Raw genomic sequence first — 57,671 nt, 5'->3', positions numbered from 1 at the left:
CGATGCCTATTGCCATTGAGTATAAATACCCCACAATGATTCCAGCTAGGATTGGGACCATGCTGAGCATGCCCTTTCCGTAAATCGAGAAGACGATTGTAGCTGCCAGCGTTACTAAAGCTGCCGAGAAGTGAATCAAGCTATACTCAGTAGTGCCTGGGACATTCATTGCCATGCTGACCGCTGTGCCAGCTAGTGAGAGGCCGATGACAATGATGACTGGACCGACTACGACTGGTGGCAGCAAGCGCATGATCCAGCGGTAGCCTGCCTTTTTAATGATCAGGGCGACAATTCCATATACAAGTCCTGCCAGGAAGGTTCCAACCATGGCTGCACCTGGTCCCCCGCCTGCTTTAGCGGCGATGACTGGTGCGATGAAAGCGAAGGATGAACCAAGATAAGCTGGAACCTGGAATTTTGTGATGATCAGGAAGGCGATCGTTCCAAGGCCGCTGGAAATCAAAGCGATTGCCGGGCTTAAGCCCACCAGATACGGTACAAGGATTGTAGCGCCAAACATGGCGAATAAGTGCTGAATGCTAAGTGTGAACCATTGGAATGGAGATGGTACGTCTTTAATATCTAGGATTGGTTTGTTCATGTTTATTCCCCTCTCTTTTTTGTACAAAAAAACCCTCTTTGCCAGTAGATACAAAGAGGGTATGGGTTAAAAAAACCCGCACAAAGCCATCAGCCATGCGTTCCCCCTTTTCAGTCTCTCTGGACTGCATTTAAAAGGGCTCTATTTATTTTTCAAAAATGCTTACGCGTTCTTCTTCATCTACTTCCTGGAGTTCGACGACGATTCTTTCCGAGCTTGATGTCGGGATGTTCTTGCCCACAAAATCTGCTCTGATCGGCAGCTCCCTGTGTCCCCTGTCGACCAGCACAGCAAGCTGTATGGTCGCTGGACGGCCGATATCAATCAAAGCATCCATACCTGCGCGGACTGTCCTGCCAGTATACAGAACATCATCCACCAGGATCACTTTTTTATTTGAAATGTCGACCGGTATATCCGAACCTTTTACTTCAGGCTCCTGGTCATTCGTCTTCTTCGTCAAATCGTCGCGATATAATGTGATGTCGAGCTCACCTACCGCGATATCCGCACCTTCAATCTCACGGATTCTTTCAGCCAGCCTTTTCGCGATATAAATCCCTCTGGTGCGGATTCCAACAAGCACGCTGTCTTCGATTCCCTTGTTTCTTTCAATGATTTCATGGGCAATTCTCGTCAGGGCCCTGCGAATTCCCTGGTGGTCGAGCACAACCGCTTTTTCTGCCATTTGTTTTCACTCCTTCTCTATTTACGATTGAAAACGGAATAATACTCGCAAAAAACCCTCTTGTCTGTTTAGGCAAGAGGGTAAACGTGTGGTGTTAGCATGCAGCAGGACACATTGAATGCCTGTTGCAAATCCGTTTCCTTCTCAGCCTCACGGGACTGTCTTTAAAGGACTTATTAAACTATAGTCATCTTAAAATAGATGTTGAACTTTGTCAACGGTTTTCTCTTAGTTCGTTTAAAAGCATGACAAAGTACTCAGGCAGCGGAGCTTCAAACTCCAGATACTCACCTGTCCTTGGATGATCGAAACCAAGCAGTCCGGCATGCAAAGCCTGTCCGCCAAGATCGAGCGTCTTTTTCGGGCCATATTTCGGATCTCCTGCCAAAGGATAACCAATGTATTTCATATGAACACGAATTTGGTGCGTCCTGCCAGTTTCAAGCTGGCACTCAACAAAGGTAAAGTCCTTGAACCTTTCAAGAACATTAAAATGTGTGACGGCATGCTTGCCATTATCGACTACTGTCATGCTCTGGCGGTCTTTTTGATCGCGCCCAAGCGGAGCATCGATCGTACCATGGTCATGCTGGATATTCCCATGGACGAGTGCCTTGTATTTTCGAGTAACACTTTTGGCTACAAGCTGGTTTACCAGGCTTTCATGAGCCATATCATTCTTTGCCACCATCAGGAGTCCGGAAGTATCCTTATCAATCCTATGGACAATTCCAGGGCGAAGTATGCCATTTATGCCTGATAAGTCTTTGCAATGAGCCATAAGCCCGTTAACTAGTGTCCCAGACATATGTCCAGGTGCGGGATGGACGACCATACCCTTAGGCTTGTTCACAACAAGGACATCTGCATCCTCATAAAAAATCTCAAGATCCATTTCCTCAGGAATGACATCCAATACTTCAGGATCTGGGATGCTGATTTCAAGCTTGTCATTCAAACCACATTTATAATTCGTTTTGATTTGTGCACCATTAACAAGAACGTTCCCATCCTTGATCCATTGCTGGACCTGACTCCTCGACCAATCTGCGTCGAGTGTCGAAACGACTTTATCTATTCTGTCACCAGCCTGTTCCTCACTGATGATGTGTTCCATTTTCTCCATAAGCTTTTCTTTTCGCCTCTCTCTCTTCCCTGATCATGTCAATCATCAATAATCCTACACCGACTACCAGCGCAGAATCCGCGATATTGAAGATCGGGAAATCGTATCCAAAAATATAGGTGTTGATGAAATCCACCACTTCTTTTCGGTATACCCTGTCGATAAAATTCCCAATCGCCCCGCCCAGCATAAAGCCAAGCGAAACACCAAGCAGCAGCTTGCCTTTAGCTGCTTTTTGAATATAAATGACAAGGCCAATAATAACTATCACAGTGATGACATAGAAGAACCACATTTGTCCCTGCAGGATTCCCCACGCAGCACCACGGTTACGGTGCGAAGTGATATAAAAGATATTCTCTATGACCTTTATGCTCTCCCCAAGCTCCATGTTTTTGACAATCAGCCATTTTGTAACCTGGTCAAGCAAGATAACAAACAGTGCAATTATGTAATAAAACACAAAGGTAACCTCCACATCCACAGCAATTCATTACCTTTGCATTTTAGCACATATCCCGAAAAGCGCAAGCGCCTTGGTCAGCCCCGACAAGCGCTGAAGGCCCTGACAGTGAAGTCGGTCTTGACTTCATTGGCAGGACCGAAGCGACTCGAGGGGCTAGGCGCTGGAGCTGGACAATCCTCAAATTGCTAATTAGGCTTTCATATTTTTCATTAGTACGACAGATTTACTGACATTAAAGGTGGTAAAACCTCAAGAACAGAGGAATTTAATTCATATTGGCTGTATTGGATCCTGAAAACGATCTGTCCAATTGGTTTATTGGGGTAAAATATTTTTTATTGGCGATATTGAACTGTTTATTGGCGATTTTAGATTTTTATTGGCGATATAGACTGTTTATTGGCGAAAACCAATTTTTATTGGCGAGTTGGAAATTTTCATTGATTTTTTCCAGCCACTGCAGTTATCAAAATAATTCTTGCCGTAGAACTGTTCAAAACTTATGAATAAATCGGCTTTCGGTAGTATTGCTCCATATCGTCCAATTCGACAGCAGATTTCGCGGTAGGAATTGACTGCAAGAATTCATATGGCAAATATTCACCGGATATTTCACATTTTCCATACTCGCCATTTTCCATCTTTTCCAGTGCTGCTTCGATATCGCGAAGCTCATCTTTTATATAATGTAAAATTCTTTCGTCTTTCTGTCCGTAATTCAGGTACGTTAACAATTCTGTTCTCGTTTCGCGGAGCTCATTGTAAATGTAATCGAGATTACTTTGCATATATCTGCCCCCGTTCCTGTTTACAGCTATTATTTCCCGAAACATTTTACTGACTCAATTAAACATTTTACATGTACTGCAGGATTTCCCAAGCATAGAAAAAACTCCGGGCATAAACCCGGAGTCTCATTTTAGCGTATTAGTAATTCTCTTTGACTACAGTTGCACATCGCTCACAAAGTGTTGGATGCTCTTCGACTTTTCCGACCTCTGGTGTAACAACCCAACATCTTTCACATGTTTCACCTTCAGCCTTTGTAACAACAATCGCAGTATTTTCAAGCTTAATTGCGTTGTCAGGAGCCTGGTCATAGCTTCCAGCCACTTCGAATCCTGATACAATGAATAGCTGGCTTAAGTTTTCAGAGATAGAATCCAGAAGCTCTTTTGTGCTGTCATTGACATATAGAGATACCTTTGCTGTCAGCGATTTGCCGATCACTTTTGAGTTTCTCGCTTCTTCAAGTGCCTTAAGGACATCATCACGGAGCTTCATGAAGGCATTCCATTTATTTTCAAGCGCTTCTGCATTTTCGATTTCTTTCGCTTCAGGCATATCTGTCAGCTGGACGCTGTCTTCTTTAGCTGAAGGAATGAATCCCCAAACCTCATCAGCAGTGTGAGAAAGGATAGGTGCAGTGAGCTTAACCAACGCAAGCAGGCTCTCATGCAATACAGTCTGGATTGCGCGGCGATCAGAATGATTGGCTGCTTCGATGTAAAGGACATCCTTTGCAAAATCAAGATAGAACGAACTTAAGTCAAGCGTACAGAAGTTGTTGACTGCATGGTAGACACCTGCGAATTCGTAATTGTCATATGCATTGCGAACATATTTGATCAATTTGTTCAGCTTCACAAGCATGAACTGGTCAACTTCACGCAGCTGTTCGAATGGAACTGCATCTGTTTCAGGATTGAAATCAGAAAGATTTCCAAGCAAGAACCTGAACGTGTTGCGGATTTTACGGTATACTTCAGCAACCTGCTTAAGAATCGCATCAGAAACACGTACATCTGACTGATAATCGACGGAAGCAACCCATAGACGCAGGATATCTGCACCCAACTGATTCATGACCTTTGCAGGGACGACAACGTTACCGATTGATTTACTCATCTTGCGGCCTTCGCCATCAAGTGCGAAACCATGACTCAGTACACCTTTGTAAGGAGCTTTCCCTGTTACAGCAACTCCTGTTGATAACGAAGAGTTGAACCAGCCTCGATATTGGTCAGATCCTTCCAAATAAAGGTCTGCCGGGCGCTGAAGATCATCACGCTCTACAAGCACTGCCTGGTGAGATGAACCTGAGTCGAACCAAACGTCCATGATGTCTGTTTCTTTTGTAAACTGGCCATTAGGGCTGCCAGGATGACTGAAGCCTTCAGGAAGCAATTCCTTCGCTTCCTTTTCAAACCAGATATTTGATCCATGCTCACGGAAAAGGTTTGAAACATGTTCGATTGTTTCATCCGTGATGATTTCCTGGCCGTTCTCAGCGTAGAATACAGGAATTGGAACGCCCCATGCACGCTGACGGGAAATACACCAGTCACCACGGTCACGGACCATATTGAACAGTCTAGTTTCACCCCATGCCGGAACCCATTTTGTCTCTTCAACCGCTTTTAGCAATTCACCGCGGAAATCTTTGATGGACGCGAACCACTGTGCTGTTGCACGGAAGATAACAGGTTTCTTTGTTCTCCAATCATGCGGATAGGAGTGAGTGATGAAGCTTAGCTTCAGCAAGGCACCTGCTTCTTCTAGCTTTTCTGTGATTGGCTTGTTTGCCTGATCATAGAACAAACCTTCAAAACCTTCAGCTTCTGCTGTCATAACTCCTTTGTCATCGACAGGGCATAAAACTTCAAGTCCATACCTCTGGCCAACATGGAAGTCATCTTCCCCGTGTCCAGGAGCAGTATGGACACATCCTGTACCAGCATCGGTCGTTACATGGTCACCTAGCATGACAAGGGAATCGCGACCGTACAATGGATGCTTCGCGAGTACTCCTTCAAGCTCCTTACCAGCAACTTTATTAACGATCGAAGAATTTTCCCAGCCGATTTCATTCGTAACAGCCTCAAGTAATTCTTCAGCTACAAGGAATTTCCTTCCGTCAGCTTCTACTACAACATATGTCAATTCAGGATGTACGGAGATGCCAAGATTTGCTGGGATCGTCCATGGAGTAGTCGTCCAGATGACGATTTCAACATCCTGGTCAAGAACTCCCTTGCCGTCTTTTACAGGGAAGCCAACGTAGATGGAAGCAGAACGCTTATCCTGATACTCGATTTCAGCTTCAGCCAGGGCAGATTCACTTGATGGAGACCAGTAAACAGGCTTTTTGCCTTTATAGATGTATCCCTTTTTCGCCATATCGCCGAATACCTTGATTTGTTGTGCTTCATATTCTGGCTTCAAAGTGATATAAGGGTTTTCCCAGTCACCGCGAACACCCAAACGTTTGAACTGCTCACGCTGATTGTCGATTTGCTGGTAAGCATACTCTTCACACAGCTTCCTGAACTCTGCTACTGTCATTTCCTTGCGTTTTACACCTTTGTTCGTCAATGCTTGCTCGATCGGCAATCCATGAGTGTCCCAGCCAGGTACATATGGCGAGCAAAAACCGCTCATTGATTTATAACGAACGATAAAATCTTTGAGGATTTTATTCAGAGCGTGACCCATATGGATATCACCGTTTGCGTACGGAGGTCCATCATGCAGGATGAACAGCGGGCGATCTGCCGTGTGTTTTTGAACCTTTTCATAAATATTCATTTCTTCCCATTTTGCCTGGATTTCAGGTTCCCTGTTCGGAAGGTTTCCGCGCATCGGGAACTCGGTCTTCGGCATGAGCAAAGTGTCTTTGTACTCCATTCTATTGATCCTCCTATTTTTACCATTGCAACCATGAAAGAAAACGATTTGGGAAAATAAAAAAAACCTCCTCATCCCTGAAAAGGGACGAGAAGGTTTATATTCCCGCGGTACCACCCTAAATAGACATGACATGATCATCCTGTCCTCTTAGCATTCTTAACGCGAATGTCACGCCTGCACTTACTGATCCTTCCTGGATGTTCAGTTCGGAACTATCGGGTGATTTTCTGGCAATCCTCTTGTAATGGGCTTCCACCTTCCCCATTTCGCTGAAAACAAGCATCTGGAACGCCATACTGTCCCTGTCATCGTTTCTTTCATCTATTGCACTTTGTTATGAAATTATATGCGAAACAGCGTGCCTGCGTCAAGCCAGTGAGTCTTCTTCTTCTCTGGCTGTCGCTTTTAATTCTGTTGAATCCAATTCATATTCAAGAAGGTGATCCCAATCATCTGTATTCAGCATATCAAGCTGCGCTTCGATCAGCATCTTGAATCTTGTCCTGAATACTTTAGATTGCTTCTTTAACTCTTCGATTTCCAAAGCGATTTTACGTGCTTTGGATAAGGATTCGTTGATGATCCTGTCAGCGTTCTTTTCTGCTTCTTTGATGATCAGCTTAGCTTCCTTTTGTGCGTTGCGACGTACTTCTTCGCCAGCTTCCTGTGCGATCACAATTGATTTATTCAATGTTTCTTCTATATTTGTAAAATGGCCAAGCCTTGAATTCATTTCATTCAGCTTTTCTTCAAGCTCTTTTTTCTCTCGGATAAGTAGTTCATAGTCCTTGATCACATTGTCAAGAAACTCATTTACTTCATCTTCATCATACCCGCGAAATCCCTTATTAAATTCTTTGTTGTGTATATCTAACGGCGTTAAAGGCATGACGCCACCTCCCATTAAGTTATAATCCTTTATGTACTTAAAGCTATGATTCGACAAATAAACTAAAAATCCTTCTTCTATACTATATAATTATTTTTTTCTCCCGGCAATAACCCGGTATTTATCTTTTTTTGTTTTTCCTTCAATTGTGATAATTTTTGCACGCCCGTATCCTCGTGCGGAGATGACATCCCCTTCACCGCATTCAAATGCCGTATTTTCAATCGCTGTCCAATTAACCTTTACCTGGCCGTGCTGGATGAGCAGCTGGGATTTTTGCCTTGATAGATTAAATAGAGCGGACATGACAGTATCAAGTCTCATCGAGGATACGGTGGTGGTCATTTCACTCCATTCCTCAGCAATTCCCGCTGCTTTTTCAAGCGGGAGCTCGGACAATGAAATCGAGGCTCTGCCAATCGATTCTAACTGTAACCGGATATAATCGGCGACTTCCTCAGCTGCGAAAAACTGCACATCGTCTCCTTCAATCAGGATATCTCCAAATTTTCCACGTTTCAAACCGAGTGACATCAGGCTGCCTAAGACTTGACGGTGTTCAATATTCACAAACTTCTTTGCATAATCGATCCCAAATAGCTTCACCTGGAAATCCTCATCTTTAGCTTCCAGGTACTCTGGAAAAAGAAATGCCCGCTTTCTTTCGGTCCCCGGAGCACCGCCAAACAGCTCCCATTTCACATCATTATGCTTCCCAATGACTGTGGCCAGGATCTGCTGTTCACGAGGATCCAAAAAATCAGTCAGTTTCGGAGCATAATTTTGCTCAACATATTCTTTCCAGTTAATCACCTGGTCAATAAATTCCCGTTCCTCTGGACGGAAATGCTGGTAGATACTCATTACAGTACTCCTTTTTGTTGCTTTGATATAAGAAAAGCGGAAGCGCCTTGGTCAGCCCCGACAAGCGCTGGAGGGCCTGGCAGTGAAGTCGTTCTTTGACTTCATTGGCAGGACCGAAGCGTCTCGAGGGGCTAGGCGCTGGAGCTGGACAATTCTCTAAGTTGAAATGATATAAGATCTGAAATTATAAAAACAAACAGGGTCTGATCCAGACCCTGCAACATAAGAATTATCCAAATTAAAACCATGCAGCCAGCTGATATAAGCCTGAGACAGCAAAGCGCAATACAAGGAACGCAACGATTGGCGAAATATCAATCATACCGATTGAGGGAACAATCCTGCGGAAAGGCTCCAGGAATGGTTCGCAAATACGTGCTAAAAATTGTCCGATTGCCGTTTCCCTTGCATTAGGGAACCATGACATGAAAATATAAATAATCAGGGCCCACTGATAAAGACTGACTAATTGTGCTATTATGCCTATTACTAAATCCATCTAATCTACCACCTCGACTCTTGGTAATCCCGCTCCTGCATCAGTTCAGAAATATTCCCTGTTACTTCCACATTATCCGGGGTACATAAAAAGATATTCATGCCGATCCGCTGGATATCACCGCTGATCGCATAAACTGTTCCACTGAGGAAATCAACGATTCGCCTTGCCTGATCCTGTTCAATACGTTGCAGGTTCACAACGACAGCCCGCCGATTTTTCAAATGATCGGCAATTTCCTGTGCTTCCGCATACATCCTAGGCTCCATCAGGATTACCTTGGATGATTTTTGCACACTCTGTAGGCTTACCACATTCTGCTTTTGCTGGACAGGCTGTTTATTGGGCTTGAAGGGTTCAGCTTCTTCCTCGAGCATTTCCTCATCATTATAGTCATATTCATCTTCCAGGAAAAAAAATGTCTTAATTTTTGATTTTAAGCTCATATTATTGCACCTCCGATTCATTCCCAACCAATGCAGTGCCAATGCGCACCATTGTGGATCCTTCTTCAACAGCTATTCTAAAATCATTTGACATCCCCATTGACAATTCAGTACATGGTGCATTTTCCAGCTGCAGCGCTTGTATTTCAACTTGGAGCTTTTTCATCGTCCTGAAACAATCCCTGATGACCTGCTCGTCTTCAGTGTATGGAGCCATTGTCATCAGTCCGCTCACTTCAATATTTTGATACTGTTCTAATTCTTGAACAAAACCAGTAACATCATCCGGCCTCAATCCATGCTTGCTCTCTTCACCGGATGCATTGACCTGAATCAGGCATTTCACCCTTGAATGGGCACGCTTATTGATTTCCTTTGCCAGCGAGAGCCTGTCCAGCGAGTGAATATATGTAACATATTCGATGATGTTCTTTACTTTTCTTGTTTGCAATGATCCGATAAAATGCCAAACAGGCTTGTCCTGCAATTGGCTGATTTTATGAAGCAATCCCTCATCCCTGTTTTCACCGAGATGGATTACACCGGCGTTAATCGCTTCTTGTGCCCTTTCAGGAGACACATATTTCGTCACCGCGATGATTTTCACCTCGTCAGGGCTGCGGCCCACATCCCAACAGGTATCTGCTATTTGACTCTGGATAACCTCCAGATTTCCTTTTACGTTCATTATGGATGGCTATCCTCCTTCCAGCCGATATACGCCATCATGCGGCCAGCATTTCCCTTGTCCCGTCTATGCGAATAGAAATGCTCGCTATGGCAGCTTGTGCAATAATCGGTAACCTGTATATTCCCGTCTGATACTCCTGCTTTTAACAGGATCTGTCGGTTCAATTCCTTTAAATCGAGAGAATATTGCCCTTCACTAACTTGATTATATGGTAATTTATCGACACCATCTAGTATATTTTTCACTAAATTGATGACTCTCTCATCAACAATATAACATTTTTTGCATATTGATGGGCCAATTACGGCAGAAATTTTTTCCGTTTTTGCTCCATTTTGCTGAAATTTGCTGATCATCTCGGCGGCGATGCCATGTACCGTACCCTTCCATCCAGCATGAGCGACTCCAATCAGCCTGGTCTCTGGTTCAATAAAATAAAGAGGTACGCAGTCTGCGTAACAAAGTGTCAAGAGGATTCCTTGCTCGTTTGTCAAAAAACCATCCGTTTCTGCAAAAGAAGAATCATAATTCGTTGAACCTCTTCCTTGATCCGATTTTTCGACCCTGGCAATATGGATGTCATGAGTTTGTTCTGCTCCAACCCAGCCGGAGAGAGGGAATGCGATTTGATCGGCCAGCAGGCGACGATTTTCGCAAACCGCATTCTGTTCGTCTCCAACATGAAAACCGAAATTCAGACCGGTGAAAGCATCCTGATTGCTTACACCGCCATTTTTTGTTGTGAACCCCACTTCAAGTCCAGGAAAACGTTCCATCCATTCTTTTATCACAAAGTATTCCTGACTTTTTAAGCTGAATGGCTCCATGGCTTTATACCTCACCTGTTTTTTGTCTAGTTTATCATATACAAGCTGCAGTATAACAGTATGACGGCCTTACTCATCACTTTCATTATGCTGGAGATACTCCCCGCTGTCTTTGTACCGGACCAAGATGACGTCCTCACCTATTTTCAGGATATTCCTCCAGGGAATGACAACTTCATCTTCCTTACCGAAGAATCCAAGCACCTTACCTGAACTTCCAATGACAACCGCTTCAATTTTACCCGTATTCAAATTGATCTCAAAATCCTCTATATTACCAAGCCTTTTGCCATCCGAAACATTCACGACATCTTTAACTTGAAATTCTGTTACCTTAACCATACAGATCCCTCCGGATTTCACTTTGGTAGGTGTTAGCCCTTTTATAAATTATATGATGGGGAAACAGATGTATGATTTCTTCAGTCATTCCCTCTTTCAGCGTAAGTGCCATGGTATGGATTGTACCCCGTAAAAATGAAAAAGCTGCCAAATAGGCAGCTTAACTTTGAATATTCTTATTCATTTGTTTGATCGCCGCTTTTTCGAGGCGGGACACCTGGGCTTGTGAGATGCCGATCTCATCAGCCACCTCCATTTGCGTCTTACCTTGGAAGAACCTCTTTCTTAGGATCAATTTTTCACGCTCATTCAAGCGTCTCATCCCTTCTTTCAGGGCAATCTCCTCTATCCAGTTCGTATCCTTATTTCGTTCATCACTTAGCTGGTCCATCACATAGATTGGATCACCGCCGTCATTATAAATCGGCTCGAACAAGGAGACGGGATCTTGGATGGCATCGAGGGCGAAAACAATTTCTTCGTGTGGCACTTCAAGTACCTTGGCAATTTCCTCTGCAGTCGGCTCCCTAGATGCTTCACTCATTAGCTTTTCTCGCACTTGGAGAGCCTTGTAAGCTATATCCCTTAATGAACGGGAAACTCTTATTGGATTATTGTCTCTTAAATAGCGTCTAATTTCGCCGATGATCATCGGGACGGCATAGGTGGAAAACTTAACATTCTGTCCGAGATCGAAATTATCGATGGATTTCATAAGGCCAATACATCCGACCTGGAATAGGTCGTCAACAAACTCGCCCCGGTTATTAAAACGCTGGATTACACTTAAAACAAGCCTCAGGTTCCCATTCACAAGTTTCTCTCTTGCTGTGATGTCACCGCTTTGCATTTCTCTGAACAATTTTCTCATTTCCTCGTTTTTTAGAACGGGAAGCTTTGATGTATCAACACCGCAAATTTCAACTTTGTTTCGTGTCAATCTTTTCCCTCCTCACAGGAGCTGCTGTCAAAAATCAGTATCTCCGCAAGAAGGAAAAATATGCACTATTTACCGGAAGCCTGGATTGGTTTCAGGAAGAATACTCCAGTTAAACCGCTGATTTATCACGGTTATCAAGAAGAAAAATATTTTCTTGAAAATTTTTCTGCTATACCATTTTATTGAATTCTTTACGTAAACGTTTGATGATTCTCTTTTCAAGACGTGAAATGTAGGACTGTGAAATACCCAGCATATCCGCCACATCCTTCTGTGTCTTCTCCTCGCCGCTGCCAAGTCCGAAACGCAATTCCATGATTTGCTTTTCACGGTCGGAAAGCTGTTGCAGCGCTTTAACCAGCAGTTTTTTATCTACATTGGACTCAAGGTCCTTTGTGATTATATCATCATCTGTTCCAAGAACATCGGACAAAAGAAGTTCATTTCCATCCCAGTCAATATTCAGGGGCTCATCAAAGGAAACTTCTGAGCGAAGTTTATTATTCCTTCGCAGATACATGAGGATCTCATTTTCAATACATCTGGACGCATAGGTTGCCAGCTTGATTTTCTTCTCAGGGTTAAAGGTATTCACCGCTTTAATCAAACCGATGGTTCCAATACTGATTAAATCTTCAATATTGATGCCTGTGTTTTCAAATTTTCGCGCGATGTAGACGACCAGTCTCAGATTCCTTTCAATCAAGATCGACCTCGCTGCTTTATCCCCATTTGGAAGTTTATTCAACAGCACTTCTTCTTCTTCTTTCGTTAAAGGAGGTGGCAACGCTTCGCTACCGCCGATATAATATATTTCATCTGTTTTCAAGCCTAGTTTCATTAATAATTTATACCAGTAATAGGATATCCGAAGCCGCAAATTTTTCATTGATTGTCCTCCTTCTAAATTATGTATTTCTGAGTATAGTAATATTAACTTACCTTCACACCCTGCTCTGTCTTTGCCATTCCTGCCAGCATCTTAGGGTGAATAATGCATTGGAAACTGCCATCAGCCGATAATTCTTGAGCAGTAAAAGATACCAATCCTTTCTCAGCAATAAAAGTACTTTCGTTTGTCGCGATCTTAATGTTGTCAGGTTGAAAGGCAATGATTAATTGATGTTCTTGTCCGACAACCTTACATGGTATAATTCTCATTCGATTTTCCAGCTGAGGCGAAAAATTCCCATCTCCTGTTAAAACGCTGTCGGGATTTTCCGCAATCCTTTTGATTTCACTCGGCATATGATCCAAACAATTTGCAATGGATAAAATCATGACCGGCATTTTGGAAATAGGATCATAAAGTTGGTTGCCACTGTCGATTAGCCCTTTTACGCTGAAATCCATCTCCATGAACTTCACCTCCACATCTGCCAGTGATTCATACTGAATCTTGGTCATTTCGAATTGTTCAATATTCCTCTTCGAAAAATGCCAGGCGAGCGGGAAGCCGAGCAATACAAACAACCAGCTGATTGGATCGCCAAACCCTTTAATATGATTCATGGCTACATTCGATGCCAGGTCCATATCAAATTGGATAAAGTAATGTACCCCTGTCAAAGTTCCCCCCAATAGAAAGGTCGTTACATAAAAGGTCATGAGCGACTTAATGAAGAAACGGAATCCTTTATATCCAAAGGCTGCCAGGACCATCATGATTGAAAAGATCAGCTTACCTACCGGGTGACCCGCAGCAGCATGAAACGGAGTAATACTTAATATAATGAGCAATGAACCAATAGCCCCTCCCAAAGCCAATCGCCAAATCTTAACCTGTCTTTTCAGGATAATGGCGGTCAGGTATAGAAGGAATGCATCAAATAATAGATTCAAAGCCCAGATGACATCCAGATAGACCTTCACCTCTCATCCCCCTAAGAAAAGCCCGGTGCGCTGAGCGAGATTCCAATATTCCGTTCACTGCAAAGGGTGCAAACATTCAATTTTTCAAGTGCTGACCCTTTTAAACTGCTGATGGTATACAAAAAACAAACTGGGTCCAAGCGATCACCGCACAAGCGCACTTTCTATACGGTTTGCTTTTGTTCTATCATTCCGTTACGGAAAAGTATATCGTCATTGGGCTATGAAGTGTGTCACATTCTGGCAACAAAACAACAGAGATTTTCACTTTTACCTTCGGATTTTGTCAATTTTCAGATTTTTCCCAAAGATAAAAATGAAGCTGGTTTAATAGGAGCCCAAGGTTTTTCCCGGACAGCCACAAAGAATATTGTTTAATAGTTTATTGAACAACATAAAAAGGGCATAGCCGGTTCGGCTAAGCCCTATAAAGTAAAATTTTATCGTCTTCTATTGCGATTGCGCAGGAATGTAGGAATATCAAGAGCATCGTCACCCTGTGGTGCCTGATTGCTTCTTGGTGCTTCCTGCTGGATTTCTTCACGTTTTGGCTGTTCGCGCTTGATAGCACCCATACCTGGCTTTTGCTGCCCGCCAAAACCTGGTCTTGTCGGCTTAGGCTGGACGACTTCCTCATTGAAGCCTGTTGCAATCACCGTAACGATAATTTCATCTTTTAAGTTTTCATTAATAACGGAACCAAAGATCATGTTCACATCCTGATCTGAAGCAGAAGCGACAATATCAGCAGCTTCCTGAACTTCATAAAGGCTCAAATTCGTTCCGCCTGTGATATTCATCAGAACACCCTGTGCTCCGTCAAGAGATGTTTCAAGCAATGGTGAAGAAATTGCCTTTTTAGCGGCTTCAGTAGCACGGTTTTCCCCTGAAGCTACCCCAATGCCCATCAATGCTGAACCTTTATTTGACATGATAGTTTTTACGTCAGCGAAGTCAAGGTTGATCAAACCAGGTGTAGCGATCAAGTCTGAAATACCCTGGACACCCTGGCGAAGAACATTATCCGCTTCACGGAAAGCTTCCAGCATCGGAGTGCTCTTATCAACAATCTCAAGCAAGCGGTCATTTGGAATGACGATTAATGTGTCTACCGCTTCCTTCATTGCACCTATTCCACCGCCAGCTTGTCCAGCACGCTTGCGTCCCTCAAATGTAAATGGACGAGTAACTACACCCACTGTTAAAGCTCCGAGGTCCTTCGCGATTTGAGCGATAACTGGAGCTGCCCCAGTACCCGTTCCTCCGCCCATACCGGCAGTAACAAATACCATGTCAGCGCCTTTTAGCACTTCCTCAATTTGTTCTTTGCTTTCTTCGGCCGCTTTCTTGCCGACCTCAGGATTGGCGCCAGCGCCTAGACCACGCGTTAGTTTCGCACCGATTTGCATTCTGATTTCAGCTTTTGAAAGGTTCAATGCTTGTGCGTCTGTGTTGACCGCGATGAATTCAACGCCTTGTACGCCGTGTTCGATCATTCGGTTAACCGCATTATTTCCGCCGCCGCCAACACCGATAACTTTTATAGTAGCAAGTGAATCTAAATTCGTATCAAATTCCAACATGACAAATCCTCCTAATTCGCCGACTTCCTGTTAGCTCTGATTATTCAAAAAAGTAGCCAAGAAATTTCTTCATTCTTGAGGTGACTTTTTCTTCAGGCTGTTTCTCAGGCTTCGATTTTGGATGCGGCTGTTTTTGAACTCTCTTTTCTTTCGGTTCGATTTCACTGAAAGCTGCTTCCATTTTCTTTCCTTTTAATTTCGCGTTCTTATATGCAAATTGGATTAATCCGACCGCTGTCGTGTACTGTGGTTCTCTTACACCAATATAGTCCGGAATCGCAATTCTTACCCGGCTTTGGAAAATATCCTGGGCAAGCTCCAATACTCCCTGCATATTTGCTGTTCCACCTGTTAGGACAAAACCGCCTGGCAAGTCCCTTATGTTCATCTGTTTCAATTCATCCTGGACAAGGGAGAAGATTTCTTCCATTCTTGCCTCGATGATATCGGCTACTTCCAGCTGATTGAACTGCTGCTGCTGGTCACTGCCAATGATTGAAACCTCGAATAATTCTTCTTCTGATGCATGGTCATAAAAGGCATGTCCATGCTTCAATTTCAACTTATCCGCTTCTTCTGTTGTCGTACGCAAACCGATCGATAAGTCCTTAGTGATATGGTCTCCTCCAACCGGAATGACAGATGTCCCTCTTAAGTGACCATTCTCGAAAACAGCGACTGTGCTCGAACCGCCGCCGATATCAATCATTGCGACACCCATATTCTTTTCATCCTTTGAAAGCGCGAATGCACCCGCGGCTAAAGGCTGCAGGCCGATATCCACGATCTCAAGTCCCGCACGCTCAACACAACGAAGAGTATTATGTAAGATTGTCTTTGACCCAGTAATGATCGTACCTTCCATTTCAAGCCTTACACCGATCATGCCTCTTGGATCATTGATCTCATCAAGACCGTCCACGATAAATTGCTTTGGAATCACGTCTATTATCTCACGCTCAGGCGGGATCGATACCACCTGTGCAGCATCAATGACTCTCGCTACATCCTCATTTGAGATCTCGCGATTGTCGCTGGAAACCGCAACCACGCCATGACATGGCAATAGGGAAACATGATTGCCGGTGACCCCTACGATCACCTGGTTAATCTTCAAACCTATCATTCTTTCAGCTTGTTCAATTGCCCTTTTAATAGAATGAACGGTTTCATCTATATCAACAATAGAGCCCTTTCTTAACCCTTCGGACTTCACATTGCCAACACCAATTATATTTAAAGTGTCATTGACCATTTCCCCAATGATTACCTTCACACTGGATGTACCGATGTCAAGACTGACATATATATCATTGCTGTTCATTCTGTGGCACCTCCTTCAACAATTCCTAATGTTTGAACAACAATTCCTTGCCCTACTTAATTGCGTTTCATTTTTTAATTACATTACTTTATTCGTCACAATTAAATATTTCCCTTTTAAAATATCATTTTTTTTTCTACTTTTCACTTGTCGTTGACCATTTTGTCAATATTATTCTCCTGATGACGGCTATGTTCTGGAACAGCCTTACCCCAAAGGCAAAAACTGCTGCTAAGTACAAGTCTACACCAAGATGGACACCTAGAAAAGCTAAACTTGCTGCTAATACTATATTAAAAAAGAAACCAGAAACGAAAACTTTTTCATCATAAATATTTTGCAGCTGGGCGCGGATCCCGCCAAACAAAGTATCGAGGGCGGCAAGGATCGCGATAGATAAATAATTGGAATACTCTTCCGGAATTCGGATGTCGGTCAACAGCCCTATGATGACACCGATGACCAAACCCATGATTGGAAGCCACATTACCCGTTGCCTCCCCCTTTTTCAGTTTTAGCGGATTCCATGTATCGGATCCTGATTGTATCCTGGTATCCAGGTACAACCAAATCGCCAACAGGCCTGTTAACCTTGACTTCCAGGTTATCAATGAAGAAGTCCTCGGCAACCGTGGACACTTTCATTCGATTATATAGCTTTTCCGCTGCATCACCATTTTCCGTAATCACATTAACTTCTATCGGAAAACGATTCAAGGAATGGCCATTGATTTTTGTCACCCTGTTAATATCACGGATGACCGTTGTATTAATGACCCTTTCGCCATCAACTGATACATGCTTGGCTCCGTAAATATTCAATTCATTCAACAGCCTTTTGAGCATGTCCGGTGAAACGGCAGGAGGATTGTCCCCTTCGACAATAAGGCTGAAAGCAGGTTCAATCGAGAGTGTGATCCCTGGGCCTTTGACCTCTGTAAGTCCTGCTTCTTCCTTTAGTTCAGCGAGTGTTTCACGAAGTACTTCTTCCTTGCTTTGCTGCCTCTCAGTTTCATACTTAGCAAGTTTTTCTTCATTCGACCTGATTTCGAGAAGCAGCTTGGACTGTAACTCCTTCTCCTTCATTAAATCTTCTCGAAGCTGCCAAGTGTCACGGGTATCCCTGACTTCCGGTTCCTTAACGGTTTGAAACTGAATGGCGACCATTAAACCAATGATTGCAGCTATGATGCTGAAGCTGAAATTCTTAGGTCGGCCCAATGTCTTCACCTTGCTTTCTAAAAAACCAGTGCAGATCCTACACTGTTTATTCCATTATAATGGCCTGATCATTCACTTTCCGTGTCATTCAATCACGCATTCGGAAATGAAAAATAATCATCATTTGCCCAAGATTGGATCGATCTTGATGTCTTCCTTTTGCTCCAAGGAAAAGACGATTTGGTCATTCACAAGCTGATCTTTTACCCCACCGGTAATATTAAGAGCGGAGGAAAGAACATCGGGGTCGCCAATAGCAGTAATTTCAAAGGGGGCAGGATGCTGGTAGCCATCAACCGTAATAACAGGGCCTGTACACAATATATAAGAATTGTGTGAGATGCGCTGACCATTCACAGCAATAGCTGCTGCTCCTGAAATGTACAGTTCATTGATCACCTTGAATACATGATGCTCATGGACAAGATAATTATTGATATTCTTTTCATCAGGATCGTACTCTCCATCAGCTAGAGTTACTTTTACACCTTTGCCGCTGACCTTTACCTTTCCAAGATACATACGGTATTTTTCTGCGTCCTCAGCCATGTTAAAGAAAACCTGCGCTTCTTTGGAAAGACTGGCTTCAATTTCCCTTACCTTTTCCTGCTTGGCATTCAACTCTTTCTGAAGCTCACGATTTTTTTCTTCCTGTTGAATTAAATCGTTCCTCAGACTTAAGTGCTTCTCCCACTGCCTGTCCGTTAGCCCTTGACTTTTGTCGCTCTCATCTTGGGTGACACGAAATGAAAAAGCGACCATGAAGCCTAGCACCAGGAAAACAATCGAAAGAATGACACGGTTACTGTTCACTTTCTTTTTCAATTTCAACTTCCTCAGCTTCCTCTGCTTCATATGCTTTAAAATAAGATCCAACCTCAAGGTCGATTACACCCTTCTTAGAAGGGTCAAGCTGGCTGACAATTGATGGGTAATGTGACATTTTATCAGAAAAAGTCCTGAGCGTAGCATTCACTTCAAAACCATCATTCATATACAGCTTAATGAGATATTGGTCCGTTTTTATTGGCTGTGAGTGGATTTCAGAGATGGAATTCATGACAACATCAGGAAGTTCCTCTAATGAAGCAAGCATCTCATCCAGGACCTTCCCTTCCTTAAACCCAATTAAGATGGGCGCGTTGACAGGGATTTCATCCATTTGTTTCTCACCAAGGATGTTTCCATTTTCAAGGACTGGATAAAAATTCTTCCCCTTTGAGATGTAGGCTAATCTGCTATACTCTTTAAGCTCGATGTTAACCGTATTTGGCAGCTTGATTTTCACATTAGCTTCCTTGATCTCCTGGATTGATTCGAGTTTCTCCTTGATTTCAGCCTTGTTGATTTTCCACACATTTGAGTCAAAGCTGAGCCCGCTTTTTTCAACGATATATTCATATGAATAGGATTCGTTTCCCGAAACAGTAATGTCCTTTACCTTGCTAAGCGGTGATTGAAAATAAATAACACCAGCTATTAACACGAAAAACATAGCGAGAAGCATGATAAGCCTACGATTGGCTTTCTTGCGCCTTTGATGTTTTAACTTTGGAATCCGGTCTTCAATTGAGACGATTTTCCTCTTGTCCATTTCAATCCCCTCTTTATCGGCTGAACCCATTTCCTAAAGAAAACTCCCTATTGTTGCTTCTAGCAGGATAAAGCCCTGGTAATAAAATTCTGTCAGATCAGGAGCTGCCCATGAAAATATTTTTGGTATGTACAGCAGCACAGTATAAAAAACAGTCAACGGCATGATAATTTTGGCCATGCCGTATCTATTCGGTAAGCATCCTAATCTAATGAATTATTATATCACAGAAATTGACAGCTTGAACCTCTTTCCTGCTATTTCCGACCGATAATTTCTACCTCTGTCTCCATTTTCACACCATGTAAATCAAGGACTGTATCTTTTACATGCTGGATCAGACCGAGTACATCCTCTGCCTTTGCATTTCCTTTGTTCACAATGAAGTTGGCATGAAGCTCAGATATTTGCGCTCCGCCGATTTGATGGCCCTTTAAGCCAGACTTCTCAATTAAATTACCAGCATAATTTGGCAGGGGATTTCGGAATACGCTGCCACAGCTTGGAAAATTATATGGCTGGGTTTCTTTTCGGTAATCCTTGTTCTTTTGAAGCTCCGCGACAATTTCATCCTTATTGCCTTCTTTAAGCTGGAATATAGCTCCTACGACAATCCCAGGTCTCTCTTTCTGGAGTACCGATGTGCGATATGAAAATTCCATTTCATCATTTGAAAGCCATTCAAGAGAGCCATCTTCAAAAAGCACATAGGCTTTTTCGAGGATTTGTGAAATATCCGACCCATGAGCTCCAGCGTTCATGTAAACTGCACCACCGATCGACCCTGGAATTCCGCCTGCGAATTCCAGTCCTGAAAGCCCTTTGCGGCTGATGGTGATGGCAAAGTTGACCAGTGAAAGGCCTCCACCAGCCGTCACTCTTGTTCCGTCAATCTCCAAATCATCCAGACCGGAACCCAGTTTAATCACAACACCTTCAATGCCTTTATCTGAAACGAGCAGATTCGATCCTCTGCCGATTACGGTCCAGTTAACATCCGAATCCTTAATAACCTCAACCGCTTTTCTTAGATTGTCTATTGATGAAGGTTCAACAAGTATGTCAGCAGGTCCGCCTATTTTCATCGATGTGTGGTTTGCGAGCGGTTCATTTTCTTTAACGGAACCGATGCTCATTTCTCTAAGTTTGCTAGCTAGATCCTTCATAATTACCTTCCTTTCACGATACAGCATTTTAAACATTTTATGCAGCTGCATGCCTATAGGCTACTTATTCGCCAATTCCTCCATCAGACGATACAGCCTCTGTGCAGCGTCAGGGATACCCAATTTTTTTGCGGCCTTCTTCATTTCTGCCAACTTCTCATCACGACCCAAAATCTGATCAATGCTTTCCACCAGTTTAGGCCCTGTAAGATCTTTCTCGAGCAGCAGCTTAGCTGCTCCATTCTCACTTAGTGCCCGGGCGTTTTTTTCTTGATGGTTGTCGGTAACATATGGGCTTGGAATCAATATGCTTGGAATACCCAGTGAAGTCAGTTCAGCCAGTGTAGTCGCCCCTGCCCTAGCTACGGTTAAATCCACCCCGGATAATACCTCTGGCATATTGTGAATAAATGGTTTGATAATGACATTGTCCGGATTTCCGACAAGTTCAACTTCCTTACGGACATCTTCAAAATGAACATCTCCCGTAACATATAAAACCTGGTATGGTTTGCCGCTTAATTCTGCCAGACTTTTTACGACTGCTTCATTAATTGGTCTTGCTCCCCTGCTTCCGCCAAAAACGAGAACAGTTGGGATTTTCAGCTTCAGGCCTGCAGACAATCTACCTTTCACTCCATCCTGCCCCAATACCTCTGAGGCCCTGGGGTTACCAGTCAACACCACTTTTTGCTCAGGGAAAAATTGCCTTGCTTCCTCGAAGCAAATTGCAATCTTATCAACATAACGGCTCAGGAACTTATTCGTCAAACCAGGAACGCTGTTTTGTTCATGGACAATTGTTGGTATGCCCATTTTCGCAGCTGCATAGACCACTGGCCCGCAAACATAGCCACCAGTACCAATGACCACATCTGGTTTGAATTCCTTGAGCATTTTTTTGCTGTCTCGGACTCCTTTTAGGAATCTAAGGACCGTTTTTACATTCTCAAATGAAATCTTTCGTTTGAACCCTGTGATATGTATGGATTTAAAAGGGATCTTCTCCCGCGGCACAAGCTTGCTTTCAAGGCCTTTTTCTGTCCCTATGTAAAGAAACTCGACATTTTCATCTCTTTTTTGAATTTCTCTTATTAGTGCCAGCGCAGGATAAATATGTCCCCCTGTGCCGCCGCCGCTAACTGCAATCTTCATTTTCCACACCTCAGCAACTTATCTCTTTTTTTAATCACGTCTATCACCTATCCAACCCACACACCTGGATGGCCCGACGTTTGTGTAAAGAGCCTATAAAAAAGGCACTCCCCGGTTTTACCCTATTCTACTATATTCTAAACTTAAGAACAGTTTTTAAAGATATTGTTATTTAAATGTAATATAGCATGAAGGCAGCCATATTCCTAACATATTCATAGAACCTGTCTGAATTTCTGACTCCTTTTCAAATCTTAACTCACAAACGGAAAAGTCATCAAAAACAAAAGACCCTGTTTGGCAGGGTCTTTTGTTTTTGAGATAGTTTAATATCTAGAATGGCGACTTATATTCAGCAGCACTCCGACAGCCATCAGCATCAAAGTCAGGGATGAACCGCCGTAACTGAGGAACGGGAGAGTGATTCCAGTAACAGGCATAAGACCGGTTACAACTCCGATGTTAATCATCACCTGGATGGCGATCATTGCGATAATTCCTGTCGCAAGAAAGGTTCCGAATAAATCGGGAGCTCCCAGGGCAATCCTTATCCCCCTCCAAAGCAGGAGCGAGAATAATAAAAGAATCAATGAACCGCCAATGAACCCTAGTTCCTCAGCAAGAATCGCAAAGATAAAATCCGTTTGCGGCTCAGGCAGGTAAAAGAATTTTTGCCTGCTCTGTCCAAGACCCAGGCCGAACAATCCACCTGGTCCGATCGCATAAAGCGATTGAATCATTTGGAAGCCGCTTCCGAGCGGGTCCTGCCATGGGTCCAGGAACGAAGTAATCCGTTTCATCCGGTACGGAGCGGAAATGATCAGTCCGACAAAACCCGCTACCCCCAACAGCCCAAGACCGACAAAATGACTGATCCTGGCACCTGAAATAAAAATCATGACCACGGAAGTCCCCACCATCACTGTTCCTGTACCTAAATCCGGCTGCAGCATGATCAATCCAAACGCGAGAAAAACAAGCCCTAATGAAGGAAAAAGTCCTTGCTTGAATGATGTGATCGCCTTCTGGTTCTCCGATAAAAACTTCGCCAGGAAGGCAATCATCGCGATTTTCATGAACTCTGATGGCTGTACAGAGAAGGCTCCGACTCCAATCCAGCTCCTCGACCCATTCCGCACATTGCCAATTCCAGGAATCAACACAAGGATCAGAAGGACAAAACAAATAATCAATATGACCTTTGCCCAAGTCCTCCATGTCCAGTAATCTATATTCATGATAAAGAACATAGCGATGATCCCAACGCCAGCAAACAGCATTTGCCGTTTGGCAAAGAAGAAAGAATCATTAAACTTATAGTCCGCCCAGACAGCACTGGCACTGTAGACCATAATCAAACCCACTGCCAAAAGCGTAAAAGTTACTATCAACAGGAATATGTCTGGAGTCGTTTTTTTCGTTGGCAAAGCAATACACCTCGGCTGTATGATTTAGGGCTCATATGCCGCTTCCCATCCAGCCTGCAATGAGGCCAAGCAACCTGAGTCATGTTGTTCAAGACAAGCCCTTACTTAAGCTTATGCACTGCCTCGATAAACATGTCTCCTCTGACCTCAAAAGTTTTGTACTGATCCCAGCTTGCGCAAGCAGGAGACAGCAGGATGACATCACCCGGTTCTGAATGTTCAAATGCAACGGGCACGGCCTTTTCCACATTATCGGCCCTTAAAATCGTTTTTATTCCTGCATCCCGTCCAGCCTGTCCAACTTTTTCAGCTGTTTCACCAAACGTAATCAGTGTCTTCACATTTTTCAAAGCTGGAATGAGCTCATCAAATGCATTGCCTCTGTCAAGGCCGCCGGCCAGCAAAACTATTGGAGCTTCGAAAGCCGCAAGCGCATTCTCAGTCGCTAAAATATTGGTTGCCTTTGAATCATTATAAAATTTTCGCTCATCGATTGTATCGACATACTGGAGCCTATGACGGACACCAGCAAAGGTGGTGAGCACCTTATGGATAGCACCTTTGTCCGCACCTGAAAGAAGTGTAGCAGCTACAGCTGATAAAATATTCTCCAAATTATGTTTACCTGGCAAAACGATGTCCTTCGCTTCAATAATTTTCTCCCCGTTAAAGCAAACCCAGCCATCCATTACATAAGCACCGGTCTCCAGCACCTTATTCGTTGAAAAAGGAACAATCTGCGCTCTAGAATTCCGGGCAATTTCCATGACTTCTTCCTGATCCGCATTGACAATCAGGAAGTCTTCCTCTGTCTGGTTCTTTGTGATAAGGGCCTTAGCTCCAATATACTCTTTCCTCGTCCCATGATAATCAAGGTGTGCATCATACAGGTTTGTAATGATGGCAATCCGAGGTTTAAACTGGTCGATCCCCATCAATTGAAAGGAAGACAGTTCAATCACGATGGTGTTTTCTGATGTTGCTTCCTGTGCTACACCTGATGCAACCGTACCGATATTTCCTGCAATCAATGGATGCTTATCCCCTGCCTCGAGCATATCGAAAATGAGAGTGGTCGTGGTCGTCTTTCCGTTAGTGCCTGTTATTCCGACAAGTGGTGCTTCAGAAATCTGGTAAGCCAATTCCACCTCAGTAATAATCGGGATTTCCTTTTCTATCGCTTTTTCAATCATAGGATTAAAGTACGGAATCCCCGGATTCTTAACGACCAGTTCAAAACCTTCGTCCATCAATTCGATTGGGTGGCTTCCACAAACAACCTTGATTCCCTGCTCAAGCAATCCTTGTGCTTCTGGGTTTTCATCGAGAGGCTTGCTGTCATTGACCGTCACGAATGCCCCCAATTTATGTAGTAGAGCCGCTGCGCTGACTCCACTCTTGGCAAGGCCAAGTACAAGTATTTTTTTATGTTGATATGTTTTGATATTTTTCATTAGATCCACACCTCAATATAAATTCCTAGGATCGCAAATAGCAAGCCGACAGTCCAGAATGTGACGACAACTCGCCATTCTGACCAGCCAATCAACTCATAGTGATGGTGAAGAGGGCTCATCCTGAAAATTCTTTTGCCGGTTGCTTTAAATGAAATGACCTGCAGGATCACGGATAATGTTTCAATCACGAAAATACCGCCTATGATAATCAGGATGATTTCAAGCTTCGCAAGGATAGCGACTGTTGCGATCGCACCTCCAAGAGCAAGAGAACCTGTGTCTCCCATGAACACTTTCGCTGGATGGGCATTAAACACAAGGAATCCTAATACAGCCCCTACGACTGCGACTGAAAAAATCGATAATTCATATTGAGATTGGCTCCAGGCAAGAACAGCAAATGCACCAAACGCAATGGCAGCCGTACCGGAAACCAGCCCGTCAAGCCCGTCCGTCAGGTTAACAGCATTTGAAAACCCGACCATCCAGAAAATAATGAAAAGGGCATAACCCCACCCTAGATCAAAAGAGATATCCGTTAAAGGAATGCTGATTTCTGTTGAGAATTCACTCTGCTTGAATATGAAATAAAAGATGACGGAAATAATAATCTGGCCCATAAGCTTTTGTTTTGAGGTCAAGCCAAGGTTCCGCTTCATGACAACCTTGATGAAGTCATCCATAAAGCCAAGCAAGCCAAATCCCAAAGTAACAAATAACAATAGATATGTTTCCACTGATGGCTGTGAGAACTTTCCTGTCATCACAAGTGTCGTGATGGTGATTGAAATCAAGATCATGACTCCGCCCATTGTTGGTGTGCCTGTTTTTTTCTGATGCGATTTCGGCCCTTCTTCTCTGATGCTCTGACCGAATTTAAGCCTTCTCAAAAAAGGAATAAACACTGGAGAAAGCAGAACTGTGATTAGGAAACCCATTAATATTGTGAAAAAGATAACTTGCTCCAGCATTCTATTCCTCACCTGCCTTATTCTGATTGCTGCCTAGACTATTGATGTTTTCAGCCATCACAGCTATATCATATGTTTCATCAGCTTCATTAAGAAGTGCTTTGTTATGGAAAATGAAGTTAGTTCTTTCTTTTATGTCTTTGTTCTGTGTTAAGTAGTCATAGTATGAGTTCATAATTATCTCTAAGCCTTTCAAATTATCTTGTGTGTAAAAAATCGGGAAGTGGTTCGGTGCGTATGCTGGCACCTGCTCGCCCTCTGGCCAGACAGCTGCCACGGCACCGTTTGAAATTGCTTCCTGTAAAGTATCTGAATCTGTCGATATCGGGACAAACAGCCCTTTAGGCTGTTCTGCGCCTGCAAGACTGCTTACAGTGTGAAAGCGAATATTCTCATCCCTTATTCCAGTTGTTCTTGAAAAAAGACTTGAAACATCCTGGTATGTCAGCATATTACCTCTCCTCTATCGCCTCGCGTGCCACAATCCGGTCATCAAAGTCAAAGGTCCTGTCACCAATTTGCTGGTAAGTTTCGTGACCCTTTCCAGCAATCAGGATGACATCCCCTGCTTTCGCCATTTTCACGGCATGCTGGATTGCTTCCTTCCTGTCGATAATCGAAGAATAAACTTCTCCTTTTACCCCATCTTCCATATCCTTTATGATTTCTGCAGGATCCTCACTTCTCGGGTTATCTGAGGTAAAGATAGCATCAGTAGAATATTCGCAAGCGATTTTCGCCATGAGCGGACGTTTCGTGCGATCGCGGTCGCCGCCGCAGCCTACTACACAAAACACCCTTTTCTGTGCAAATTGCTGCACTGTCTTCAGGACATTTTCAAGACTATCCGGAGTATGGGCATAGTCAACAATGACAGAGAAATCCTGGCCTGCATCGACTAATTCAAACCTTCCAGAAACACCTTTAACGCTTTCTACAGAGGCGATGATATCATCTAAAGGCAAGCCAGAAACAAGGGCTGCACCTATGCTGGCAAGTACATTATAGATGCTGAACTTGCCTATCAACTGGATGTTTACCTTTTTTACACCAAAAGGACTGACCAAGTCAAATGATGTTCCGCTAGCTGTCATCGCAATGTTGATTGCCTGCAAATCAGCATGGTTATCAATGCCGTAAGTTAAGATATGGGCAGTTGTCAACATGGCGTATTCCTCACTCGCCGGATCATCTGAATTCAGTACGGCATATTTCGGGTTTTCATGGTCGAATGCATTTCCGAGCTGCGAAAACAGAAGCCCTTTCGCTTTCCTGTATTCTTCCATTGTCTTGTGGTAATCCAAGTGATCCTGCGTCAGGTTCGTGAAAACTGCAACATTGTAATCTGTCCCATGGACACGGCCATATACCAGCGCATGTGATGATACCTCCATCACAGCTGTATCAACCTGTTCATCAACCATTCTCTTGAACGTTTTTTGAAGGGTCAGGCTCTCGGGCGTTGTATTCTTCACTTCAAAGATTTGCTCACCGATCTTTGTGTACATTGTTCCAATCAGTCCGGTCTTTTGTCCAGCATCCTTGAAAATCTGTTCAATAATCAGGCTGGTAGTGGTTTTTCCGTTTGTACCTGTAATTCCAACCATATGGAGCTTCTGGCTAGGCTGACCGTAAAATGCATCAGCAAGTACTGCCATAGCCCTTACCGTATCCTTGACAACAATTACAGGGACATTCACAGGCAGTTCACGTTCAGCTAAAACGGCTGCTGCTCCATTTTTCACAGCTGATCCTGCGAAATCATGACCATCAACTGTATAACCTTTTATGCAAATGAATAAACTCCCGGGAGTCACTCTGCGGTTATCATTTTCAATTGAAGTAATTTCGGGATTTTCTCCCTTGTAATCCACGAATGGGTGCAAGTAACCAATCAATTCGTGTAATTTCATAAATATCAAATCCTCTCAAACAACATGGCGACTCTTATTTTACATGATTAGGCTGAAATTAGCCATTGTGGAGATGAAAAGAACAAGCCCTTTTTACTTGAATAAGTGCAAATAAAAGATACGGCCGGCAGCGTAAAGCAGGCGGCGGATGTATATCCTGCCGCCGCCTGCTTTCCATAAGGTTATTGCTCACGTTCGATCTGAGTTAATCATTCATATATACCCTGATGGTTGAACCTTCCTTGATTTTCACTCCTGGTGAAGGAAGCTGTTTCACAACCTTCTCTCCATCGCCGGCAATATCTAATTTGAAGTTGATCAATTGCTCTCGGAGTTCCTGTTTGGATAAGCCAATCAGGTCAGGGACTTCCACCATTGGTGTATCAAGCCATGTCAATTCTTTTTCAATCTGTTCTTTCCGAGGGGGAACCTCCATCGCACGTAGGCTGTCTTCCATGATATCCCCAACGATAGGTGCTGCCACAACCCCACCGAACTGTACTGTACCTTTCGGGTTATCGACTGCCACATAAATAACAATTTGCGGGTCATCTGCAGGGGCAAAACCTATGAAGGAAACGATATGGTTATTCTCGAGGTAGCGGCCATCCTTCGCCTTCTGGGCAGTACCGGTCTTGCCGCCAACCCTGTAAGAGTCAACATAAGCATTTTTCCCTGAACCTTTAGCTACTACACTCTCAAGGGCATGCCTTATTTCTTTAGAAGTTTCCTCAGAGATCACCCTTCTTTTTGCTTGTGGTGATTTCTTCATCACGACTTCACCAGTAACAGGGTCTATCAATTCCTTAGCAATATATGGTGTATAAAGTATTCCACCATTCACTGCTGCTGAAACCGCAGCAACCTGCTGGATCGGCGTGACAGAAACACCCTGACCGAAAGCGGTGGTTGCTTGTTCAATCGGACCGACTCTGTCCAAATTGAACAGGATTCCTTTGCCTTCTCCCTGAAGGTCAATGCCTGTCTTCTCACCAAATCCGAAGTCTTTCACATATTTAAAAAGTTTTTCTTTTCCGAGTCTGTCACCAAGTTCAACGAAACCAGGGTTGCAGGAATTCTCGACCACTTCAAGGAAGGACTGGCTTCCGTGTCCACCCTTTTTCCAGCAGCGAATTCTCGCACCGGCCACTTCAACAGAGCCAGAGTCATGGAAATGATCTTTTTCAAGATCGACCTTCCCCTCCTGAAGTGCCGCTGCAAGGGTCACAATTTTAAAAGTAGACCCCGGCTCATAGGTGCTCCAGATCGGCAAGTTACGGTTATACACTTCAGGTGCCACATTACGGAAGTTAGCCGGGTCGAAATCCGGCCTGCTTGACATTGCCAGGATTTCCCCATTATTCGGATTCATGGCAATGGCAATGATACCATCAGGATTGTATTTGGCCTGGGCAATATCCAGTTCCCTCTCAACGATGGTCTGTACCCTGCTGTCGATTGTCAGCTTTAAATCAAGCCCGTCCACAGGAGGTTCATAGTCATCCGCCATATTGTTCATCCGCTGCTGTTTGGCATCCGCATAAAACTGGACCGATCCCTTTTCCCCTTTCAGTTCTTTATCATAATAGAGCTCGAGCCCCATCAAACCTTGATTGTCGATTCCCGCAAATCCTAACACATGGGAAAGATAGCTTCCATAAGGATAATGTCGCTTTGAATCCTCACCAATGTACACACCCTTGATATCTAATGCCCTTATTTCCTTCGCCTTCTCGTGGGATATTTTCCTTCCCTCTGGAATTCTCTCAATCATTGCTCTTTTCGTGATATGTTGATAGGCCTTTTCTTTAGACATATTCAAGGCTTTCGCCAAAATTTCTGCAGCAGCTTCAGGATCCTTTACTTGGCGCGGCACGACGTAGACAGTAGGCGCACTGATATTAGTCGCCAACGCCACTCCATTTCTGTCCGTTATCTCCCCCCGCTGCGGTTCAAAGGGAACGTTCCTGCTCCATGAATCCTTTGCTTTACCTGTCAAGAAATCTCCCAGCATAAACTGCACATAGCCGAGCCGGACATCTATGATCAAAAACACCAAAATACCAATTACCAAAACAAGAGCCAGCCTTTTTCTGACCGTCACATTTGAAACACGCATATATAGAACAAACCTCCCCCTATTGTCATTCCAACAGTAAACTAAGATTCTTTTAGACACTCGTTCAAATATATGCTTGTACGAATTCGAATATAACAAGAAGTAAAGACAAGCTGAGGTATATGCACAACAAGGGAGTTAGGGTGTAATTAGGGTAGGTATGTCCGCGTGGAAATCTGAGCAGATTCTGCTAACATAGAGGCTACTTCAGACAAAATGAGGAGCTCTGGCCGTGATTTTGTACGAACTTGATGCTACTTCAGACAAAATGACAGGCTCTGGCTGCGATTTTGTACGAACTTGGTGCTGCTTCAGACAAAATGACCGGCTCTAGCTACGATTTTGTACGAACTTGATGCTACTTCAGACAAAATGAGGAGTCCTAGCTGCAGTTTTGTCCGAACTTAGTGCTGCTTCAGACAAAATGAGGAGTCCCAGCTGCAGTTTTGTCCGAACTTAGTGCTGCTTCAGACAAAATGAGGAGTCCCAGCTGCAGTTTTGTCCGAACTTGGTGCTACTTCAGACAAAATGTCCGGCTCTGGCTACGATTTTGTCCGAACTTGATGCTGCTTCAGACAAAATGTGGAGATCCAGCTGCAGTTTTGTCCGAACTCGGTGCTACTTCAGACAAAATGAGGAGCTCTGGCCACGATTTTGTCCGAACTTGATGCTACTTCAGACAAAATGTGGAGCTCTGGCTACGATTTTGTCCGAACTTGATGCTACTTCAGACAAAATGTGGAGCTCTGGCTACGATTTTGTCCGAACTTGGTGCTACTTCAGACAAAATAAGGAATCCCAGCTGCAGTTTTGTCCGAACTTAGTGCTGCTTCAGACAAAATGTCCGGCTCTGGCTACGATTTTGTCCGAACTTGGTGCTACTTCAGACAAAATGTGGAGATCCAGCTGCGATTTTGTCCGAACTTGATACTACTTCAGACAAAATAAGGAGTCCCAGCTGCAGTTTTGTCCGAACTTAGTGCTGCTTCAGACAAAATGAGGAGCTCCGGCGTCAACTTTGTCCGAACCTTCTACCACTACCGAAACAGCATTTAAACAAAAAAAACAGAGGAAGGGCTCATCCGCCAACTTCCTCTGCTTCTTCACTTTCTTCCTCTGGTTTCAATGATTTCTCAAATTGCTGTAACGGGGTTTCCAGCTCGACGATCAGGTTTTCACCTTTATTGATCGGTATCCCCGGCTTTAGGCTTTGTTTTGTTACATAACCACTGCCGGCTTTATTCAGCTTAATATCTGCGATCTGTGCCAACTTCATGACATCTCTGAGTGACCAGTCTGTCATGTCTGGGTAGGTCATGACTCCGGACGCTCTTATAAAGACCTTTTCTCCTTCGAGTGCCATGATCTCAGCCTTTGGCAACTGGTCTTCTACCTGGCTGCCGTCACCAACCAATACTGTCTCAAACCCTTTTGATTCAAGCAGTTTTTTTGCTTCTGCTGCATTCAGCCCTGTTACATCTGGCACCGGACTAGAGTCAGCTTTTTCCATGGATGCAGGTTTGATATTCAAATACTGAAGACTGCTTTTCATTACTGATTTAAAAATCATTGAGGTTGGAATTGAACCTTTAAAGTAATGATCGATTTCTGGCTGCTGGACAGCAACATAGACAATCAGCTTTGGATCATCCTTCGGTGCCATCCCAAGGAATGAGAATAAATAATCATTCGCCCCGCCAAGATATCTTCCGTTTTCTGTTAAGTTCGCTGTCCCTGTTTTACCGGCAACCTCGTAGCCATCGATCGCGTACGACTTACCTGTACCGTGTTCACCAGTGACAACGGTCCCCAAAACTTCTCTAACTTGCTTGGCGGTTTCAGCAGAAATAGGCTGTCCAACAGACTTTGATTCCTCTCGTTTGATGACATCACCAGTGTTTGGGTCGACTATCTTATCGATTACTCGGGGCTTCATCATCGTCCCATTATTCGCTACGGCTGTTGCTGCCTGGATCATTTGGATCGGAGTTACCGTTGTACCTTGTCCATATGAGGTGGTGATTTTCTCAATCGGCCATCGATAGACTATTGTTCCCGACGCTTCGTTGGGCAGATCGATACCGGTAGGCTCGTCAAAACCAAATTTCGTCAGGTACTCCCGGAATTTTTCTGTTCCGATTTTTTCATTTACCAGCTTTGCCACCGCCACGTTCGAGGAGCGCTGGATTCCTTCAAGATAGGTAATGGAACCCCAGCCACTGCCGTTATGATCTCGAATCGGCTTGGAGTTTTCTGTAACTTTATAAGAACCAGATTTGTACCACTCATTCGGATCCCACTTGTTCTCCTCAATGGCCGCTGCTAACGTGAAGATTTTCATCGTCGAGCCTGGCTCAATCGGTGTTTCGACCACCTCATTATGCCAGCTGTTAGCTAATCCTTCCCTTGTTGTCGGGTGGAAGCTAGGCCGCTGGGCCATCGCAAGGATATCACCAGTCTTTGGATCAGCCACGACCGCAATGATTTTCTTTGGCTTATATTCCTCATCAACACGGTCGACGGCATCCTCCACGAATGTTTGGATCTTCTTGTCAATCGTTAGATATACATTGCTGCCATCTTTGGCAGGTGTGACTTTTTTCTCTCCATCTGGTAAAAGAAAGCCCCATAAATCACTTTCAAAAGAAAGAGAGCCATTTTTTCCTGTTAATACTTCATTCAGAGTTTTTTCTACCCCTAACTGACCGGTAGTAACTGATTTCTTTTCTTCGTTCTCTTCATTTTCCACAAAACCGACTAGATGAGATGAAAAAACACCGTTCGGATAAAACCTCTTTGAATCTCGCAAAAAAGTTATTCCAGGAAGCTTTTCCTCTTCTATCTCTCGCTTAGCCTGATGGGAAATATCACGGCCAGCCTTTCCGAATTCAACCTGCCAGGCCCCTTTTTTTGTCAGCCTATTGTATATCTCCGACTCGCTCATATCGATATATTTCGCCAGCACAGCAGCAGTTTTAGCGGGATCGGTCACATGTTTAGGCTTCTTTTTATTTGTGGTCACTGAATCATTCAGGATTGCGACGAGCGTATAGGCTGTTGTATCTTCCGCAACCACCTCGCCTTTTCGGTCAAAAATCGTACCCCTGGTCGCCTCAATAACTTTTTCATTGGAATACTTCTGCTGCGCCCTTGCAGCCAGGGCTTGTCCATGTACCTCTCCCGTAACCTGGATGGAAATGAACCTGAAAATCAAGATAAAAAAGAGCAGACTGAATATTACGAATAATACCGCTGCTCCTGCATTCATATTTGGCTGTTTCTTGATCATCAGTTTTCCACACCTTTAACATTGTCTTCATTCAATGTTAAACCGAGCTTTTCTGTTACCTGTTTGATTCTTTCATAGGTACTTAATTCGCTAATCTGGATTTCAAGGTCACTGTTAATCTTTTGCTGCTCCTGAATGTTGCCTTCAATGATTTGAATTTCTTTGTTGACTTCGTAAATGGCTGCCTGTTTTGAAACCATGAATGTTGCGCCGAAACAAACTATTGCTCCGAAAACAAACATCAGGATTTTTTCGCCGGGCGTCAATATTGAATTGCGTCTTGCCGGCGATGTTGCCGGTGACTGAACAGTGCGCTGCTGCTGTTCTTGCTGCAATTTTCTAGCCAGATTGCTCATCATTTTCCCTCCTGAAAAATATTTTATATTTTTATATTTTATTTTTTTACTTTTTCAGCGATACGCAGCTTTGCGGATCTTGCACGATTATTAAATTCTAGCTCTTCCTCGGAAGGAAGGATTGGTTTTCTGTTGACCAGCTTTAGCTTAGGCTGGTATTCTTCTGGAATGATCGGCAACCCCGGAGGCAACGGCGGTGTTTCGCTCGCTTTTTTCAAGGTGACCTTACAAATCCTGTCTTCGAGAGAGTGGAAGGTGATGACGCTGATCCTTCCGCCTACAGAAAGAAGGTCAATTGCCTGCTCTAGCGATTTTTCAAAAACACCGAGTTCATCATTAACCGCAATCCTTACTGCCTGGAATACTCGTTTGGCCGGATGGCCGCCTTTTCTCCTTGCAGGTGCAGGAATCGCATCTTTGATTAACTCGACAAGTTCACCAGTGGTTTCAATGTGTTTGCTTTCCCTTGCCGCCTCAATCTTGCGGGCAATTTGCTTTGAAAACTTCTCTTCTCCATACTGGAAAAAGATTTTGACCAATTTTTCATATGGCCATTCATTAATGACATCGTAAGCGGACAATGGAGCGTCCTGGTCCATCCGCATATCAAGCGGAGCGTCGTGGTGATAACTGAAGCCGCGTTCCGGAGTATCCAGCTGCGGGGATGAAACGCCCAAATCATAAAGGATTCCATCAACTTCTGTAACACCTAGCTTTTCAAGTTCTTCCTGTAAGTAAAGGAAATTGCTTTTAATGATTGTCAGCCTGTCGCCATAAGCAGCAAGCTTTTCTTTTGCATTCGCAATGGCGATATCGTCCTGGTCGAACGCGTATAGCTTTCCTTTTTCCGAAAGCTTGGACAAAATCAATTCACTGTGGCCTGCGCCACCGAGAGTGCAATCCACATATGTACCGTCAGGCTTGATATCGAGCCCGTCTACTGTTTCTTCCAGTAAAACTGTTGTATGTTTGAACATTATGATCCACCTTTCCAATCGAGGAGCAGGTAATATTATATCAGAATAATGTTACCCTTAAATATCAAATCCAATCATATTTTCCGCAATTTCAGCAAAAGATTCCTCAGATTCTGCGAAATATTCTTCCCAGATGGCTTTGCTCCAAATTTCAATTCGATTGGAAACACCTAAAATCACACATTCTTTCTCAAGCTTGGCGTATTGCATCAGCGGAGATGGGATATTGACTCTCCCCTGTTTGTCAATTTCACTCTCGGTAGCACCCGAAAAGAAAAAACGGGTAAATGCACGAGCATCTTTTTTAGTCAGTGGAAGTCCTTTGAGCTTATCTTCGATCACTGACCATTCCGAAACGGGGTAACCAAATAAACACTGGTCAAGTCCACGGGTAAGAATGAACATTTCTCCCAAGTTTTCACGGACCTTGGCAGGGATGATCAATCGGCCTTTGCTATCAACATTATGATGGTATTCACCCATGAACATGCCACTACCCCCACTTTCTAAATACAATGTACCACATTCCCCCACTTTTCACCACCTTATTTTAATTATTCTCCCCACGCCTTTAAAATCCTCCCGAAAAAATTCATTTCCATGAATTTCTTTCATTTCAAAAAAGTTGCTTTTACCGTAAATCAGCTTTTCCCTTCATTTCGGGCAATGCTAACGGGTTGCTTTTACCGCAAATCAGCTTTTCCCTTCATTTCGGGTAATGCTGACGGGTTACTTTTACCGTAAATCATCTTTTCCCTTCATTTCGGGTGATGCTAACGGGTTGCTTTTACCGTAAATCAGCTTTTCCCTTCATTTCGGGCAATGCTAACGGGTTGCTTTTACCGCAAATCAGCTTTTCCCTTCATTTCGGGCAATGCTGACGGGTTGCTTTTACCGTAAATCATCTTTTCCCTTCATTTCGGGCAATGCAGTGCCTCCCATTCTTTTACCAAACAAAAAGCTCCACCCAATAAGGATGAAGCCGAAAGTTACAACTTTATAATTTTGTGTGTTCCATCGAATTCGAAATCAAGCTTTAGTAAATCGGGGATTAATTCCAACCCGTACTTATTAAGATAGTAGAATGGGTTCCAGACTCTTTCCTGCGGAGAGCCCCCTGGTCTTAACGCATTTTCTACCCTTGTGAACTTTCGGAGGATATGGTCATGCTTCCGACAAATGGCCTCTACTATCTTATCTTCCATGAATTCTACCTGCTTGATCAGGATGGATTCATTCTTGTGGAGCATGGGCATTAATACGGGATCAATTCCATTTGATTTGTCTCGGATGACTTTATATTGATCTGTCAGCATGGTTTTTACATTCTCGAAAAGTTCTTCTACTTCACGATCCTTCAGGGAATCGATAAATTTCAACTCATGTCCATTTGTGCCAGAAATTAATACTTCTTTTAAATCAAGGTTCAGTTCTTCAAGATCAGTTTCAATCGACCTTTCAAGCAATGTAATGTTTAGTCTTGGAACAAGCGGCGGCATTTTGAGACCGAAATGTTCAAAAGCCGTTTTCAACTCAGCCCAATATGCAATTTCTCCTGGACCGCCAATGAACGCAAGTGTTGGGAACAGCCACTCCTGCATTAACGGACGAGTTACTACATTATTGCTGAGCTTCTCTGGATATTCGCTGGCAATCTCCACAAGTTCATCATATGTGAAGCTGACTTCTCCATTCTTACTCGAAAACCCTCCACTTTGTGGGTCAAACTGGAGCAAAATCCGTTCATTCACTTTTTCATCGTAAAAGAAGAGGTTCGCTGCATTTTCGCTAATATCGATCATATTCGCAAATCCAGCATCAGCTGTGCGTTCTTGTTGCTCGAGAACAGCAGAAGTGACTTCACGATGATTGTTGATTTGATTGATAAAATAATCTTTTTCCAGCTTGCGCAGCTCTTTATTTCCTGAATCAACAATAAGCAACCCTGAATCCTTGAACAGCTCCATGATGATCCTTGCAAAAAAATCAACAAAAGATTCTGCAGTCTTCAACGATTCAAGGGCAAATTCCAATACCTGTTTTGTGTGTTTTGTCTCACCATAGGTTTCGATGATTTCTTCAACCCAGGAATAACATAGATCCCTGTTTATACATACTTCTGAAATCATTTTTTTCTCCAGATTCTTTTCTGGATAAATCCACTTTTCCTGCTTATTGTTCTTCATGACGTACACATGGTTAACTTCCTGGTAATCATGGTCTTCTCCGGCTATCCAGAATACGGGTACGACCGGAACGCCAAGCTCCGCCTCTTTTTGTTCTGCGAGCTTGATAATGGAAATCACTTTATGGATCGTATACAGCGGACCAGTCAGAATGCCAGCTTGCTGCCCCCCGATGACAGCGACGCTATTTTCTTTTCGAAGCTTATTAATATTTTCTGTTATTTTTTCAGTATCCGCAAAATCGGACATAAAGGACTGAATATGGTCTGCAAGCTCATTCCTCATAAAACTTCTGTTTTTTAATTCATCCAAGCGATGAATATATGAGTTTTTATTTAAAAAATTATAATGAAAGAAGCTCTGAAGGCCAGGGCTCCCAGTTAGGTAATCTGTCGCAAACCGGTTCGCTGCCGGAAGAGAGAGATTCAACATCTCCATTTACTTGTACTTCCTTTCTCGTAAGCAATTTTCACTGTTATGAGTATAGCATTGTTTGAATTGAAAAGAAAAAAACTTTGCCTTTCGAAATTTCTAAAATCAAGATTGTTTTAAAATAAGTTTTTATAGTTTGCTCATTGATTTTGGGGAAAAGGCCCTAAATAAAAAAGGCTGGACCCTCCTTCTGGACGGCCCAACACTTGATTAAGCAAACAGGAATGTCAGTCTCTTGAACAAACCATACAACACAAGGACGATGTAGGCAGAGAAGAATAGCAGGAAATTGAACCGCCAAAAGCCCTTGAATACTTTCGGCAACAATATTTCCTTTTTATATTTCCAGTGAATCAACACAAAGATAGCACCAAGTCCAAATAAGATGATCAGGATCAGCCATAAGAACGACTTCTGCCAAATGGTGATGATCAAAAAATGGACAGACAGCACCAGCAAAAAGGTACTGAAATCAAGAGCCATATTGACTGAGCGCCGATGATTTCCTGTAATTTGCTTACTGATGATAAACACAGTGAGGTAGCCAATCATTGGAACTGTGATCAATGTGGCAACAAGTGCAGAAAATAATCCCGGCATCATGCTCCCTCCCTTTCGTGCTCCTTCCCCTTTATGCAGTGATAGTAATTATGTATTAATGGAGCTTTTTTATTTTTGTTTTTTGCTAATTCGAGCAAATAACCAAGGATGGCATCAACTTCTGTTTGCCTGCGGTTTTCAATATCCTTATACATGGATGAATGGTTATTTGCTGTTTTTTCGCAAACTGCCTTAAGGTTGTTGAAATAATGCTCCTTATCAGGCAGTTCAAGTATACATGCACATTCTTCGAACAATTGCTCAAAAATTTTAAGATAGTATGGATTGTGGACCAGTTCGCCATTTTTCACTTTGAGGATTGCCGTCAATGGGTTGATCACTGCATTGACCACAAGCTTTTTGATGAGCATTTCCTTAAAGTCTGTTTCCAGGATAAATGGAAAACCTGAAGCCGCCTTACTAGATAATTCTCTAAGAGCGCCTGGATTTCCTCTAAATACTGCAGTTCTTGTTACACCCACGCCATTATGTTGGACTGTATATCCGTTCGCCCTAACAGCTCCGTGTTCGACAGAACCAACAAATACTTCATTTATTGCCAACTCTGAGAGCAATTTAATATGACCATAGCCATTTTGGAGGAAAAGGATGCTGCCCCTCATCTTTTCTTTGAGTTCAGGTAATAATTTGGGAAGCTGGTACTGTTTCACTGCAACAATTGTTAATTCTTCGTTCCCACCCCATTCCTTGATTGGGGCTGCCTTTACCCGGGATGTGCCCTGTTCTATTCCACCTTTTATAAGATGAAGTCCGTGTTCATTAATTTCATTAGCTTGTTCCTGTGTCCGAGTGTAAATCGAGACCTCATTTTGCCCACTAAGGTAATAAGAAAATAATAAACCTATTGAGCCTCCACCGATTATCCCTATTTTCATATATATCCCTCATTTTGTCCTTTTTTAAAGGCTTGTTAAACTAGGCTGTTGATTTTCGTTCCAGGCGCTTCGCTTTCCGCGGGGGAGAATTATGAAAAAGCCCTACTGCCGACTTTTTCAAAGATCAAATTCTTCCTTGCAGTCGGGGAGCCTCCTCGGCGCTTTATGCGCCTGCGGGGTCTCCCCATGACTTTCTCATCCCGCAGGACATTGATTGAGCTTCGTCGAATCTGCCCACGCACGATGGAAATGCGTTAGCATTTTCGGAGGAGTCTACGCGCCTTCCACTTCAATCAACAGGGCTTTAAAACAACATTGGGCTTTAACAGAGCATTTTTTAAAAAGGACATTTCCTGCCTAAAAGTTTGTTAGTCTTCCTATAACAGGCAATAAAAACTTATCATGCACCGATATGTATATGACTTTAGTCATATTTTAGCAGAAACAAATGCTTCTTAGGAAGAATCGATTATGGTAATTTCAATGAAATTTACTAGAGCTTATGTTTTTGTTGTTTAAAATGAAAAGGAGACCCAAAATGGATCTCCTTTTTAGCTTTTATACTGGGTAAACCGGGTGTTTTCTCACACTGAATTCCAATTCTTTCGTTTCGTATAGTTTGAAGCGATCGATCAGTGCATTCCTCAGATCATTGGCAGCGACGATGTCGTCAACAATCAGTTCGGAGGCTAGCTTATAGATATCGATACTTTCTTTATATTCCTGGTGTTTTTCCTGAACAAAGGCGATTTTTTCTTTCGGATCTTCAATTTGATTGATTTTGTTAGAGTATACTGCATTGACAGCAGCTTCAGGCCCCATAACTGCGATTTGGGCAGTCGGCAGGGCGATACAGCAATCTGGCTCGAATGCCGGTCCTGCCATTGCATATAATCCCGCTCCATATGCCTTGCGGACAATTACCGAGATTTTCGGTACGGTAGCTGAGCTCATTGCGGCAATCAGCTTCGCCCCATGGCGGATGATACCAGCTCTCTCCACCTTCGTACCGATCATGAATCCCGGAACGTCAGCAAGGAACAGTAATGGAATATGGAAGGCATCACATAACGTAATGAACTTCGCCGCTTTGTCCGCAGAATCAACGAACAATACTCCACCTTTAACCTTCGGCTGGTTGGCGATAATCCCGACAGCACGGCCGTCGATGCGAGCAAGTCCTGTAATGATTTCCGGTGCAAATAGCTTTTTGATTTCAAAGAAACTGCCTTCATCGATCAGCGCATCGATTCCTTCGTACATATCGAATGGCGCGTTTTGGTTCACTGGAACAATTTCTTCAAGCGATCTTCCTGCCTTAGGAGCAACTCCATCAACCAATTCTGTTTTTGACTTGAAATTTGCAGGGAAGTAGCTTAAATAGCGCTTCGCTGATTCAATAGCCTCTTCCTCACTGTATACGAGCATATCGCCTACACCGCTTACAGAGCAATGCATGCGGGCTCCACCCATTTCCTCAAGAGTTACCTTCTCACCAATGACCTTTTCTGCCATTCTTGGAGATCCGAGGTACATGGATGCATTTTGATCCACCATGATCACGATATCGCAGAAAGCAGGAATATAAGCTCCCCCTGCTGCTGATGGCCCGAATAGAAGGCAGATTTGCGGTATCACTCCGGACAATTTCACCTGATTATAAAAAATCTTTCCCGCTCCACGCCTGTTCGGGAACATGTCGAGTTGATCCGTGATCCGGGCACCGGCTGAATCGACCAGATACAATAAAGGCACCTTCAGTTTTTCAGCTGTTTCCTGGATTCGGATGATTTTCTCAACAGTCCTTGCGCCCCAGGAACCCGCTTTTATTGTTGAATCGTTCGCCATCACACAGACTGTTTGCCCGCCGATTTTGCCGACCGCTGTTACGACTCCATCTGCAGGAAGGTCGCCAGCCTGGAAGTTGGCAAATTTACCATCTTCCTCATAGACTCCATCATCAAATAATAGATTCAAACGCTCACGCACAAACAATTTATTTTGCTCAGCTAGCTTGTCATGATATTTCTGTTGTCCGCCAGCCTCGATTTGTTTAACTTTTTCCTGTAATGAATCTGTTAAAGTTTTCGCGGTAGTCATCCTTCTCCTCCTTAAAATCTATTATTCTAATACAAGAAGGACATCGCCTTCGTTTACAAAGTCTCCGATGTTCACCTTCACTTCAGCAACGCTTCCAGCCCCCTGGCTTTCAACAGGAATCTCCATCTTCATTGATTCAAGCATCAGGACCTCCTGACCCTCTGATACTGTATCCCCTGCTGCTACCATCACATTCAGTACTGTCCCTGCCATATTTGCTGTAATTTCTTTCATTTCGTTTCCTCCTCTATTTAGATGCCATCTTTCTTTCTGTTAAATAGGCTGTAGTATAATTGCCGGATTTGAAACCCTCTTCAGTCAAAATCTCCGCAAACAGAGGGGCATTCGATTTAATGCCTTCGAGTTTCAGTGTCGCGAAAAATTCCTGTGCAAGCTGGATTGCTTCTTCCCGGGTATTGCCCCCCACTATGCATTTGGCAACCATAGGGTCATAAAATGGAGTGACCGTCGATCCGGATTCATAACCAGAATCAACTCGGACGCCATCTGCCTCCAGCCATGAAAACTCGCTGATCTTGCCAGGTGAAGGCAGGAACCTTTCCGGATCTTCCGCATACAAACGGAATTCGATGGCCCAACCATCCTTTCTGATATCATCCTGAAGCAACGGAAGTTTTTCACCACGCGCAACGAGGATTTGCCACTTAACAAGATCCAGGCCCGTAATCGTTTCTGTGACTGGATGTTCAACCTGCAGTCTGGTGTTCATTTCAAGGAAATAAAAGTTTTCGTTCTCATCCACAATGAATTCCACAGTTCCTGCATTGACATAGTCCATCGCCTTAGCAGCTTTAACTGCCGTCTCATACATCTTTTGCCTTGCTTCTTCCTTCAGGAATGGCGATGGTGCCTCTTCAATCACCTTTTGGTGGCGTCGCTGTACAGAGCAATCACGTTCAAACATATGGACATGGTTGCCATGAGTATCGCCAAAAATCTGTACCTCGACGTGACGCGCATTTTTGATGTATTTCTCAATGAATACTTCATCTGAGCCAAAATAAGCCTTAGCCCTGCCCTTCGTTGAATCATAATTCTTAGCGAGCGCTTGCTCATTTTCACAGAGCACCATACCAATGCCGCCCCCGCCTCCGCTCGCCTTCAGCATGACCGGGTAGCCAATTTCTTCTGCCAGCCTGACAGCATCCTCAAGTGTTTTCAGACCCTGCTCACTGCCTGGCACTACTGGTACACCAGCTGCTTCCATTGTCGATCTCGCAATGATTTTATCACCCATCTTTTCAATCGTATCAGGAGCAGGACCAATGAAAGTCAAGCCAGCTTCCTTCACTTTACGGGCAAACCCTGCATTTTCAGATAAAAATCCATAACCAGGATGGATGCCGTCGACATTTTCTTCCTTTGCAATTCTTAAAATTTCATCTGCATTCAGATATGATTTTTGAACAGGTGGCTCGCCAATCCGGTAAGCGCTGTCAGCTTCTTTAACAAAAGGCAAATTTTGATCCGCGTCAGAATATACAGCCACGGTCTTAACACCAAGCTCGCGGCACGTTCGGATAATGCGAAGCGCAATTTCTCCTCTGTTTGCGATTAGTAATTTTTGCACGCTATTTCCCCTTTCCCGTAAAAAAATACGCTCACTATATAAAATTCTACAATATTCTGTTTTTTTCCTGCAAAAATTGGAACCGCTTTCTAAAATTCAAATGCAGAATTTTTCATGTTTTTATAATATAATAAAAATAGGCTATAAAAAACAAATATATTCTGCTGCCTTTAAATATTCTAAAATTCGGGTATATAAAGATTGCTGCTTTCAAAAAAATTGCTTCTGTCCACTTCGTATAACCGGATTCCGATTTCTATGGAAAGGACCAAGCTTTTGCAAAGAGCAGCATACAATGAATTATAGGCGGCATGATTGGGGGATTGTTTTATGGTGAATAAAGTGGAAAAATTGAAAATCAATTATAAGACATTAGAAGAATTCAAGAAATTCAAAGAGTACGGCCACCAGGAGCTGTCGATGCTCGAGGATCTGGAAGCGAACATTGTGGAAAATGATAGCGATTCTCCGTTTTACGGACTCTATTTCGGCGACAAGCTTGTCGCACGTATGAGCCTTTATCAGGTCAAGAAGCAATTTGACCGTTATTTTGAGCCTCCTCAGGACTATCTGGAGCTTTGGAAGTTAGAAGTCCTTCCAAATTACCAGGGCAAGGGCTATGGAAGAGCTCTTGTTGAATTTGCCAAGGGTTTTGGCTTGCCAATTAAAACGAATCCTCGGGTGAAATCCCAGGACTTCTGGGAAAAGATGGGCTTTACACCAGTTCATTATGACATGGAAAGAGACCGTGGAGAGAATCCGCTTGTCTGGTATCCGGCTGGTGTAACAGAGCAGCTGCAATAATAAGCCCACCGACCCTGTTAAAAATGTTTTTTTTTACAAATTGAAATACTTGTTATAAGCATAAAATAATAGCGCCTGCCATTCCGGCGGGCGCTTTTTATTCGTTATTTCTCCACTTTTTCGAGATTGCCTTTACCCTCAACATGGAAGTTCATCCTTTGTTTCTGATCCTCACTTTTAGGAGCTACTCTTTTTTTCGCTCGCTCCATGATGTCAATTAAAGCACGATAGTCTTCTTCCATCGATCGCAATTGCGTTTCCAATTTTTCATTTTCGGCAGACAAGTAATAGATTTGCTTTTCCAGACCGCGGATTTTTTCGTTTTGAACATCCTGAGCGTTAGCAGTTCCCGCTTTTTCATAGAGCTCGTCGATATATTGCTTCACAGCTTCAATACTCATGCTTGATTGCTTTCCCTCTTGTTTTGAAGGGTGACTTGGCACTTCGCTCACAGGCGCCGCAGGCTCTTCTGCTCTCTCCTGTGTCTTTGCCTGTTTTTTCGCTTCCTTACGCTGCTTTTTCGCCAGCTCAATACCTGATTTATATTGCTTTCTCACATACGAGTTCCAGCGGAAACCACAGGCTGCAGCAGTCCTCGAAAGCTGTTTCCCTACTTCATCGAAGGCTTTTAATTGGGTACCGCCTTCTCGGATATTGCGCAATACTACTTCAGCCAGCAATAAATCTTCATCCTGTGACCAGGCATCCTGACGGGTTAATGGCATCAATAAATCCCTCCTATTGTTTTTTATTCATTCATATGCATCTAATAGGAAAGATAGACTGATATCACCTAATACCCTGTTAATTATTTTTATTTTTTTTCTTCATGAATTCGTCCACTTTAGTATGGTGGGCTTCATCCTCCCACAGCACGGCACATCTCGCTGCCTCTTCTTCCATCCTTTCTCTCATAGATAAAAGTTTCCACTTTTTAATAAATAATGTCTTATAAGCTTCTAAGACAGCGGTCTCTTTGTTCAAGCTTTCTTTCATAAATGAGTGACAGGCTTCTATCGGATCATCTTTATAAATATGCTGTATGAATCCAAATCCCTTGAGTTCTTCAGCGCTGTATATTTTTGCATCAAGCAGCATCTTCATCGCGATGTTTTGGGGAAGTTTCTCCATTAGGATAGATCCCCCTCCCCAACCTGTGGTAATTGCGAGGTTCCCCTGTACAAATCCCGCTTTCATCCCTTCTCTTCCAATCCGGAAGTCGCAGGCTGAAGCAATTTCACATCCTCCACCTACCGCAGACCCATTGAGTATCGCAATCGTCGGTTTTGGAAGGATAAGGAGCTTGTATAAAATACTAGCCATCCTTGAAAGCATTCCAAACGCCTCCGTTTCAGTTTTCAAACGATGAAAGGCCGACAAATCGCCACCGGAACAAAATGCCTGGCTCCCTGCTCCTGTAATAGCAAATACTTTAACATCGTTTACTGCAGCCATTTCAATGGCTTTCTCAAGTCCGGACATGACATCATAGTTTATCGCATTTCTCCTGTCAGGCCTGTTAATCGTAAAAAGCAGCACTCCATCTTTTTCTTTTGAAATTATGTATGGATCCATTGTGTTCCTCCTATAATTCTCGTCCCCTAAATTTTATCAATCTTCTGTACATTTAAAAAGCGATTAAACGAGTAAAATGGTTGGGTACCAAAAAAAGAGAAGATTTCCTTTCGGCGGTGATTGACCGGAGGGGATTGAAGCATCTTTTAATCTTAGAAATGAAAAAAGCACAGGGATGCGGATGCATCCTGTGCTTTTTTCTAGAAAATTAGTCGTTTACAACTTCTTTTCCTTTGTATGTTCCGCAAGCTTTGCACACACGGTGAGCAAGTTTCATTTCACCGCAGTTAGGGCATGCTACCATACCCGGAACTTGTAATTTAAAATGAGTACGGCGTTTTCTTTTCGCAGTTTTAGACGTTCTTCTAAATGGTACAGCCATTCTTCCCACCTCCTTAAAAGGAATAAGAAAGTTTATGAAGGCCAGTCCTTTTCTGGACCTCCACGCTCTTTTTTAATACATTAGTCAGAGGAATCCTTAGAATCCTCAAAGAATTTTGCAAGTCCGGCAAGTCGGGGATCAAGTTTTTCGGATTTCTCCTGTTCCTCGATTACTTCCCAATCCTTACCTGACTGGGGTGCGCCTTCTTGACCAGCGCTATCATCACAGAATACTTGCATAGGAACTTCCACTAGCAAGATCTCCCTGATGATGGGTTCAAGATCAATGACATCGCCTGTTACTTGATAAACTTCCTCTTCAGCCTCATAGTCGTGGCTGTTTAACATGAAAGTTTCCGTAGTTTCCACATCAATTGGATATTTTACATCAACCAGCGTCCGTGAACAAGGCAGGATCAGATGTCCATTAATCCGGATATGGAATGTCACTCTTGTGGCACTGATATCCGCCCTTCCAGTTAGATGGATAGGAGACACCTCTCGGATTGTCGGATCTGTTTCCTTAATCGAGTCCAATCGGACAAACTCGTCAATAAGAAAGTCCTTGTTTCGATGTTTTTGTATCTGACTTATTGTCCATTTCATAGAATCACCCCAAGGCAACAAAGGTAATTATAGCCCTTCGCGTAATCATTTGTCAATATTTTTTCTTTACACTATAATTTACATAAATACTGTAAATTAAACTTCAAGACAATGCAATATACATCTTAACATGAAGGAGTATAAGAATGAAAGCAGTTGGCGTCGTTGTTGAATATAATCCTTTCCATAATGGACACTTATATCACCTGCAGCAGGCGAAGGAGCAAACTGGTGCAGATGTCTCAATCGCGGCGATGAGCGGAAATTTCCTTCAGCGCGGTGAGCCCGCCCTAGTCTCGAAATGGGCAAGGACCAGGATGGCTCTTGCGGCAGGCGTTGATATTGTGTTTGAGCTTCCCTACCGTTTTGCTACACAGCATGCGGAAACATTTGCAGAAGGTTCTGTTTCGATTCTTTCCGCTGCTGGTTGCGATACTCTTTGCTTCGGCAGTGAATCTGGAGAATTGGAATCATTCCAAAAAACAATTGTTTTTCTGGAGGCAAACGATGAAGCATTCCAGGAGAAAATTAAGTTTTATACAGGAGAAGGCCATAGCTACCCTAAATCAATTGCCCTAGCGTTCCAATCTCTTGCCCCATCGGAAAGCTTCATCGATATATCAAGACCGAATAATATTCTTGGACTTCATTACATACAAGCAATCATCAGCCAAAAAAGTTCAATGAAACCTGAAACAATCACGAGGAAAAATGCTGGTTATCATGATGAGCATTTTGCTTCAGCCACAATTGCCAGCGCCACAAGTATACGCAAAGCATTATTTGGATCAGCTGGAGAAATTGAAACAATCAAGCAATACGTACCAGAAACGACCTACGAGCAGCTTATTAACTACAGAGAGCAATATGGCGGATTCCACTCATGGGAAAATTATTGGCCTTTGTTGAAATATAAACTGCTCCAAAGCACCTCATCTCAACTAAGAGAATTTTATGAAGTGGAAGAAGGGCTGGAGAACAGATTGCTTGCCGCTGCAGGATCATCAGACTCATTCCAGCAATTCATGGAATCCATCAAAACGAAACGTTATACGTGGACAAGGCTGCAGAGGGTCTGCCTTCATATTTTAACCAATACGCGTAAAGAGACCATGAAAACGAGCCGAAAAACAGCTAATTATTTACGTCTATTAGGTGCAACAGAAAAGGGACGTTCCTATCTGAACACGATGAAAAAGGATTTCAGTCTGCCGCTTGTTTCAAAGCTTTCCGGGTTTACTGATCCAGATATCGAGCTGGATATCAAAGCATCAAAGATCTACGCTCTTGGCCAAAGTGGCAAAGGACAGGAACAGCTGCTTTCGGAAGAATTCGGCCGGCCTCCTATCATGTTGAAATCATAAGAAGAACAGCACCGGATTTTTCACCTTGGTGGTATAAAAGAAGAAAAATCAAGCTGTCTCAGCTTGATTTTTCTTTTAAGTTTTCCAGATAAGATACAGCTTGATCAAATGTATCCACTGGGACAATTTTCATTTTTGTATTGATATCTTCCGCGGCAATCAGCGCCTCTTCGTAGTTTGAGCCCTTAGCCCCTTTTTCAGACGGAGCAAAGAAGATTTCAGCACCAGCCTTATCAGCTGCCACGACTTTCTGTTGAATTCCACCGATCCTGCCCACCGTTCCATCAGGACTCATTGTCCCTGTGCCGGCTATTTCATATCCTTTTGTCAAATCTTCCTCGATTAATTGATTATATATCTCCAGAGAGAACATAAGTCCTGCCGATGGACCGCCGATCTCATCTGACTGAACCGTTACGTCAGGTTCAACGTCAATTTCCTTGTCATCTACAAGCTGAATTCCTACGACAGGCCGGTCGCTTCCATCATCAAGAGCCTCTAATGAAACATTTACCGAGTTAGTTTTCCCGTTCCGTTTATAAGAAAGCTCGACTGTATCCCCCGGTTTTTTTGAACTAATATATTTGATGAATTCATCTGAGGATTCAAATGCATTGCCATCCACTTGGAAAACTAAATCGCCAGGCATGAGTTTGCCTTCAGCAGGCATCCCTTCCATGATCCTTAACACATAGACTCCTTTGTATGTGTAATCCACTGGTTTGCCTGCTTTTTTATAGGCAACCTCGATTGCAGCGGTCTTCGAGTTATCCATCATGTGCAGCTGACGAATATTATATTCCTCATCAGATTCATTCTCTGCTCTTATATCTTCTACAGGAAAGATTTCCTGGTATTTGCTCAGCTTCGCAATGATATAGGCATAAATATTCGCTCTTCCCATCCGGACCGTCGTAAGCATGAAGCTTCCTTCCTCATCGTACCCATCTTCAACCTCGACAATCGGTTCCAGCTCTTTTGCCATTCCCGGTTTTGTCACATAGTAAGGCAAGTAAAATAGAGCACTCACCATTATTAATATTGCTGCGAATATAGACAGAGTTATAGACTTTTTCCTGCTCATTCTGTTTGGGGCTCCTTCCATTCTTCCATGCACTTTTTAATCTTATCGATGTGCTTTTTAGCTTCCTCTTCACCAATCGCAATGATTTCTTCTATATTAGTGAAGGCCTTGGAATTAAACATTTCAACCGGCGGCCTGAGCATTACATCTGATGCAACCTCACGATTTGCGACCAGCTCCATTTGCATGATATCAATACTCTGCATGATCACATCGAAAATGGAGGTTACCTCCTCGTTTATCTTCACGCTGGAAACATCAACTGCGATGACGATATCTGCTCCCATCTCCTTAGCGACAGAAACAGGAATCCGGTCCACGACTCCGCCATCGACGAACAATCTTCCATCCAGCTTTTCGGGAACAAATATGCCCGGAATGGCAATACTTGCTCTCACTGCTTCCGCCACGGGACCGCTTTTAAAGACAACCTTCTCTCCTGACATCAGGTCTGTTGCAACAATACCAATCGGGATATCCAGTTCCTCAATCTTTTTCCCATGTGTGAAAATCCTAATAAGCTCCTTCACTCTTTTCCCTGCAATAAAACCCATCTTTGGAACTGTAAAATCAAGGTAATATTTCCTTTTGAACACACGTGATAGTTTATATAGCCGTTCAACGTCCAGGCCAGCACCGTAGAAAGATGCCACTAGCGCTCCCATGCTGCTTCCGGCAATTAAATCAATAGGAATGCCTTCATCCTTGAGAACCTTAATGACACCCAGATGGGCGAACCCCCGTGCTCCACCTGATCCAAGAGCTAAACCTACCTTTGGACCTGCCAAAGCTTTTTCCTCCCTTAAAACCATGATTTTTTCAGGTACAGGCTAAACTTGGTCTAAATTAATGTTCAGCGAGTATATTGATTTATATGAGGACAAGGGTGACAACTAAACAACATTTATGTATTTTTCAGTTCTTTCCTTATCTTTTCTTTTGCAGAGGCAACTAGCATTTACGTACATAGATTTTCCTGGGAAAGAGCCTGGTTTCAAGTAGATATACAGCTTCTAGGATATTCGAAATATACAAGCAGTCTGAACGGACAAAATGGGAAGTCAATAACCAGTATCATAGGGCATCCTATGTGCTTAAAGGATGCACGAGTAATCGTGTTTTTAACAGGAATGCCCCTTTCTGGTGAGTTCCTTCTATTTTACCATTGATTAAAACAGTTTCACAGCATGACTGCAGGAAGGAGGATATCAGGTGCTTAAATCCAGAATAAAAACACTTTTCCTTGCAGCCTCCGTAACTTTGCTGGCTGCTTCACTCATTGCTTTTCCTCAGCAATCTTTTGATGCTTCGATAAGAGGCTTGAATATGTGGTGGGAAATTGTTTTTCCCTCACTCCTTCCTTTTTTCATCGTTTCAGAAATGCTGATTGGATTCGGTGTTGTACGCTTTATTGGTGTTTTGTTAGAACCTCTGATGCGGCCGCTGTTCAGAGTTCCCGGTGTTGGCGGTTTTGTCTGGGCTATGGGCATGGCTTCCGGTTTCCCTGCCGGTGCAAAGCTTACAGCCAGGATGCGACAGGAGGGGCAGCTGACAAAAATTGAAGCAGAAAGGCTTGTATCCTTCACAAATTCGTCCAATCCGTTATTCATTTTTGGGGCCGTCTCAGTTGGTTTTTTCTATAATGTACAGCTCGGTGTTATTCTGGCACTGGCCCACTACCTAGGGAACATCAGCGTAGGATTGATTATGAGGTTCTATGGCAGAAACGAAGAAAATACAACAAAGGAAAAGGAAAAGGAAAAAAACCTTTCGATCAGAGATGCATTTGCGGCATTGCACCGGACAAGGCTAAAAGACAACCGCCCGATCGGAAAACTGCTGGGTGACGCCGTTATGTCCTCCATCCAGACACTGTTGATGATTGGCGGATTCATTATCTTATTCTCAGTCATTAATAAACTATTATTCCATCTTCACATCACAGCATTTCTGGCCGAATTTCTGGAAATCCTGCTGATGATGCTTGGCATGACGGATATGCTTAGCTTGCCTTTCATTTCCGGTTTATTCGAAATCACGCTCGGCAGTCAGATGACCAGCCAGATCCAGGAATCCACTTTGATGCATCAGGCAGTCATAACCAGCTTCATCCTCGCATTCAGTGGGTTCAGCGTCCAGGCCCAGGTTGCAAGCATCCTTGCCCAGACAGATATACGCTTCCAGCCTTTCTTTTTTGCTAGAATCATTCACGGTTTCTTTGCGGCCTTTTATGCTTTTATTCTATGGAAACCGGTATATGTTCGATTTTTTGAAGATGGGCAGCCTTCCAATGCCCTCCCTGTAATGGAATACCTTACTTCAGAAGGCAGCCGCCTGGCAGAGGCACACAATATGCTTATCACGGTCGGACCGCTAATAACAATCGGCAGTTTGCTCGTTTATGTTTGGTTGCTTGGAAATCGGATATTGAAAGAAAAATAACGGGCATAATCTGCCCGTTATTCCTTTTCTTCGTTTTTGAATTTTGTCAGTAAAGCCTCTTCGACCTCAGGTGGAACCAATTCGGATATTTTCCCATCATATTTTGCAACCTCTTTAACGATACTTGAACTCAAGAAAGAATACTGGTTGTTTGTCATTATGAAGAATGTCTCGATTTTATCACTTAAAACCCTGTTCATGGATGTGATTTGCATCTCATATTCAAAGTCCGAAACAGCTCGCAAGCCCCTGATGATTGCATTTGCGTTGACGCTCTCTGCATAATCAACGAGCAAACCCTGAAAGGAATCTACTTTTACATTGGCGATTCCCTTTGTCACCTGTTCGATAAGTTGGATTCTTTCCTCCACAGAAAACAATGGTTTCTTTGAAGAATTATTTAAAACAACTACATAAATCTCATCAAATACTTTTGCTGCTCTTGTAATGATATCCAAATGCCCAAGGGTAATCGGATCGAAACTGCCTGGACAAACTGCAACTCTTGCCACTTAAACTTCCCCCTCGTCTTCTGCCTCAACTTTATAGAGAGTAATCCCGATTATTCCATATTTTTCGTTTCTTGACTGGACAAGCCCACCTACCTGAGCAGGCAGGGTAATCTCAGAGGCATGCTCGCAGACGATCAACCCATCCTGATGAACAAGGCCTTCTTTATCAATCAGTTCCAACAGCTTGACCAACTGCTGCTTCTTATATGGAGGATCCAAGAATATATAATCGAACTTTAGATCTCTTTTTTGAATCGCCTTCAACGCCCTGATAGCATCGTTCCGGTATACCTCGGCTTTTTCTTCCAAACCGCAGGATTTCAGATTTTCATTAATGACATGAATTGCCTTGCCCTCTCGGTCGACAAAGATAACTTTTTCAAGGCCCCTGCTTAGAGCTTCAATTCCCAGCCCTCCGCTTCCTGCGAATAAGTCAAGGCCGATTCCTCCTGAAAAATAAGGGCCAATCATATTGAATAGCGATTCCTTTACTTTGTCAGTAGTAGGCCTTGTTGATGTTCCCGGTACCGCTTTCAAAACGCGCCCCTTAAATTCACCTGATACAACTCTCATATTTTGTACTCCTCAATCATTTAAGCGTTTTAAACTTATGTAAATTACTCCCTTATCCTACCACACATATAAAAAATTAACCAAATAAGTGTATATCCCTTCCTAATGTGGAAATAATGATGATTAACAACATCAATTTGAGGATGTTGTTGCCAACCGCGGAGAAGACTTACGTTTCCCCATAAGTTCTTCCTCCGGTTTCTCCTCTCCCTTTGCCTTCTATCCTGTTGACAGGATATAGAAGGACCCTGCAGAAACTGCAGGGCTTTTTTTTTGCCTAAGGAATTACGCAAAAGCCATTATGATTCAAGAATGAAGCTGTCATCATTTTCGGTAATTTCCACTTTAAAAATTCCTGGAAACCAGTACTTTTCCAGGTACCATTCGCCATGTATGTACTGAAAGGGATTCTCAAGAAGTCCAAAGCTTTGGCCATTAAGAATGAATGTCTTACTTTTTAAGTTGAAGTGATAATTCCTGGTGTCAGAAGAGAATTCCATGACAGTAAAATCAGTTCCTATGTTGGTTTTATACCCTAACGCACCCAGTGTAGGAACCAAAGGAAACAAGTGCTTATCACCTCTGACCACAACCTCCAGTTCATCGCTTTCCATTTCATTCACGATGACACTCCTTGCATCTGTGAAAAGCAATGGGTAAACTGCTTGATTTTCTTGGCGGTTCTGTAAGAAGAACTTCGTATTCATTCCTCTGATCGATGACAAGTACTCATCAAGCAAGCTGCCATCGAGATGTTCCTCTTCAGAAAAATAAGTGATAAAATCAACTGTTTCTTCTGCAGACAATGTATTTCTAAGCTCTGCAGCCATCGACTTGCTTTTCGCATTCTCCGGTTCCTGTTTGATAACCAGTGACGCGAGAGTCTCAAGAGTGAATCCTTCCATGCCCATTTCTGTTTCAAACTTTGACGCCAATAAAACTATGGCCATTTTCCGCTCAAGCTCCTTGTCAGTCAGCTTATTTCCAGCCAGCAAAAGCCCGTTGCCCAGAACAGATCTGTGGCCATCTGTGATGACCACAGATAAATGTTGGCCAGAAAGGATTCCCAGACTATCAAATTCATAGATAGCCTGGTCCTTCTGACTGGTATAATATTGTATCTCCTTTTGTCCGCTTAGTTTAAAAAGAGGTTTTTCCTGCCAATATAAAGAAGGATTTGAATTCACCCCTTCAAACACATAATAGTGCAGCAGCTCCGTTTGCTTAAAGCCCTTCAATGGTAGCCCGGCAGCCCAGGTTCCTTTGCGGTTATAGTGGTCTACGATTTCAATTCTCGACTTGGTGACCTCTGCATCCTTCAGTACAACCATCCAATCATTCAATAGAAGCGAGAACCCCGAGCCTGTTTTAATCATGTATTCAAACTGGATGTCCTTTCCCTTTGGCAATTTTGCAACTCCATCTTCACAAGGCTTTCCTGCTGCATCGGTGCACTTGATCTCTGACACTTGTGCCGGAATTAGAGCCTCATATTTTCGATTCGCGTCAAGACCTTGAAAAGTCTGTTTTACCCGGAGCTGATTCGCCTCAACCTTCACCGAAGCAATAATCGATAACTCTTCCTTTGGTTCAGCTGGTTTGTCGCTGTCTTTTGAATATACATGCCACTGCCAAAAAACGACCGCGCAAATAATAATCATTAATCCTGATATCATCAAGATGGATACTTTTTTCATTGCCTGACTCCCCAATCTCTTCTACTTAATAAAATAGCAAAAACAATAGACAAGAGTAAGATAAACTTTAAAATTTATAAAAAAAGTCAAGTCTGACAAACGCTTCAATTTTTTTGCCACAAATGGTAAAGTATGAAGGAATGAAAAGTTGGAAGGGGTAATTCAGATTGATTCAGCGCTTTATAGAGCTTGGAGAAGGATATTCCGATCTTTACGAACTATTAGAAACTGCCAGGGCAAACCAGCATCGACTGATGCACTTAATGGCGATCCATACAAAAATAAATGAAAAAGAGGTAACTTCCCTTGTCGTTGTGCTCAAACCAACAGATCCAGGGAAATTCCAGGCCCTTTACGTATGCAGAGAAGGCATTCCAAACCCTCATGTCTTGAATAACAAACGCTTCGACATGTTCGCGGAACTCGCCTCTGAACTTGGGAAAACAATCATTGAATTTGATGCAAAGCCATCAACCATGTTCCCTGAAAAAGAATTGTACTATCAGCACCTAATAGGCATTTTAAGGCTGAACCACTATATTCCGCCGCTACAATAGTAGAATGGAAAATAAAAAGGTGAGGGGATTCCCCTCACCTTTTACTAGTTTGTTTCTATATTCCCATCTTATAGTCATATTCTTTTGCTTTATCAGGGGATGAGTTTTCGAATTCCATCTTTAAGAATGGTTTATAGGAAGGTTCCACCTTTTTAACAAACGAATATGAATTGATTTTCTCCATCAGCGACTCTGCCTCATCAAGATTGCAATATATTACTGCATATTTCAATTTTTTCGAGACAAAATGAACATTTCCAAATCTTCTAAGCATCTTGGCTTGTTTTAATGAATACAGCCAGACGATGATTCCCTGCCTCTGTCCTATCATATTCTTTTTCCCCTTCGGTAAACGTTTGCTTTGTACTAGTCTAGCATACAAAAACCAGTTTTTTCAATCATCAATCATATTAAACATGGCATTGAACCTAAACAAAGCTCAAATCAAAAGAAAAAAGCATGGATCATCCATGCTTTTTGTACCGATTTAAGCAGAGCACCCACAGCTTCCTCCGCTGCCACAGCCGCCTCCGCAAGAGCTCTCGAAGAATGGATTGCCGGTAGGAACCTTCACGCTATCCGAAACGGATCTGCCGATGATGACGCTAACCTCATCAAGCATATTTTGCAAATCATTTTCCGCTTTTTTGAATTCGGCAATAACCTCATCCATATCCAGGTCTCTTTTCACTATCCTGATCTGTCCCATGACTTCCTTATAGTCAGGATGGTACTTCCCGAAACGCTGAACCTCTTCATAGCGCTCCTTCATGTCCACAAAGTCCCGAACCTTCCTCTTTGTCTCCGGATTATTCTTCACCTTATATAAACATTCCCGATAATATTCGGCAATATCTGATTGTAAAATCATGCTGACTAACTGTTCAGCTTCTTCCAACAATAGTACTCTTTCTGATGTAACAGCAAGCAATGCTGGCTCACCTCCGAACCTCATTTTACCATGAAACTGCCAGAAATGCTAAACTTTCCGTCCAGCACCAACCGAAGGGCCTTACATGCCTGCTTGTTTTACTTTCTAAAAGCAAACAAAGCTTTCCTCATTCAGAAGAAAGCTTGTTCAAGATTGGGAATTCATGCTCGAGAACATATGCATCATCATGGACGCCATCTGGATATTATTGGAGAACTTTTGAACCTTATGAGGGATCGTTTTTTCAAAATGATGCAGTGCCGCGATCTCTGCAGAATAAATATCCCTGGGATCCCTGCTCAGTTTCCTGTACCAGTGTGGCTGAGACCGCACGAACTCAATCAATTCTTTATTCGATCGCAATTGCTCCATGACATCTTTGCGCATTTTTAGCCTCCGTTCTAATCCTGCCTGAAGGAGAAAGGATGTGAAGGTCCTGAACTATTCGATGGCTGCTGTCCGCCTTTGCTTCCCTGGAACTGAGAAAGCACACCCTGGATTGCTCCGAGTGCCTGGCTTATATTATGGATTTGTCCTTGAACCTGTTCGGGATCCATATTTTTAACAGCCCCCATGACCGTCCCTAACCAATCCGTTTTCTTTTCCTTTTCTTCGCTTTTTTCGTCCTTTTCATTACTGCTCTTGTTCCATTTTGGGTCATCCTCGCCCAGCAGGTACCAATCCTCGTACATTTCCTGCCAGGTCGTATTGCCTTTCCTGACTTCCTGCACGAGCTCTGGATGGCTCTTCACAAATTCCTTGAACTTCTCAACAGAGGGATGAAGTTTCTTTTTGGCCATAGCTTTCACCTCACAGTGTAACAAATGCCTATAATAGCATATGAGAACCATCATTTTTGGTGAATCCTTGCTTGCATGTGAATCTGCTTGCTTTTAGCTTCATCTAACTTTTTTAAAGTGTTAAAATAAAAAACAGAATAAGAAGGTGGCTTTTTTAAGATAATTTTATTGATATAAAACTCTAAGGAACAGAGCCATTCAGAAAGAGGTAATAATATAGTGGAAAAAGAATTGCAGCAGCTTTTAGACGAATGCATCTCGCTATCAGGCGAACAGGAGATTGAAGCACTTAAAACGGTACTTTCAGGAGTGAAAAATAAACTTAGCGGTAAAAACAGCACGTACATTGATGGCCTCCTGCATATGGATAGGAGACTCGATCATGAAACTTGCGAAATTGATATTCCAATCACAAATGTGCTCGATAATACACTGGGCATAGTTCATGGCGGCTTTACTGCCACGATCCTCGACACGGCGATGGGCACATTAGCAAATAAACTGCTTCCAGAAGGCTACGCAGCTGTCACATCACAAATAAACATCCATTACCTTGCACCCGGAATAGGCGACAATCTCCATTGTAAAGCGACGCTGATCCATCAAGGCAGAAGTACCATCGTCCTTGAAGCCGATGTATTCAGGTCTGACGGCAAAAAAATTGCGCATTCTTCCGGCAGCTTTTTCGTTGTAAAAAAACAGCATAAATAGGGTGATCAATAATGGTTACAGCAATTGTGATTCCGATTGTCCTTGCTTATTTTTACTGGTTGACGAAGAAAGAAATGCAAGCGAATTTCCAGGAATGGATCCAACTTGAAAACATTCCTGAGGAAGCGATCGTAAGCGGAAAGATCATCGAGGTTACGGAATATAAAGAGCGGTTTTATTATCATCGATATAACTATATTATCGTTTTAAAAATCAACACTGGCTCAAAGGAATTGACTGTAAAAAAAGTGACACCATTAAGGAAGGGAGCAATTCCTCCTCTTTATACCGAAGGAGAAATGGTCCATTTATATGGTAATTGGAAACAGGGTTTCTTCTCAGTCAATAGGACAATCAAGCAAAACAAAAGAGCATGACCTGGTGCATGCTCTTTTTCTATCTTATGGATGAATGTAAAATAGCCATTACTGTTGTGGTTCTTCCCACATTTTCAAAAAGTTCTGGGTATAGTGCCTTTGATATACCCCTACACCAAGATGCGTAAATTCTTCGTTTAATAATGCCTCACGGTGGGATTCACTATTCAGCCAGCCTTCGACAACGGCTGGTCCATCTGTATAGTTAGCTGCAATGTTTTCGCCAGCTAATTGATACAAAATCTCTGCCGCTTTAAGCCTTTCAGATAAATCCCCGTACTTGTCTGACTCATGCGAGAAATAATCTTCAATGGCCATATCCTTGCTATGGGCATATGCTACTTCTGCTGTTTTTTCATCCCATTCAAGCTTTGAAAGCTCATGCCTTGATCTGATCGCATTTGTAATGTCTAGGATCTGTTTTTCGAGACCGGCTTCAATCCTGATCCAATCACCTTCCGAAAGCACTGGCGGTTCTATCAAACTTCCCCTGTAGACCATTTCATATGGACGCTGCTTAACAATCGTTTCTTTGTCCATATACCGGATGCTCGAAACAGAACTAGTGAATTTATCAATATAGAGCTGTACAAAGTACTCTCCCATTTTTATAATAGGACGGGTGTTCATATCCTGCTCGGAAAGCTCGAACTTATAAGAGCTTCCATTATATTCAAATGTTACATCTGGCTCAATAACGTTCATGGAGAAAATTTCCTCAATGCGCTGGCCAATTTTAAATGGCTGTACATTGACTGAAGGTCCAATGCCATAAGCCGTCACGACCTTTCCATCCAAGACACCAGCCTGGATATATTCATCTGGGTCATTGTTAAAGATCCACCAATGGAAACCATAGGCTGATAGGTCCACTCTCGATGGGTCTCCTAAGGTCTCTTTAAGAGAGTCGATTTCCTTTCCTAACAAGGAACCGACACCTTGTGATGGCTGCTCAA

The 57,671-nt window shown here is 43.1% G+C and carries 60 protein-coding genes and 1 other annotated feature (2 of these 61 only partly in view); of the genes, 6 read left to right on the top strand and 54 right to left on the bottom strand.

Annotation, left to right across the window (positions count from 1 at the left end; genetic code table 11):
• The 40 genes from LGO15_RS08570 to LGO15_RS08375 form a co-directional block, all read right to left on the bottom strand.
• Window positions 1-604: the beginning of a solute carrier family 23 protein gene (locus LGO15_RS08570; RefSeq protein ID WP_226087331.1), read on the bottom strand. 716 nt of this gene lie to the left of the window's left edge; only the first 604 of its 1,320 coding nucleotides appear in the window; its start codon is at window positions 602-604; its stop codon lies off the left edge, out of view.
• A gap of 145 nt (window positions 605-749) precedes the next feature.
• On the bottom strand, window positions 750-1,292 hold the full coding sequence (pyrR, locus tag LGO15_RS08565; protein ID WP_167831808.1) for a bifunctional pyr operon transcriptional regulator/uracil phosphoribosyltransferase PyrR: 543 nt from the start codon (window positions 1,290-1,292) through the stop codon (window positions 750-752).
• Between the two features lie 214 nt (window positions 1,293-1,506).
• Window positions 1,507-2,418: an RluA family pseudouridine synthase gene (locus LGO15_RS08560; protein ID WP_226087330.1), complete on the bottom strand. Its 912-nt coding sequence runs from the start codon at window positions 2,416-2,418 to the stop codon at window positions 1,507-1,509.
• Window positions 2,390-2,881, bottom strand: coding sequence for a signal peptidase II (lspA, locus tag LGO15_RS08555; RefSeq protein WP_167831810.1), 492 nt, complete (start codon window positions 2,879-2,881; stop codon window positions 2,390-2,392). The genes LGO15_RS08560 and lspA overlap by 29 nt, the downstream gene beginning before the upstream one ends.
• A gap of 503 nt (window positions 2,882-3,384) precedes the next feature.
• The gene (locus LGO15_RS08550) at window positions 3,385-3,672 is read right to left on the bottom strand and encodes a TraR/DksA C4-type zinc finger protein (RefSeq protein WP_226087329.1); all 288 of its coding nucleotides are present in this window, start codon (window positions 3,670-3,672) and stop codon (window positions 3,385-3,387) included.
• Window positions 3,673-3,811: 139 nt separating this feature from the next.
• Window positions 3,812-6,571: an isoleucine--tRNA ligase gene (gene ileS, locus LGO15_RS08545; RefSeq protein WP_226087328.1), complete on the bottom strand. Its 2,760-nt coding sequence runs from the start codon at window positions 6,569-6,571 to the stop codon at window positions 3,812-3,814.
• Window positions 6,572-6,651: 80 nt separating this feature from the next.
• Window positions 6,652-6,892, bottom strand: a binding site (T-box leader).
• 49 nt (window positions 6,893-6,941) lie between these two features.
• Window positions 6,942-7,463: a DivIVA domain-containing protein gene (locus LGO15_RS08540; RefSeq protein WP_167831813.1), complete on the bottom strand. Its 522-nt coding sequence runs from the start codon at window positions 7,461-7,463 to the stop codon at window positions 6,942-6,944.
• A 90-nt stretch (window positions 7,464-7,553) separates the two neighbouring features.
• Window positions 7,554-8,327, bottom strand: a complete 774-nt coding sequence (locus LGO15_RS08535) for a YlmH family RNA-binding protein (protein ID WP_226087327.1) — start codon at window positions 8,325-8,327, stop codon at window positions 7,554-7,556.
• Window positions 8,328-8,565: 238 nt separating this feature from the next.
• A complete protein-coding gene (locus LGO15_RS08530) occupies window positions 8,566-8,826 on the bottom strand; it encodes a YggT family protein (protein WP_167831815.1) in 261 nt (86 codons plus the stop codon).
• Window positions 8,827-8,831: 5 nt separating this feature from the next.
• Window positions 8,832-9,272 (bottom strand): cell division protein SepF, encoded by a 441-nt coding sequence (locus tag LGO15_RS08525; RefSeq protein ID WP_102262124.1) that lies wholly within the window; start codon window positions 9,270-9,272, stop codon window positions 8,832-8,834.
• Between the two features lies 1 nt (window position 9,273).
• Window positions 9,274-9,960 (bottom strand): YggS family pyridoxal phosphate-dependent enzyme, encoded by a 687-nt coding sequence (locus LGO15_RS08520; protein ID WP_226087326.1) that lies wholly within the window; start codon window positions 9,958-9,960, stop codon window positions 9,274-9,276.
• The gene (gene pgeF, locus LGO15_RS08515; protein ID WP_167831817.1) at window positions 9,960-10,790 is read right to left on the bottom strand and encodes a peptidoglycan editing factor PgeF; all 831 of its coding nucleotides are present in this window, start codon (window positions 10,788-10,790) and stop codon (window positions 9,960-9,962) included. Before pgeF ends, LGO15_RS08520 begins: the two co-directional genes overlap by 1 nt.
• A gap of 69 nt (window positions 10,791-10,859) precedes the next feature.
• Window positions 10,860-11,132, bottom strand: a complete 273-nt coding sequence (locus LGO15_RS08510) for a YlmC/YmxH family sporulation protein (protein WP_167831818.1) — start codon at window positions 11,130-11,132, stop codon at window positions 10,860-10,862.
• 160 nt (window positions 11,133-11,292) lie between these two features.
• Window positions 11,293-12,072 carry an RNA polymerase sporulation sigma factor SigG gene (gene sigG / locus LGO15_RS08505; protein WP_144474803.1) on the bottom strand — a complete coding sequence of 260 codons (780 nt, stop codon included), beginning with the start codon at window positions 12,070-12,072 and terminating at the stop codon, window positions 11,293-11,295.
• A 169-nt stretch (window positions 12,073-12,241) separates the two neighbouring features.
• Window positions 12,242-12,961 carry an RNA polymerase sporulation sigma factor SigE gene (gene sigE / locus LGO15_RS08500; RefSeq protein ID WP_041966016.1) on the bottom strand — a complete coding sequence of 240 codons (720 nt, stop codon included), beginning with the start codon at window positions 12,959-12,961 and terminating at the stop codon, window positions 12,242-12,244.
• A gap of 44 nt (window positions 12,962-13,005) precedes the next feature.
• Entirely contained in the window at window positions 13,006-13,944 is a 939-nt protein-coding gene (gene spoIIGA / locus LGO15_RS08495) for a sigma-E processing peptidase SpoIIGA (protein ID WP_167831819.1), read from the bottom strand.
• 440 nt (window positions 13,945-14,384) lie between these two features.
• Window positions 14,385-15,527 carry a cell division protein FtsZ gene (gene ftsZ, locus LGO15_RS08490; protein ID WP_167831820.1) on the bottom strand — a complete coding sequence of 381 codons (1,143 nt, stop codon included), beginning with the start codon at window positions 15,525-15,527 and terminating at the stop codon, window positions 14,385-14,387.
• Window positions 15,528-15,567: 40 nt separating this feature from the next.
• The gene (gene ftsA, locus LGO15_RS08485; protein ID WP_167831821.1) at window positions 15,568-16,851 is read right to left on the bottom strand and encodes a cell division protein FtsA; all 1,284 of its coding nucleotides are present in this window, start codon (window positions 16,849-16,851) and stop codon (window positions 15,568-15,570) included.
• Between the two features lie 136 nt (window positions 16,852-16,987).
• Entirely contained in the window at window positions 16,988-17,338 is a 351-nt protein-coding gene (locus LGO15_RS08480; protein ID WP_023614986.1) for a small basic family protein, read from the bottom strand.
• A complete protein-coding gene (locus LGO15_RS08475) occupies window positions 17,338-18,072 on the bottom strand; it encodes a DUF881 domain-containing protein (RefSeq protein ID WP_226087325.1) in 735 nt (244 codons plus the stop codon). Before LGO15_RS08475 ends, LGO15_RS08480 begins: the two co-directional genes overlap by 1 nt.
• Before the next feature lie 120 nt (window positions 18,073-18,192).
• Complete coding sequence (locus LGO15_RS08470) at window positions 18,193-18,927, bottom strand: DUF881 domain-containing protein (RefSeq protein ID WP_167831971.1); 735 nt, start codon at window positions 18,925-18,927, stop codon at window positions 18,193-18,195.
• A complete protein-coding gene (locus tag LGO15_RS08465; protein ID WP_226087324.1) occupies window positions 18,875-19,666 on the bottom strand; it encodes a cell division protein FtsQ/DivIB in 792 nt (263 codons plus the stop codon). The genes LGO15_RS08470 and LGO15_RS08465 overlap by 53 nt, the downstream gene beginning before the upstream one ends.
• Window positions 19,667-19,923: 257 nt before the next feature.
• Window positions 19,924-20,832 carry a UDP-N-acetylmuramate dehydrogenase gene (gene murB, locus LGO15_RS08460; protein WP_226087323.1) on the bottom strand — a complete coding sequence of 303 codons (909 nt, stop codon included), beginning with the start codon at window positions 20,830-20,832 and terminating at the stop codon, window positions 19,924-19,926.
• A 60-nt stretch (window positions 20,833-20,892) separates the two neighbouring features.
• Window positions 20,893-21,987 (bottom strand): undecaprenyldiphospho-muramoylpentapeptide beta-N-acetylglucosaminyltransferase, encoded by a 1,095-nt coding sequence (gene murG / locus LGO15_RS08455; RefSeq protein WP_226087322.1) that lies wholly within the window; start codon window positions 21,985-21,987, stop codon window positions 20,893-20,895.
• A gap of 326 nt (window positions 21,988-22,313) precedes the next feature.
• On the bottom strand, window positions 22,314-23,414 hold the full coding sequence (gene spoVE, locus LGO15_RS08450) for a stage V sporulation protein E (protein WP_167831825.1): 1,101 nt from the start codon (window positions 23,412-23,414) through the stop codon (window positions 22,314-22,316).
• A 101-nt stretch (window positions 23,415-23,515) separates the two neighbouring features.
• Window positions 23,516-24,868 (bottom strand): UDP-N-acetylmuramoyl-L-alanine--D-glutamate ligase, encoded by a 1,353-nt coding sequence (gene murD, locus LGO15_RS08445; RefSeq protein ID WP_167831826.1) that lies wholly within the window; start codon window positions 24,866-24,868, stop codon window positions 23,516-23,518.
• On the bottom strand, window positions 24,868-25,842 hold the full coding sequence (gene mraY / locus LGO15_RS08440) for a phospho-N-acetylmuramoyl-pentapeptide-transferase (protein WP_226087321.1): 975 nt from the start codon (window positions 25,840-25,842) through the stop codon (window positions 24,868-24,870). Before mraY ends, murD begins: the two co-directional genes overlap by 1 nt.
• A gap of 1 nt (window position 25,843) precedes the next feature.
• Window positions 25,844-26,293: a hypothetical protein gene (locus LGO15_RS08435; protein ID WP_226087320.1), complete on the bottom strand. Its 450-nt coding sequence runs from the start codon at window positions 26,291-26,293 to the stop codon at window positions 25,844-25,846.
• Between the two features lies 1 nt (window position 26,294).
• Window positions 26,295-27,755: a UDP-N-acetylmuramoyl-L-alanyl-D-glutamate--2,6-diaminopimelate ligase gene (locus LGO15_RS08430; RefSeq protein ID WP_226087319.1), complete on the bottom strand. Its 1,461-nt coding sequence runs from the start codon at window positions 27,753-27,755 to the stop codon at window positions 26,295-26,297.
• A gap of 205 nt (window positions 27,756-27,960) precedes the next feature.
• Window positions 27,961-29,874, bottom strand: coding sequence for a stage V sporulation protein D (locus tag LGO15_RS08425; RefSeq protein WP_167831830.1), 1,914 nt, complete (start codon window positions 29,872-29,874; stop codon window positions 27,961-27,963).
• A 1,078-nt stretch (window positions 29,875-30,952) separates the two neighbouring features.
• Window positions 30,953-33,163: a penicillin-binding protein gene (locus LGO15_RS08420; protein ID WP_226087318.1), complete on the bottom strand. Its 2,211-nt coding sequence runs from the start codon at window positions 33,161-33,163 to the stop codon at window positions 30,953-30,955.
• On the bottom strand, window positions 33,163-33,522 hold the full coding sequence (ftsL, locus tag LGO15_RS08415; RefSeq protein WP_318999832.1) for a cell division protein FtsL: 360 nt from the start codon (window positions 33,520-33,522) through the stop codon (window positions 33,163-33,165). Before ftsL ends, LGO15_RS08420 begins: the two co-directional genes overlap by 1 nt.
• Before the next feature lie 35 nt (window positions 33,523-33,557).
• On the bottom strand, window positions 33,558-34,496 hold the full coding sequence (rsmH, locus tag LGO15_RS08410) for a 16S rRNA (cytosine(1402)-N(4))-methyltransferase RsmH (RefSeq protein WP_226087317.1): 939 nt from the start codon (window positions 34,494-34,496) through the stop codon (window positions 33,558-33,560).
• Window positions 34,497-34,553: 57 nt separating this feature from the next.
• Window positions 34,554-34,985 (bottom strand): division/cell wall cluster transcriptional repressor MraZ, encoded by a 432-nt coding sequence (mraZ, locus tag LGO15_RS08405; RefSeq protein WP_125479207.1) that lies wholly within the window; start codon window positions 34,983-34,985, stop codon window positions 34,554-34,556.
• A 500-nt stretch (window positions 34,986-35,485) separates the two neighbouring features.
• On the bottom strand, window positions 35,486-37,120 hold the full coding sequence (bshC, locus tag LGO15_RS08400; RefSeq protein ID WP_226087316.1) for a bacillithiol biosynthesis cysteine-adding enzyme BshC: 1,635 nt from the start codon (window positions 37,118-37,120) through the stop codon (window positions 35,486-35,488).
• 204 nt (window positions 37,121-37,324) lie between these two features.
• Window positions 37,325-37,717: a DUF3397 domain-containing protein gene (locus LGO15_RS08395; protein ID WP_318999831.1), complete on the bottom strand. Its 393-nt coding sequence runs from the start codon at window positions 37,715-37,717 to the stop codon at window positions 37,325-37,327.
• Entirely contained in the window at window positions 37,714-38,610 is an 897-nt protein-coding gene (locus tag LGO15_RS08390; RefSeq protein ID WP_167831834.1) for a 2-dehydropantoate 2-reductase, read from the bottom strand. The genes LGO15_RS08395 and LGO15_RS08390 overlap by 4 nt, the downstream gene beginning before the upstream one ends.
• Window positions 38,611-39,168: 558 nt before the next feature.
• Window positions 39,169-40,710 (bottom strand): acyl-CoA carboxylase subunit beta, encoded by a 1,542-nt coding sequence (locus LGO15_RS08385; RefSeq protein WP_226087315.1) that lies wholly within the window; start codon window positions 40,708-40,710, stop codon window positions 39,169-39,171.
• A 21-nt stretch (window positions 40,711-40,731) separates the two neighbouring features.
• Window positions 40,732-40,944 carry an acetyl-CoA carboxylase biotin carboxyl carrier protein subunit gene (locus LGO15_RS08380; protein WP_226087314.1) on the bottom strand — a complete coding sequence of 71 codons (213 nt, stop codon included), beginning with the start codon at window positions 40,942-40,944 and terminating at the stop codon, window positions 40,732-40,734.
• 13 nt (window positions 40,945-40,957) lie between these two features.
• The gene (locus LGO15_RS08375) at window positions 40,958-42,301 is read right to left on the bottom strand and encodes an acetyl-CoA carboxylase biotin carboxylase subunit (protein ID WP_167831837.1); all 1,344 of its coding nucleotides are present in this window, start codon (window positions 42,299-42,301) and stop codon (window positions 40,958-40,960) included.
• Between the two features lie 330 nt (window positions 42,302-42,631).
• Between LGO15_RS08375 and LGO15_RS08370 the strand changes: the two genes are divergently transcribed.
• Window positions 42,632-43,105, top strand: a complete 474-nt coding sequence (locus LGO15_RS08370; RefSeq protein ID WP_167831838.1) for an N-acetyltransferase — start codon at window positions 42,632-42,634, stop codon at window positions 43,103-43,105.
• A gap of 104 nt (window positions 43,106-43,209) precedes the next feature.
• Here the strand turns inward: LGO15_RS08370 and LGO15_RS08365 are convergent, their stop codons facing one another.
• The 4 genes from LGO15_RS08365 to LGO15_RS08350 form a co-directional block, all read right to left on the bottom strand.
• Window positions 43,210-43,830: an RsfA family transcriptional regulator gene (locus LGO15_RS08365; protein ID WP_167831839.1), complete on the bottom strand. Its 621-nt coding sequence runs from the start codon at window positions 43,828-43,830 to the stop codon at window positions 43,210-43,212.
• 79 nt (window positions 43,831-43,909) lie between these two features.
• Window positions 43,910-44,680, bottom strand: a complete 771-nt coding sequence (locus tag LGO15_RS08360) for an enoyl-CoA hydratase/isomerase family protein (protein WP_167831840.1) — start codon at window positions 44,678-44,680, stop codon at window positions 43,910-43,912.
• Between the two features lie 208 nt (window positions 44,681-44,888).
• Complete coding sequence (rpmF, locus tag LGO15_RS08355; RefSeq protein ID WP_023615018.1) at window positions 44,889-45,062, bottom strand: 50S ribosomal protein L32; 174 nt, start codon at window positions 45,060-45,062, stop codon at window positions 44,889-44,891.
• A gap of 80 nt (window positions 45,063-45,142) precedes the next feature.
• A complete protein-coding gene (locus LGO15_RS08350; protein ID WP_167831841.1) occupies window positions 45,143-45,667 on the bottom strand; it encodes a YceD family protein in 525 nt (174 codons plus the stop codon).
• A 146-nt stretch (window positions 45,668-45,813) separates the two neighbouring features.
• Here LGO15_RS08350 and LGO15_RS08345 point away from each other — a divergent pair, with 146 nt between their 5' ends.
• Window positions 45,814-47,031, top strand: coding sequence for a nucleotidyltransferase (locus tag LGO15_RS08345; RefSeq protein WP_226087313.1), 1,218 nt, complete (start codon window positions 45,814-45,816; stop codon window positions 47,029-47,031).
• Between the two features lie 58 nt (window positions 47,032-47,089).
• On the opposite strand, the gene LGO15_RS08340 is transcribed toward LGO15_RS08345, so the two are convergent.
• Window positions 47,090-48,115 (bottom strand): SepM family pheromone-processing serine protease, encoded by a 1,026-nt coding sequence (locus tag LGO15_RS08340; RefSeq protein ID WP_167831843.1) that lies wholly within the window; start codon window positions 48,113-48,115, stop codon window positions 47,090-47,092.
• Window positions 48,112-48,927: a patatin-like phospholipase family protein gene (locus tag LGO15_RS08335; RefSeq protein WP_226087312.1), complete on the bottom strand. Its 816-nt coding sequence runs from the start codon at window positions 48,925-48,927 to the stop codon at window positions 48,112-48,114. The genes LGO15_RS08340 and LGO15_RS08335 overlap by 4 nt, the downstream gene beginning before the upstream one ends.
• Before the next feature lie 400 nt (window positions 48,928-49,327).
• Here LGO15_RS08335 and ylbJ point away from each other — a divergent pair, with 400 nt between their 5' ends.
• The gene (gene ylbJ / locus LGO15_RS08330; RefSeq protein ID WP_226087311.1) at window positions 49,328-50,557 is read left to right on the top strand and encodes a sporulation integral membrane protein YlbJ; all 1,230 of its coding nucleotides are present in this window, start codon (window positions 49,328-49,330) and stop codon (window positions 50,555-50,557) included.
• Window positions 50,558-50,574: 17 nt separating this feature from the next.
• Here the strand turns inward: ylbJ and coaD are convergent, their stop codons facing one another.
• From coaD to LGO15_RS08315, 3 genes are all read right to left on the bottom strand, one after another.
• Window positions 50,575-51,069 carry a pantetheine-phosphate adenylyltransferase gene (coaD, locus tag LGO15_RS08325; RefSeq protein WP_167831846.1) on the bottom strand — a complete coding sequence of 165 codons (495 nt, stop codon included), beginning with the start codon at window positions 51,067-51,069 and terminating at the stop codon, window positions 50,575-50,577.
• A complete protein-coding gene (rsmD, locus tag LGO15_RS08320; RefSeq protein WP_226087310.1) occupies window positions 51,070-51,642 on the bottom strand; it encodes a 16S rRNA (guanine(966)-N(2))-methyltransferase RsmD in 573 nt (190 codons plus the stop codon). It abuts the gene before it with no gap.
• Between the two features lie 299 nt (window positions 51,643-51,941).
• Window positions 51,942-53,339 (bottom strand): hypothetical protein, encoded by a 1,398-nt coding sequence (locus LGO15_RS08315; protein ID WP_226087309.1) that lies wholly within the window; start codon window positions 53,337-53,339, stop codon window positions 51,942-51,944.
• A gap of 167 nt (window positions 53,340-53,506) precedes the next feature.
• On the opposite strand from LGO15_RS08315, the gene LGO15_RS08310 reads away from it, so the two are divergent.
• A complete protein-coding gene (locus LGO15_RS08310; protein ID WP_167831849.1) occupies window positions 53,507-53,896 on the top strand; it encodes a DUF7147 family protein in 390 nt (129 codons plus the stop codon).
• 55 nt (window positions 53,897-53,951) lie between these two features.
• On the opposite strand, the gene LGO15_RS08305 is transcribed toward LGO15_RS08310, so the two are convergent.
• The 4 genes from LGO15_RS08305 to LGO15_RS08290 form a co-directional block, all read right to left on the bottom strand.
• The gene (locus LGO15_RS08305; protein ID WP_167831850.1) at window positions 53,952-54,227 is read right to left on the bottom strand and encodes a YlbG family protein; all 276 of its coding nucleotides are present in this window, start codon (window positions 54,225-54,227) and stop codon (window positions 53,952-53,954) included.
• 156 nt (window positions 54,228-54,383) lie between these two features.
• Window positions 54,384-54,851 carry a YlbF/YmcA family competence regulator gene (locus LGO15_RS08300; RefSeq protein ID WP_167831851.1) on the bottom strand — a complete coding sequence of 156 codons (468 nt, stop codon included), beginning with the start codon at window positions 54,849-54,851 and terminating at the stop codon, window positions 54,384-54,386.
• A 123-nt stretch (window positions 54,852-54,974) separates the two neighbouring features.
• The gene (locus LGO15_RS08295; protein ID WP_167831852.1) at window positions 54,975-55,214 is read right to left on the bottom strand and encodes a YlbE-like family protein; all 240 of its coding nucleotides are present in this window, start codon (window positions 55,212-55,214) and stop codon (window positions 54,975-54,977) included.
• Window positions 55,215-55,228: 14 nt separating this feature from the next.
• Window positions 55,229-55,627 carry a YlbD family protein gene (locus LGO15_RS08290; RefSeq protein ID WP_226087308.1) on the bottom strand — a complete coding sequence of 133 codons (399 nt, stop codon included), beginning with the start codon at window positions 55,625-55,627 and terminating at the stop codon, window positions 55,229-55,231.
• A 219-nt stretch (window positions 55,628-55,846) separates the two neighbouring features.
• On the opposite strand from LGO15_RS08290, the gene LGO15_RS08285 reads away from it, so the two are divergent.
• Together LGO15_RS08285 and LGO15_RS08280 are read left to right on the top strand one after the other, a co-directional pair.
• Window positions 55,847-56,338, top strand: coding sequence for a PaaI family thioesterase (locus LGO15_RS08285; protein WP_167831854.1), 492 nt, complete (start codon window positions 55,847-55,849; stop codon window positions 56,336-56,338).
• A gap of 11 nt (window positions 56,339-56,349) precedes the next feature.
• The gene (locus tag LGO15_RS08280) at window positions 56,350-56,715 is read left to right on the top strand and encodes a hypothetical protein (protein WP_226087307.1); all 366 of its coding nucleotides are present in this window, start codon (window positions 56,350-56,352) and stop codon (window positions 56,713-56,715) included.
• 48 nt (window positions 56,716-56,763) lie between these two features.
• Here the strand turns inward: LGO15_RS08280 and LGO15_RS08275 are convergent, their stop codons facing one another.
• Window positions 56,764-57,671: the 3' portion of a CAP domain-containing protein gene (locus tag LGO15_RS08275; protein ID WP_413231397.1), read on the bottom strand. 172 nt of this gene lie beyond the right edge of the window; 908 of the gene's 1,080 nt are visible here — the last part of the coding sequence; the start codon falls outside the window, past its right edge; the stop codon is at window positions 56,764-56,766.

This window comes from Mesobacillus sp. S13 (assembly GCF_020422885.1).
Classification (GTDB): domain Bacteria; phylum Bacillota; class Bacilli; order Bacillales; family Cytobacillaceae; genus Mesobacillus; species Mesobacillus selenatarsenatis_A.
This window is presented reverse-complemented; position numbering and strand designations above follow the sequence as displayed.

What these genes read in the sequence shown, in the direction of transcription:
- pyrR (WP_167831808.1), bottom strand. Translation starts at nt 1,292, where the DNA reads ATGGCAGAAAAAGCGGTTGTGCTCGACCACCAGGGAATTCGCAGGGCC.
- LGO15_RS08560 (WP_226087330.1), bottom strand. Translation starts at nt 2,418, where the DNA reads ATGGAGAAAATGGAACACATCATCAGTGAGGAACAGGCTGGTGACAGA.
- LGO15_RS08550 (WP_226087329.1), bottom strand. Translation starts at nt 3,672, where the DNA reads ATGCAAAGTAATCTCGATTACATTTACAATGAGCTCCGCGAAACGAGA.
- ileS (WP_226087328.1), bottom strand. Translation starts at nt 6,571, where the DNA reads ATGGAGTACAAAGACACTTTGCTCATGCCGAAGACCGAGTTCCCGATG.
- LGO15_RS08540 (WP_167831813.1), bottom strand. Translation starts at nt 7,463, where the DNA reads ATGCCTTTAACGCCGTTAGATATACACAACAAAGAATTTAATAAGGGA.
- LGO15_RS08535 (WP_226087327.1), bottom strand. Translation starts at nt 8,327, where the DNA reads ATGAGTATCTACCAGCATTTCCGTCCAGAGGAACGGGAATTTATTGAC.
- LGO15_RS08530 (WP_167831815.1), bottom strand. Translation starts at nt 8,826, where the DNA reads ATGGATTTAGTAATAGGCATAATAGCACAATTAGTCAGTCTTTATCAG.
- LGO15_RS08525 (WP_102262124.1), bottom strand. Translation starts at nt 9,272, where the DNA reads ATGAGCTTAAAATCAAAAATTAAGACATTTTTTTTCCTGGAAGATGAA.
- LGO15_RS08520 (WP_226087326.1), bottom strand. Translation starts at nt 9,960, where the DNA reads ATGAACGTAAAAGGAAATCTGGAGGTTATCCAGAGTCAAATAGCAGAT.
- pgeF (WP_167831817.1), bottom strand. Translation starts at nt 10,790, where the DNA reads ATGGAGCCATTCAGCTTAAAAAGTCAGGAATACTTTGTGATAAAAGAA.
- LGO15_RS08510 (WP_167831818.1), bottom strand. Translation starts at nt 11,132, where the DNA reads ATGGTTAAGGTAACAGAATTTCAAGTTAAAGATGTCGTGAATGTTTCG.
- sigE (WP_041966016.1), bottom strand. Translation starts at nt 12,961, where the DNA reads ATGAAAAATTTGCGGCTTCGGATATCCTATTACTGGTATAAATTATTA.
- ftsZ (WP_167831820.1), bottom strand. Translation starts at nt 15,527, where the DNA reads ATGTTGGAATTTGATACGAATTTAGATTCACTTGCTACTATAAAAGTT.
- ftsA (WP_167831821.1), bottom strand. Translation starts at nt 16,851, where the DNA reads ATGAACAGCAATGATATATATGTCAGTCTTGACATCGGTACATCCAGT.
- LGO15_RS08480 (WP_023614986.1), bottom strand. Translation starts at nt 17,338, where the DNA reads ATGTGGCTTCCAATCATGGGTTTGGTCATCGGTGTCATCATAGGGCTG.
- LGO15_RS08470 (WP_167831971.1), bottom strand. Translation starts at nt 18,927, where the DNA reads ATGAAGCAGAGGAAGCTGAGGAAGTTGAAATTGAAAAAGAAAGTGAAC.
- LGO15_RS08465 (WP_226087324.1), bottom strand. Translation starts at nt 19,666, where the DNA reads ATGGACAAGAGGAAAATCGTCTCAATTGAAGACCGGATTCCAAAGTTA.
- murB (WP_226087323.1), bottom strand. Translation starts at nt 20,832, where the DNA reads ATGAAGGATCTAGCTAGCAAACTTAGAGAAATGAGCATCGGTTCCGTT.
- murG (WP_226087322.1), bottom strand. Translation starts at nt 21,987, where the DNA reads ATGAAGATTGCAGTTAGCGGCGGCGGCACAGGGGGACATATTTATCCT.
- murD (WP_167831826.1), bottom strand. Translation starts at nt 24,868, where the DNA reads ATGAAAAATATCAAAACATATCAACATAAAAAAATACTTGTACTTGGC.
- mraY (WP_226087321.1), bottom strand. Translation starts at nt 25,842, where the DNA reads ATGCTGGAGCAAGTTATCTTTTTCACAATATTAATGGGTTTCCTAATC.
- LGO15_RS08435 (WP_226087320.1), bottom strand. Translation starts at nt 26,293, where the DNA reads ATGCTGACATACCAGGATGTTTCAAGTCTTTTTTCAAGAACAACTGGA.
- LGO15_RS08430 (WP_226087319.1), bottom strand. Translation starts at nt 27,755, where the DNA reads ATGAAATTACACGAATTGATTGGTTACTTGCACCCATTCGTGGATTAC.
- LGO15_RS08425 (WP_167831830.1), bottom strand. Translation starts at nt 29,874, where the DNA reads ATGCGTGTTTCAAATGTGACGGTCAGAAAAAGGCTGGCTCTTGTTTTG.
- LGO15_RS08420 (WP_226087318.1), bottom strand. Translation starts at nt 33,163, where the DNA reads ATGATCAAGAAACAGCCAAATATGAATGCAGGAGCAGCGGTATTATTC.
- ftsL (WP_318999832.1), bottom strand. Translation starts at nt 33,522, where the DNA reads ATGATGAGCAATCTGGCTAGAAAATTGCAGCAAGAACAGCAGCAGCGC.
- rsmH (WP_226087317.1), bottom strand. Translation starts at nt 34,496, where the DNA reads ATGTTCAAACATACAACAGTTTTACTGGAAGAAACAGTAGACGGGCTC.
- mraZ (WP_125479207.1), bottom strand. Translation starts at nt 34,985, where the DNA reads ATGTTCATGGGTGAATACCATCATAATGTTGATAGCAAAGGCCGATTG.
- bshC (WP_226087316.1), bottom strand. Translation starts at nt 37,120, where the DNA reads ATGGAGATGTTGAATCTCTCTCTTCCGGCAGCGAACCGGTTTGCGACA.
- LGO15_RS08395 (WP_318999831.1), bottom strand. Translation starts at nt 37,717, where the DNA reads ATGATGCCGGGATTATTTTCTGCACTTGTTGCCACATTGATCACAGTT.
- LGO15_RS08390 (WP_167831834.1), bottom strand. Translation starts at nt 38,610, where the DNA reads ATGAAAATAGGGATAATCGGTGGAGGCTCAATAGGTTTATTATTTTCT.
- LGO15_RS08385 (WP_226087315.1), bottom strand. Translation starts at nt 40,710, where the DNA reads ATGACTACCGCGAAAACTTTAACAGATTCATTACAGGAAAAAGTTAAA.
- LGO15_RS08380 (WP_226087314.1), bottom strand. Translation starts at nt 40,944, where the DNA reads ATGAAAGAAATTACAGCAAATATGGCAGGGACAGTACTGAATGTGATG.
- LGO15_RS08370 (WP_167831838.1), top strand. Translation starts at nt 42,632, where the DNA reads ATGGTGAATAAAGTGGAAAAATTGAAAATCAATTATAAGACATTAGAA.
- LGO15_RS08365 (WP_167831839.1), bottom strand. Translation starts at nt 43,830, where the DNA reads ATGCCATTAACCCGTCAGGATGCCTGGTCACAGGATGAAGATTTATTG.
- LGO15_RS08360 (WP_167831840.1), bottom strand. Translation starts at nt 44,680, where the DNA reads ATGGATCCATACATAATTTCAAAAGAAAAAGATGGAGTGCTGCTTTTT.
- rpmF (WP_023615018.1), bottom strand. Translation starts at nt 45,062, where the DNA reads ATGGCTGTACCATTTAGAAGAACGTCTAAAACTGCGAAAAGAAAACGC.
- LGO15_RS08350 (WP_167831841.1), bottom strand. Translation starts at nt 45,667, where the DNA reads ATGAAATGGACAATAAGTCAGATACAAAAACATCGAAACAAGGACTTT.
- LGO15_RS08345 (WP_226087313.1), top strand. Translation starts at nt 45,814, where the DNA reads ATGAAAGCAGTTGGCGTCGTTGTTGAATATAATCCTTTCCATAATGGA.
- LGO15_RS08340 (WP_167831843.1), bottom strand. Translation starts at nt 48,115, where the DNA reads ATGAGCAGGAAAAAGTCTATAACTCTGTCTATATTCGCAGCAATATTA.
- LGO15_RS08335 (WP_226087312.1), bottom strand. Translation starts at nt 48,927, where the DNA reads ATGGTTTTAAGGGAGGAAAAAGCTTTGGCAGGTCCAAAGGTAGGTTTA.
- rsmD (WP_226087310.1), bottom strand. Translation starts at nt 51,642, where the DNA reads ATGAGAGTTGTATCAGGTGAATTTAAGGGGCGCGTTTTGAAAGCGGTA.
- LGO15_RS08315 (WP_226087309.1), bottom strand. Translation starts at nt 53,339, where the DNA reads ATGAAAAAAGTATCCATCTTGATGATATCAGGATTAATGATTATTATT.
- LGO15_RS08305 (WP_167831850.1), bottom strand. Translation starts at nt 54,227, where the DNA reads ATGATAGGACAGAGGCAGGGAATCATCGTCTGGCTGTATTCATTAAAA.
- LGO15_RS08300 (WP_167831851.1), bottom strand. Translation starts at nt 54,851, where the DNA reads ATGAGGTTCGGAGGTGAGCCAGCATTGCTTGCTGTTACATCAGAAAGA.
- LGO15_RS08295 (WP_167831852.1), bottom strand. Translation starts at nt 55,214, where the DNA reads ATGCGCAAAGATGTCATGGAGCAATTGCGATCGAATAAAGAATTGATT.
- LGO15_RS08290 (WP_226087308.1), bottom strand. Translation starts at nt 55,627, where the DNA reads ATGGCCAAAAAGAAACTTCATCCCTCTGTTGAGAAGTTCAAGGAATTT.
- LGO15_RS08280 (WP_226087307.1), top strand. Translation starts at nt 56,350, where the DNA reads ATGGTTACAGCAATTGTGATTCCGATTGTCCTTGCTTATTTTTACTGG.